This is a genomic window from Kosakonia sp. (assembly GCF_032052965.1).
GTDB lineage: Bacteria > Pseudomonadota > Gammaproteobacteria > Enterobacterales > Enterobacteriaceae > Kosakonia.
In genome coordinates this window covers 52,426-110,096 of the sequence record NZ_DAMBVN010000007.1, presented here as the reverse complement: position 1 = coordinate 110,096, position 57,671 = coordinate 52,426, and the positions used below count along the sequence as shown (strand labels likewise).

Genomic DNA, 57,671 nt, shown 5'->3' with positions numbered 1-57,671 from the left:
CAAACACAGCGTCATGACGCGATTATTGAACTGGTTAAACAACAGGGATATGTCAGTACCGAAGAGCTGGTCGAACAATTTTCCGTAAGCCCGCAGACTATTCGCCGCGATCTGAACGATCTGGCGGATCAGAATAAAATTCTGCGCCATCATGGCGGCGCGGCGTTGCCGTCCAGTTCTGTGAACACCTCGTGGCACGATCGCAAATCCACCCAGACGGCGGAAAAAGAGCGTATCGCCCGTAAAGTCGCCGAGCAGATCCCCAACGGCGCGACGCTGTTTATTGACATTGGCACCACGCCTGAAGCCGTGGCGCACGCGCTGCTCGATCACAGCGATTTACGCGTGGTAACCAATAACCTCAACGTCGCCAATACGTTAATGAAGAAAGATGACTTCCGCGTGATCCTCGCTGGCGGGGAATTACGCAGCCGCGACGGCGGCATTGTTGGCGAAGCTACCCTTGATTTTATTTCCCAGTTCCGTCTCGACTTCGGCATTCTGGGCATCAGCGGTATTGATGCAGACGGTTCATTGCTTGAGTTTGATTACCATGAAGTGCGCACCAAGCGTGCGATTATCGAAAATTCACGCCATGTCATGCTGGTGGTGGATCACTCGAAATTTGGCCGCAATGCGATGGTCAATATGGGCAGTATCAGCATGGTAGATGCGGTTTATACCGATACCATGCCGCCGTCAGGCGTGATGCAGGTGATCACCAGCAGTAATATCCAGCTTGAGCTTTGTTAAGCGCGAACGTGTCTGACGGCACCCGCCGTCAGACACCATAACCCATAATTTTCAACAACTGCTGGGCGTGCTGAACCGCATCCTGACGGTGAGCGACGCCGAGTTTCTGGTAGAGATTTCGAATGTGCGTCTTGATGGTGGTGGCGGCTACTGCCAGTTCGCCAGCGATCTGCTCATTGCTATAACCAGAGTAGATAAGCCCTAATACTTGCCACTCACGCTGCGTGAGCGGGCTGGTGCGGATCAGTTCCGGCACTTCAGGGTGGGTCAGCAGTCGTTCAACAAATGTTTCATCAAAGTGGGCAAATTTATGCCGGTGGTGCTGGTTAATATCCCGCAGGATACGCTGAGCGCGGTGCTGATCCAGTTCCGGCAGCGTATTAAGCTGAATTAACTGGCGCAACTGCTGCGCCATCGCTTCCCCTTCGATCACAAAATGGCTGATAAACCCGGTACGGTTGGCGAGCTGTAATGCTTCCAGCAGTACGCGCTGGGCGTCATTTTTGCGCCCGGCCTGCCAGTAAAGTTGATTCAGTAGCAGCAGGTTACGGTTAATGTCGCTCATTAGCCGCAGGCTGCGGGCGTTCTCATTCAACTCTTCCAGCACCATTTCCGCCGGTTCGAAGTCCCCCAGCAGGATCTGCGCCCGGGCGATGTTGCGCCACTGGCTTTGCAAAAAATGGTTATTGGCGAAAGCCGGTTTTGGCGTCTGGCGCAGCCACTGCGCGGCGGCTTTCTTATCGCCGGTCATTTGCCAGTAGATAACCCGTACTTTGTCAGCGTTAGATACCCAATCGCTGTGGTACTGGCCATTGCCGAGCAGGTTTTCCAGCCGGTGAAGGTGGCTGCGTGCATTGTCCAGATCCCCGCGTGCCAGCGAGTTTTGCACCACCAGCGCCAGGCATTGCAACTGCTGCTGCGGCTGTAGTGCGCTGAGCACTTCCAGCCCCTGACGCGCGGCGGCTTCGGATTCATCCAGCCGCGCCCAGGCCCACAACAGTTGGGCGCGAATACGTAACAGGAACTCGTGCATTGGCAACTGTTCCAGATGCTGTTCGCGGATCAGGATAAAACCTTTCTCCTGCATCTCCCAGGCCGCCTGCAAGAAGCCCTGCGCAAAAAGGATTTCGCTCTGCTGGATCAGACTCCACAACGCGTAATGCCAGACATCGTGGCGGCGGGCCATCTGTTCGGTCTGTTGCATGACCGACAACGAGCTGGTCAGCTCGCCCTTACAGTGCAGTACTTCGCCATGCACGGAGGTGGCAACGATGCGGCTGTAGTAATTCGCCAGCGGCAACTCTCCCAGGGCGACCATCGCCAGCCGCTCCGCTTCTGCCGGGTCGCCATCATTAATGGCCACCTGGGCGCGCAGCGCATTGAAATCACCATGCAGAGAGGAATCCATCTGCGTGGTCATCTCTTGTTCCGCGCGGGCCAGCAGCGTGTTGACTTCACCGTAGCGATGCTGGCTTTGCATGAGCCAGGCCTGCAACAGGACTAGCCGGGGATTTTCCAGCAGGCTTTCCCACGGTAGCGCTTTTAACGACTCTTCGAGCAAGCTCAGCTCACTGTGGTTAAACAGCCCCCACGCATGATGCAGCAGAATATCGCGCAGCATGACGCCATCACCTGCGGCCAGCGCATGGTGAATGGCTTCACTCGGGAACCCCTGCGCCATCCAGCTTTCCGCCGCTGCCCGGTGAATATCCGGCAGTTCTGTTGCCAGTTCCCACTGACAGCGCTGACGCAGGAAGTTGCCGAACAGCGGATGGTAGCTAAACCATTCGCCGGAGTCGTCCATCCGCTGCAAGAACAACCCCTGACGCTCGATCTCTTCGAGCCGCATTTGCCCGTTTTCTTCACCGGTGACGCGCACAATCAACGCGTCATTCATTGAACGCAGCAGTGCGCTTTTGAGCAGGAAGTGACGGGTGCTGACATCAACGTTGTCCAGCACTTCATCGACCAGATAGTCGGAAAGGTGAGTGGCGTTGATGCCGGATAAACGGCGCGCCGACTGGTGCGGGGCGCTGTGATTTTGCCGGGCAGAGAGCGCGATGAGTTGCAGTGCCGTTGCCCAACCTGCCACGTCATCACACAGCCGACCGCTTTCAGCCGCCTCAATGGGCGAGGCCAGCCGGCAGTCGAAGAACTGTTTGGCTTCCTGGTGATTAAACGCCAGTTGCTGGCTGCCAATTTCCAGTAATTGCTCGCGCACCCGCAGGTTGGCAATGCCCAATTGTGGCAAGTTGCGCGACAGGACAATCAGCGTCAGATTTTCCGGCTGATGGCGCAGGAAAAAACGCATAGCGTCGTGGATAACCGGGTTGGTTATAAGGTGATAATCATCGATCACCAGGTAGAGCGGGCGCTGCCATTCCGTCAGTTCAACAAAAAGCTGCGAGAAGAGTGACGCCAGGCTGGCGTACTGGCGTTTTTGCGCCATTGCCTCGCTGCGCAGGCAATGGCCGCCCGTTGCCTGTTGAATGGCGGCGATAAAGTAACTGGCAAAGCGTTCCTGCTGGTTATCTCCTTCATCCAGGGAGTACCAGCCAATGTCGTTTTTACCTGCCGCCCACTGGGAAATAAGCGTTGTTTTTCCGTAACCCGCGGGGCTCGTGATCAGCGCCAGCCGATAATTGTTGGCGCCGGAAAGTTTCGCCAGCAAACGTTCACGCACCACCGTGTGGTCGAGACGAACCGGGCGACTTAATTTTGACGGAATCAACATAGTTATCACTTCACTGTGAGGCAAACAGGGGAATTGATTTTTTTTGCGCTTCGTAATTAATACTAATAAGGTCGGTCAGATGTGCATTTATTGCAAGTTATGTCCAAATCTGACGATTGTGAATTTGCACTATGTCACATTTCTTTTTCAATAATGTCTAAATTAAGCACAATATTGGCAACGAGAGGCTTACTCAGGTCTGGCGGGGTACGAGGGCTTACAGAATAAAGAGTTTTATTGCCCATAGGGCCCTGGTAAAAGTATTCATTAAACTCTGTTTTATCGCCATAAATAGCGAAGTAGGTGAAATCTTAAGCTACCGGCCCTATTATCCGCCGCTTGTTTGCCATCAGACATAATTATTTATTACTGAAACGACATTTCATTTTGTTTCTTTCCTTGCCCGGGTTAGAACATCGCCTTCCGCATGTTTTGTCCGTGTTTTGTTTGAGAAATGTGCAAAAAAGACGCTACCTTTAAGTGGCGGCGATCACAGTTTTCGCTCATCCCCGCAACTCCTCCTGGCATAATCCCCGGCGGGAGGAGGAACTCATACCCTGAGCCAGGCACACTAGCGCTAACGTCGATCTATTTCATTACAGGACCCGGATTTTTTATGTCAAAGCCAACGTTTGATAAAGCGCAATTTGAAGCGGCCCTCACGCGCCAGTGGCAGCGTACGGGGGTTGCATCTGCAACGGAAATGACACCTCATCAGTGGTGGCAGGCGGTCAGCGGTGCGCTGGCGGAACTGCTCGCCGCGCAACCCGCGCCGAAAGCGGCGAAAGCACAGCGTCATGTTAACTACATTTCAATGGAGTTTCTGATTGGTCGCCTTACCGGGAACAACCTGCTGAACTTAGGCTGGTACCAGGATGTGGCCGAGGTCCTGAACGCGCATAAAATCAATCTGACTGACCTGCTGGAAGAAGAGATCGATCCGGCGTTGGGCAACGGTGGGCTGGGGCGTCTTGCGGCCTGTTTCCTTGATTCGATGGCCACCGTTGGCCAGTCAGCGACAGGTTACGGGCTGAATTATCAGTACGGTTTATTCCGTCAGTCTTTCGTTGACGGGCAACAACACGAGGCCCCGGATGACTGGCATCGTCGGCATTATCCATGGTTTACCCATAACGAACAGCTGGACGTGCAGGTGGGTATTGGCGGGAAGGTTACTAAAGAGGGGCAGTGGCAACCGGCGTTTACGTTAATTGGCGAAGCCTGGGATCTGCCTGTCATTGGCTATCGCAACAGCGTAACGCAGCCGCTGCGCTTGTGGCAGGCAACACATGCGCACCCGTTTAACTTGACTAAATTTAACGCTGGGGACTTCCTGCGCGCTGAGCAAACGGGCATTGATGCAGAAAAGTTGACCAAAGTGCTCTACCCCAACGACAACCACCAGGCAGGCAAGAAACTGCGTCTGATGCAGCAATATTTCCAGTGTGCTTGTTCGGTTGCCGACATCCTTCGCCGTCATCACCTGGCCGGGCGTAAAGTGGCGCAGTTGCCGGACTTTGAAGTTATCCAGTTGAATGATACCCACCCGACCATTGCAATCCCTGAGCTGTTACGCGTTCTGCTTGATGAACATCAACTGAGTTGGGACGATGCATGGGCGATCACCAGCCGCACGTTTGCTTACACCAACCATACGTTGATGCCGGAAGCACTGGAGTGCTGGGATGAAACGCTGGTGAAAGCGCTGTTGCCACGCCATATGCAAATCATTAAGCAGATCAACGATAAGTTTAAAGTGCTGGTAGAGAAGACCTGGCCGGGAAACAAAGAGGTGTGGGCGAAGCTGGCCGTGGTGCATCACAAACAGGTACGCATGGCGAACCTCTGCGTCGTTGGCGGTTTTGCCGTAAATGGGGTTGCGGCGCTGCATTCGGACCTGGTAGTTAAAGACCTCTTTCCGGAATACAACCAGCTCTGGCCGGGCAAATTCCATAATGTGACGAACGGCATTACGCCACGTCGTTGGATCAAACAGTGCAACCCTCTGCTGGCGACCCTGCTGGATAAGACGCTGAAAAAAGAGTGGGCCAACGATCTTGACCAACTGATTAACCTGGAAAAATATGCCGATGATGCGGCATTCCGTCAGCAATATCGTGACATTAAACAGCAGAACAAAGTTCGCCTTGCGGCCTTTGTTAAAGCCCGCACCGGTATCATCATCAACCCGCAGGCGCTGTTCGATGTGCAGATCAAACGGCTGCACGAATACAAGCGTCAGCATCTTGGTCTGCTGCATATCATTGCGCTGTATAAAGAGATCCGTGAAAACCCGCAAGCTGACCGCGTACCGCGCGTGTTCTTATTCGGCGCGAAAGCCGCACCAGGATACTACCTGGCGAAGAACATCATTTATGCCATTAACAAAGTGGCAGACGTTATCAATAACGATGCGCAAGTTGGCGACAAGTTGAAAGTGGTGTTCCTGCCGGATTACTGCGTGTCGGCAGCAGAGAAGCTGATCCCGGCGGCGGACGTGTCTGAGCAGATCTCTACCGCAGGTAAAGAGGCCTCGGGTACCGGCAACATGAAACTGGCGCTGAACGGTGCGTTAACCGTCGGCACGCTGGATGGTGCAAACGTCGAAATTGCCGCTCAGGTGGGCGACGAGAATATCTTTATCTTCGGCAATACGGTTGAGCAGGTGAAGGCACTGAAAGCCAAAGGCTATGACCCGCTGAAATGGCGTAAAAAAGACAAACTGCTTGATGCTGTCCTGAAAGAGCTGGAAAGCGGCAAATACAGCGATGGCGACAAGCATGCTTTCGATCAAATGCTACACAGTTTGGGTAAGCAGGGCGGTGATCCGTACCTGGTGCTGGCGGATTTTGCCGCCTATGTTGAAGCACAAAAACGTGTAGATGTGCTGTATCGCGACCAGGAGGCCTGGACCAGGGCGGCGATTCTGAATACTGCTCGTTGCGGTATGTTCAGCTCTGATCGATCCATTCGCGATTATCAAACCCGGATCTGGCAGGCCAAACGTTAAGGGAGCCCGATGGAGAAAATACGTCTGGAGCAAGCCGCGCTGGCGGCGGGGATCAGCCCTGACTATATCAATGCTCATGGCAAACCGCAGTCCATTACCGTCAGTACGAAGCAGCGGCTGCTGGCGGCGATGCACCCTGCGACGGCGGTAGAGGCCGCGCCTGTTCCGCCAGTGCGGGTCTTTATCCGCGGTAAAAAGAAGACATTACCGGTGAGCGGCAAAGGTGAGTTTGCCTGGCATCTCACTCTGGAAAACGGGAAACAGTACCAGGGCAAGGCGCATGGCGGTGAGGATCTGGCGCTGCCAACCGGTCTGCCGTTGGGCTATCACACATTGACGCTGGAGCAGAAAACGCAGCGCTGGCAGTGCGGGGTAATCATTGCTCCGGCGCGGTGTTATGAACCTCCTGCGCTGCTGGAGGGGAAAAAACTGTGGGGAGCCTGCGTTCAGCTTTATACCCTGCGGTCAGAAGATAACTGGGGCATTGGTGACTTTGGCGATCTGAAAAAGATGCTCGGCGAAGTCGCCAGCCGTGGTGGGGCGTTTATAGGTCTTAATCCGATCCATGCGCTTTACCCGGCGAATCCGGAGAGCGCCAGTCCTTACAGCCCCTCTTCCCGCCGCTGGCTGAATATTATCTACATTGACGTCAATGCACTGGCGGATTTCCGCGAAAGTGAAGAGGCGCAGGCCTGGTGGGCAATGCCCACCACCCAGCAATCCCTGCGTGCCGCCCGGGATGCGGAGTGGGTAGATTACGCCACCGTAACCGCGTTGAAACTGGCGGCATTGCGCCTGGCATGGAAACGCTTTCGTGAACGCGCTGACGACGATGAGCAGGCAATGGCGTTCCGAACCTTTGTGCAACAGGAAGGTGAAAGCCTCTACTGGCAGGCCGCGTTTGACGCGCTGCATGCGCAGCAGGTGCAGGAAGATGCGTTGCGCTGGGGCTGGCCGGTCTGGCCGGAGGGCTTTCAGTCTACTTGCAGTCCGCAGGTTAGCGCTTTTTGTCAGCAGCACGCTGATGAAGTCAATTTTTATCTCTGGCTGCAGTGGCTGGCCTACACGCAGTTTGCTGAGTGTTGGGCGGTCTGCCAGCACCATGCGATGCCGATTGGCCTTTACCGCGACCTGGCGGTGGGTGTGGCAGAAGGCGGGGCGGAAACCTGGTGTGACCGTGAGCTCTATTGCCTGAAGGCCTCTGTGGGCGCGCCGCCGGACATTCTCGGGCCGCTGGGGCAAAACTGGGGATTGCCGCCCATGGATCCGCATGTGATGCGCGCCCGCGCTTACGCGCCCTTTATCGATCTGCTGCGCGCCAATATGAAGAACTGCGGCGCGTTGCGCATTGATCACGTGATGTCGATGCTGCGCTTATGGTGGATCCCCTACGGTGAAACGGCGGATCACGGGGCGTATGTGCAGTACCCGGTGGACGATCTGCTGGCCATTCTGGCGCTGGAAAGTCAGCGTCATCAATGCATGGTGATTGGCGAGGATCTGGGCACGGTGCCGGTAGAGATTGTCGGCAAGCTGCGCAGTAGCGGTGTCTACTCCTATAAAGTGTTGTACTTCGAAAACGATGCGCAAAACATGTTCCGGGCGCCGCAGACATATCCGTTGCAGTCGATGGCGGTTGCCACCACGCATGATTTGCCCACGCTGCGCGGATACTGGGAGAGCGGTGATTTAACCCTCGGTAAAACGCTCGGACTGTACCCGGATGAAGTGATATTGCGTGGCTTGTATCAGGATCGCGAGCGGGCAAAGCAGGGGTTACTGGAGGCGTTGCACCGCTCGGGTTGTTTGCCGAAACGCGCAGGGCGCACTGCGGCGCGTATGCCGATGACAGCGGTACTGAATCGCGGTATGCAGCGTTATATCGCCGACAGCAACAGTGCGCTGCTGGGGTTACAGCCGGAAGACTGGCTCGATATGCCCGGGCCGGTCAACGTTCCGGGTACCAGTTACCAGTATAAAAACTGGCGGCGTAAGCTGGCGGTGTCGCTGGAGAAAATGTTCGCCGATGAGAAGGTAAACAGGTTGATTAAAGACCTGGATCGTCGGCGTAAAGCGGCGGCGAAACGTTAATAAAAATGCCCGGTAAAACCGGGCATTTTTTCACGCCAAATGGGGCGCTTTCCGGCCATCAGGCATTAAACCACCATACCCAGCAGCAAACAGCCAATCAGACCGCAGACAGAGATGATGGTTTCCAGCGCTGACCATGAGCGCATGGTTTCGCCGATAGTCAGATTGAAGTATTCCTTGAACAGCCAGAATCCCGGATCGTTCACATGTGAGAAGATGACACTGCCTGAGCCAACCGCAATCACCATCAGTTCCGGGCTGACGCCAGTGGTGGCAATCAGCGGCGCGGCGATGCCGCCTGCGGTAATTGCTGCAACGGTCGCTGAACCCAAGGCAATACGCAGTACTGCCGCAATAGACCAGGCCATAAACAGCGGTGACAGATTGGTTTCGTGCATCATTGAAGCGATGTATTTATCTACGCCGCTATCAACCAGAACCTGTTTGAACGCGCCGCCGCCGCCGATGATCAGCAGCATCATGGCGATGATTTTGATCGAACTGGTCAGTGTTTCGTTAATGTCGTCCATGGAACGACCACGGTTCAGGCCAAAGGTGAAGACAGCAATCAGTACCGCAATCATGGTTGCCATTACCGGGTCGCCAAAAAACTCAGCGTACGGCAGGATCGCGTGACCTTTTGGTAGGATCATCTCTGCCACGGCGCGCAGCGCCATCAGAATTACCGGTACCAGAGAGGTCCAGACGCTCACGCCAAACCCCGGCATCTCTTCTTCGCTAAAGGTTTTGGAGTTGTACAAGCCTTCCGGGATCGGCTTATCAATGCTTTTCAGGAACCGCGCATAAACCGGGCCTGCAAGGATCACCGTCGGGATGCCAAGCAACGTACCGTAAAGCAGGGTTTTACCCATATCAGCATGGAAGATGGTGGCGATAGCGGTCGGGCCAGGGTGCGGCGGCAGAAAACCGTGCGTCACGGAGAGCGCGGCAGCCATGGGAACGCCAATATAAAGCAGCGGAATGCGGGCAGACGCGGCAATGGTGAACACCAACGGCAGCAGCAGCACGAAGCCCACTTCATAAAACAGGGCGAAACCGACGGTAAAACCGGTTAACACCACTGCCCACTGAATATGCTGGCGACCAAATTTTTCGATAAGTGTCGTGGCGATGCGCTGTGCGCCGCCGCAGTCGGCCAGCATTTTACCGAGCATAGCGCCAAAGCCCATGATCAAGGCCAGGCTGCCCAGTGTGCCACCGACACCGGCTTTAATGGATTTGATAACGGCATCCAGCGGCATGCCCTGCATCATCCCGACGGCGAGTGCCACCAGGATCAGAGCGATAAATCCGTTGAGTTTAAAGCGGATCATTAACAGGAGTAGTAGGGCTACACCGATAGCGACAATGACTAATGGCATGATTTACCTGGCCTTTAATTTGTTATGGGTAACGTCATTTTTCTCTGGCAGCTTGCCAACGCTCCTGTTACGGAAGCGGCGTGCTGCGGCACCGTTACGGCTTACATCCATCTTTAAAAATTGTAGCTGGATGTTTTTATCTTGTCGGTACTGCGTTGAATGATACGGGTAACATCCAGGGAAAGAGAATCACCTGCGGGGTCTAAATGTGAGAACTGAGATATCCGTCATACTAATGCGCGGTAATGAGCCGTTAACAAAGGGGATAAATATCGCCAGGGATACGGGTAACAAGGGGAAGGTAACAGGGAAAGATGGCGGTAAATCGGGTACATACCCGGGCGACAAAGCGCCGCCGGGCATGCAGTCGTACGCATAAATCTTAGTAGTAGGAGTGCTCGCCGCGCTGGTGCTCGGTCAGATCGCGCACGCCTTTGAGTTCCGGGAACTCGGTCAGCAGCTGCTTCTCAATCCCTTCTTTCAGCGTCACGTCGACCATGGAGCAACCGTTACAGCCGCCGCCAAACTGCAGGATGGCGTAGCCTTCATCGGTGATCTCCATCAGCGATACGCGGCCGCCGTGGCCGGCCAGTTGCGGGTTGATTTGCGACTGCAGCAAATATTCCACGCGTTCCATCAGCGGGGCATCGTCGGAGACTTTGCGCATTTTGGCGTTCGGCGCTTTCAGCGTTAACTGGGAGCCCAACTGATCGGTAACAAAATCGATTTCCGCATCTTCCAGATACGGCGCGCTCAGCTCGTCGACATAAGCAACCAGCTGTTCAAATTCCAGTGCGGTATCGGTCGCTTCAACCGCATCCGGCGGGCAATAGGAAACACCACACTCGGCATTTGGTGTGCCTGGGTTGATCACAAATACGCGGATTTGCGTCCCTTCTTCCTGATTTGCCAGTAGTTTTACAAAATGCGCCTGGGCTGCATCGGAAATACGGATCATAGCAATGGCCTAATAGTTGACTATTTTACTTGGTTATAATACGCCCATCATCGAGGGTCTACAAGGTTCGACACAGGCACCATACCTGAACAGTCGCTGCGCCGCTGCGTAAAAGCAGACGGCTGATTTCTGCAACAGTACTGCCGGTCGTGACGACATCATCCACCACGGCGATATGGAGTCCGGCGACGGGCAATTCAAGTCGAAAGGCGTTTTTCAGGTTCTGTTTGCGCAACCGGGCGCTGAGGTGATGTTGCACTGGCGTGGCCCGCCGACGGCTCAGGGTAGCGGGGTCATAGCGGCTTTGCAGCCAGCGCGACAGCGCCCGGCACAGCAGATCGCTTTGGTTAAAGCCTCTGCGCCATTGACGCCGGGCGTGCAGCGGTACGCTGATGATCAGATCGGGTTTACCCGCTCCACGGCTACGTAGAGCTAACAACAGCAGACGGGCAAGCGCGTGCGCGGCCTCCGGGCGTGGCAGAAATTTAAACTGTTGCAGTAAGGTACTGAGCGGCGGTGTGTAATGGCTGACGGCAATCAACTGCCGCCATGGCGGGGGTTTTTGAAGACAACGCCCGCATTCCACCTCTGCGTGCGCGGCAGGTAAACCGCACAAAGGGCAAACTTTTCCGGCGGGTCGCATCGCCCGACTGCATAATGAGCAAATGCCCCAATGACTGCATGCGAGCGGCATTCGGCATAGCCAGCATAAGCCTGGCGCTGTTAGCATGTTGCACCTCCCTGTGTAAAAGAAGAGAACAATAACGGATGAATGACATCTGGTGGCAAACCAAAGGCGAAGGAGATTGTGATCTTGTGCTGCTGCACGGATGGGGACTGAATGCGCAGGTGTGGGATTGCATTATCCCGCAACTGAGTTCGCATTTTACCGTGCACCTGGTGGATCTACCGGGGTATGGCAGAAGCGGCGGATTCGCTGCGCTTTCGCTGCGTCAGATGGCAGACATTGTGTTATCCCAGGCGCCGGAAAAGGCAATTTGGCTGGGCTGGAGTTTGGGTGGGCTGGTGGCAAGCGAGCTGGCGTTACTCGTACCGGAGCGCATGCATGCGTTGGTCACCGTGGCGTCATCGCCATGCTTTAGCGCACGGGATGGATGGGCTGGGATCAAACCAGAGGTACTGGCAGGGTTTCAGCATCAACTTAGTGAAGATTTCCAGCGCACTGTGGAGCGTTTTCTGGCCTTGCAAACCCTGGGCACGGAAACGGCAAAACAAGACGCCCGCGCGCTGAAGAACACAGTATTGTCCCTGGATATGCCTTCGGCAGAAGTCCTGAACGGCGGGCTGGAAATTCTGAAAACGGCAGATTTGCGCACCGCGTTATCAGCGCTTGAGATACCCTTTTTACGCTTGTATGGCCGCCTTGATGGGCTGGTGCCGCGTAAAATCGTACCGCTATTAGATGAGATGTGGCCGCGCAGCAAGTCGATTCTGTTTCCGAAAGCAGCGCATGCCCCGTTCATTTCGCATCCCGCAGAGTTTTGCGACGCGCTGGTGGCACTGAAAGCCAGGCTGTAAAGAGGTGTGGGAACGGGCCTGAGCAGCGGCATGCGCAGGCCGGATACATGTTCCGTTCGTTAACGCAGCGCCCACCACTCGCGAGTGCAGGCGCTTTTCCCTTCCGGGCACTGTTTACAACTCCCGCTCAGGCAGCCGTCAGCCTCTTCCTGGATGCGTACGGCTTTACCCATTGCCTCCATGCGCCCGAGCATGGCATCGATCAACGCACGCGGTGTATGTAGCGTGGCGCTGAGCTGGCTGGCTTCCATCCGCCCCTGCAACGCCAGCATATCTCGCACTTCAAGCAACGAGGCCATTCTCAGGCTCCTTAGTGGCAATCGCCAGTCGGGCTGTCGCAGCAGGTGGCGACCGTTTTACGCGTCGCCAGCAGATTGACGTCTACCCGGCTTCTGGCGCGACGCAGGGTACCTATCACCACAACGTTAAACAGGATCACTGCCAGAATACAGGTCAGGCTGTAAACCGGGTGCTGGTTAAAGGTTGCTACCTGGTAAAACAGGGTTGAGAGCGAGTAAGCGATGTTCAGCCCCCACAACACCGAGAAGCCCATCCAGCCACGGCTGGATTCTCGAGCGATAGCGCCCATCGCGGTGATGCAGGGCACGTAAAGCAATACAAAAATCAGGTAGCTGTAAGCGGCTGCGGCGCTGCCAAATTTCTCACTCATCACGCCCATAGTGCCGGTTTCCATTTCGCCGTCGCCTTTGCTGGCTTCTATCGGGTTCGCCAGCACGCTCAGACTGAAGGTGTCATTCAGGCTTTTCCAGGTATCTGCCAGGGCTGCAGACAGCTCATCCGTCAGGCTGAACTCCGCCGGGTTAAACGCCTGTTGCTGAATATTCTCTGCGGTATAAAGGGTATTCAGCGTGCCGACCACCACTTCTTTCGCCATTGCGCCGGTGACCAGCCCCACAGTCGCCTGCCAGTGGTCGCCATGCACGCCGATAGGTTCCAGCAGCGGGGTGAAGACGCGGCTAACCGACGCAAGCGCAGAGTCATCAATTTTGTCGACGGTGCGCCCGTCCAGCGAGAAGCTATTCATTGCGCTGAGGAAAATGCTGACAATGATGATCACTTTACCGGCGCGGATCACAAAGCCCTTCAGACGCTGCCAGGTTTGCAACAGCAGGCTTTTCAGATGCGGCACATGGTAAACCGGCAGTTCCATGACAAAGGGCGAGGCTTCACCACGCAGTAAGGTATATTTCAGCATCAATCCGGTAAGGATCGCCATCACGATGCCCAGCACATAAAGAGAGAAGACGGTGACTGCACCTTGCTGGCCAAAGAAGGCGGCGGCAAAAACCGCGAAAATCGCCAGACGTGCCCCACAGGACATAAATGGCGCCATCATCATGGTGATCAGCCGTTCACGCGGCGCATCCAGGGTGCGCGAACCCATAATCGACGGTACGTTGCAGCCGAAACCGACAATCAGTGGAACAAAGGATTTCCCCGGCAGGCCGAGCGATTGCATCAGGCGGTCCATCACAAAGGCGGCACGCGCCATGTAACCCGAGTCTTCAAGGAAAGACATAAACAGGTACATCATGCCCAGTTGCGGCACCAGCGGCAGCACAGTGTTGACACCGCCGCCCAGGCCTTGCGCCAGGAACACGGTTAGCCACGCCGGGAAGTGCAGCGTATAACCAAGCCACTGAATACCGTGAATGAAAATCGCCACAGAGCCCGCATCAAAAATCGGTGCGAATGCGCCGCCGATGTTAATGGCGAACAGAAACATCAGGTACATCACAAACAAGAAGATCGGCAGACCCAGGTAGCGGTTGAGGATCACCCGGTCAACGGCTGCGGTGAAACGGCTTGGCTCTGCGGTCAGGGTGTTACTGACGCTGTCGCAAATGGCGGCAATAGATTGATAGCGTGCATCGGCAATATGCAGTGCCGGATCGTCCATCTCCGTCTGTAAGCGCGATTGCGCCATTTCCAGTTGTTGCGTGTTGATACCGGAATTAGCACGGCTGTAGATATCGCCTTCCAACATCTGCAGGCCCATCCAGCGGCGCTGCTGCCATGGCATTTCAGACGGCATCATCTGCGCCAACGCGTCGGCTTCGCGAGCGAGCGGTTGCGCGTAGTGCACCAGTTCAACGTCGTCATTGGCCTGGTGACGGTCGATCGCCAGTTTTAACGCGCCAATACCGCGACCGCGCGTTGAAACCAGCGGCACCACCGGGCAGCCCAGTCGGGCAGAAAGGGCGGCGACATCAATCCGCACCTGCTGTTTCTCGGCAATATCGAGCATGTTCAGGGCAATAATGCATGGAATACCCAACTCCAGCAGTTGCAGTGTCAGGTAGAGGTTACGTTCGAGGTTGGATGCGTCAACCACATTGATTAACAGGTCGGCATCGCCGTTCAAAATGTAGTGACAGGCGATTTGCTCATCCAGCGAGGTTTGCGCAGAAATCGTTGTCAGAGAGTAAGTGCCTGGCAGGTCAACCAGCGTGACCTGATTATCGGTGGTGGTGAACCCACCTTCTTTGCGTTCCACGGTCACGCCAGCCCAGTTCCCCACACGCTGACGCGCACCGGTTAACTGATTGAATAACGTTGTTTTGCCTGAATTAGGATTACCAATTAAGCCAATGGTTATTTTTTTCATTTTACTTAACTCTCTGTAACGACCAAACGCTTAACGTGAAACGGCTTCCAGTTCGAGGAAGGCGAGATCTTTTTTTCTTAACACCAAATTAACGCGTCGGGTTTCGATATGAATGGGATCGCCCAACGGCGCCACGCGCACCACATTAAATGAGGAGCCGGGTAACATACCTAATGAAAGCAGTTTCTGACGCCAGGCAGGGCTAATATCTTGAGAGAAACCGGTAATTTTCCACGCGCTGTCAGGAGAGAATTGCATAGAACCTACTTATATACGCTGTTAGCCAATATTCATGCTGTGCGCTGTGAGCACAGGCTTAACCGGTGAAGGTGTGGGGGAAGAATCATCTTGCACAATGATAATGAGAATAGTTTTTATCATCAATCATAAAAACAGGCACAACGGGGGAGATAAATATTAATTCGACTCAGTTTTGACGTAGCTCAATATTTTGTTGGGCTGCACTTTGCGCTCTGTTTAATAAAAGAAATGCAAAATTTTATTGCTGCATTTTATTTCAGCCTTAAGGCTTTATTAAGCATGCAGGGTATAAGAAAGAATAAATAATCAGCAAGAAACTCTGGGGTATGAACTTATTATCGATAATTTGGTGAGTTTTTTTGAATATTAATTGGCAGGTAAAATAACAAGTTAGTAATTTTCGGGCTAAAGATCTTCTTAGTGAAATTGTATGTTTTCGAATGTATTGATGAAAAAAACAGCCCTCCTCAGACGCGAGAAGGGCTATGTTAGAGGTTAACGTTTCTTACCCATTGCCGCTGCCAGCGCATCCATCATGGCACTGTTGCCAGCAGGTTGCGCATCGCGGCTGCGCGGGGTTTTCACCGGGCGCGCGTTGTTGCGGTTTCCGGCATCGCGGTTGCCGCTGTTGCTGTTACTACCACGGCGGTTATTGCTGTCGCCTGGCTGTTCATCCAGTCGCATGGTCAGAGCAATACGCTTACGTTGCAGATCCACTTCGAGTACTTTCACTTTCACGATATCGCCGGCTTTTACCACCGTATGGGGATCTTCAACGAATTTGTCCGCCAGTGAGGAGATATGGACCAGCCCGTCCTGATGCACGCCGATGTCAACGAACGCGCCAAAGTTAGTCACGTTGGTCACTGCGCCTTCCAGCACCATACCCGGCAGCAGATCGTTCATCGTCTCAATGCCTTCCGCAAAGGTTGCGGTTTTGAATTCCGGACGTGGATCGCGACCCGGTTTCTCCAGCTCTTTGATAATGTCGGTTACTGTCGGCACTCCGAAACGTTCATCAGTAAAATCAGACGCTTTCAGTTTGCGCAGTTCGTTGCTGTTTCCCATCAAATCACGCAGAGATTGCGCCGTAGCCGCCAGAATGCGTTCCACCACGGGGTAGGTTTCCGGGTGTACCGTCGAGGCGTCCAGCGGGTTATCGCCGTGGTTAATACGCAGAAAGCCCGCGCACTGTTCAAAGGCCTTCGGGCCGAGGCGGCTGACTTTCAGTAACTGCTGACGGTTCTGGAACTGACCATTTTCATCGCGCCAGGTCACGATATTCTGCGCCATCATGCGGGTTAATCCCGCTACGCGCGTCAGTAACGGAACCGAGGCGGTATTCAGGTCAACACCGACGGCGTTCACACAATCTTCGACGACGGCATCCAGCTTACGCGCCAGCTGTGTCTGGCTGACGTCGTGCTGATACTGACCCACACCAATAGATTTCGGATCGATTTTTACCAGCTCTGCCAGCGGATCCTGCAAACGACGAGCGATAGACACCGCGCCACGCAGGGAGACATCCAGATCCGGGAACTCCAGCGCCGCCAGTTCAGACGCGGAATAGACCGAGGCGCCGGCTTCGCTGACTATCACTTTCTGTGCCGTGACTTTCGGGAACTGTTTTTGCACATCCAGATAGAAACGCTCCGTCTCACGGGAGGCGGTACCGTTGCCAATTGCCACCAGTTCAACGTTGTATTTTTCGCACAGCGCAGCGACCGCAACAGCAGCTTTTGCCGCCTGCCCGGTATGGGGGTAGATGGTGTCCGTTGCGACCAGTTTGCCGGTACCATCAACCACCGCGACTTTCACGCCGGTGCGCAGACCCGGATCCAGCCCCATGGTCGCGCGCAGCCCGGCAGGCGCAGCCATCAGCAAGTCGTGCAGGTTACGGGCAAAGACATTGATCGCTTCGTCTTCCGCACGCTCACGCACCGTGCCCATCAACTCCGTTTCCAGGTGCATTAATATTTTGATGCGCCACGTCCAGCTTACTACGCCTTTGCGCCAGCTATCGGCCGGTGCATTATTCAGGCGCAGACCCAGATGATCGATAATGATCTGCTCGCAATGGCTCTCTTTCGGCGGTTCGTCGAATTGCGGGTCGGCATTCAGCGACAGCTGTAGCACCCCTTCGTTACGCCCACGGAACATGGCCAGCGCGCGGTGGGAGGGGGTGGTTGAAATCGGTTCGTGATGATCGAAGTAATCGCGGAACTTCGCCCCTTCTTCTTCTTTGCCACTGATGACGGTGGCCACCAGATGTGCGTTTTTCCACAAATAGTCACGCACTTTCGCCAGCAGTGCGGCATCTTCGGCAAAGCGTTCCATCAGGATGTAGCGCGCGCCATCAAGGGCAGCTTTGCTGTCTGCCACGCCTTTATCGGCATCGACAAAGGTTGCGGCTAAGGTATCCGGATCCTGTGAAGGATCGGTCCACAGTGAGTCAGCCAGCGGCTCCAGCCCGGCTTCAATCGCTATCTGCCCACGGGTGCGGCGTTTTGGCTTATAAGGCAGATAGAGATCTTCGAGTTCAGTTTTGCTCAGCGTACCGTTAATGGCTTTCGCCAGTTCATCGCTGAGTTTTCCCTGCTCGCCAATAGACTTGAGGATGGCCTGACGGCGTTCTTCCAGTTCACGCAGGTAGACAAGACGGGTTTCGAGCTGACGCAGTTGCGTGTCATCCAGACCGCCGGTGACCTCTTTACGATAGCGCGCGATAAACGGCACTGTGTTCCCTTCATCAAGCAGGCGAACGGCGGATTCCACCTGTTCAGCCCGGGCCTGAAGTTCACCCGCAATAATGCGGCAGAGCGAATCATTCATCATTTTTTTAATCATCTTCTGCTTAAAAACAGCGTGTAGTTATACGGACTGACGTTGCAAATTGCCAGCCGTGATGGGGACTTCCGGACGCTTCCGGGCGGCTACTTAACGTATTCAATGTGGTTGACATACCAGGTGGCTTCACCGCCCGGTGTTTGCACCACGGCGACATCGCCCTCTTCTTTTTTCAGCAGGGCGCGGGCCATCGGAGAGTCAATGGAGATATAATCTTTGCGGCCAAAAATTTCGTCGTAGCCGACAATACGAAAGCGCAGGGTATCCCCGTCGTCGTTTTCGATTTCCACCCATGCGCCGAAAAAGACTTTGCCTTCCTGCTGCGGTGAGTAATCCACGATTTTCAGATTCTCGAGGCATTTGGTCAGATAGCGCACCCGGCGATCAATTTCACGCAGACGTTTTTTATTGTACTGGTAGTCTGCATTTTCGCTGCGATCGCCAAGGCTGGCGGCCCAGGTCACTTTTTTGGTGACCTCCGGGCGCTCCTGGCGCCAAAGAAAATCGAGTTCCTGCTTCAGTTTGTCGTAGCCTTCACGGGTGATCAGGGGCGTTTTCATGCAATAGCCTTTTCATTTCCTTTTGCACACTTTACAAATAGCTGTGTCTAACGTGCAGATTAATCATGCTTTCTGTGATGAAATGTGCATATAACTTGCTGTTAAATATGCTTTGTAACAATTTCGACTAGAATGTATACCAGATTTCGCTGGTCGTTAACGCGCACTTTTTTAGAATACGGATGCATAATTGTCGGAACCTTTGGGAGTATAAACAATGCAAGAGAATTATAAGATTCTGGTAGTGGATGACGACATGCGCCTGCGCGCATTGCTTGAGCGTTACCTTACCGAGCAGGGCTTCCAGGTTCGTAGCGTGGCAAACGCTGAACAAATGGATCGTTTGTTAACCCGTGAATCTTTCCATCTGATGGTGCTGGACCTGATGTTGCCCGGCGAGGATGGCCTCTCTATCTGCCGCCGTCTGCGCAGCCAGAGTAACCCAATGCCGATCATTATGGTGACGGCGAAAGGGGAAGAGGTGGACCGTATTGTTGGCCTGGAAATCGGTGCTGATGACTACATTCCCAAACCGTTCAACCCGCGTGAATTGCTGGCGCGTATTCGTGCGGTACTGCGTCGTCAGGCGAATGAGCTGCCTGGTGCGCCGTCACAGGAAGAAGCGGTCATTGCGTTTGGTAAGTTTAAACTGAACCTCGGCACGCGCGAGATGTTCCGTGAAGATGAACCGATGCCGTTGACCAGCGGTGAGTTTGCGGTGCTGAAGGCACTGGTCAGCCACCCGCGTGAACCCTTATCCCGCGATAAGCTGATGAACCTGGCGCGTGGCCGTGAATATTCGGCAATGGAACGTTCTATTGACGTGCAAATCTCCCGCCTGCGCCGCATGGTGGAGGAAGATCCCGCACACCCTCGCTATATTCAGACCGTATGGGGTTTGGGCTACGTCTTTGTGCCGGACGGCTCTAAAGCATGAAGCGAGTGCGCTTCTCACCGCGCAGTTCATTTGCCCGCACGTTGTTGCTCATCGTCACCTTGCTGTTCGTCAGCCTGGTGACGACCTACCTGGTGGTGCTGAACTTCGCCATTCTGCCCAGCCTCCAGCAGTTTAATAAGGTTCTCGCTTACGAAGTCCGTATGTTGATGACCGATAAACTGCAACTGGAGGATGGTACGCAGCTGGTCGTGCCGCCAGCGTTTCGTCGTGAAATTTATCGCGAACTCGGTATTTCCCTTTATTCCAACGAGGCGGCAGAAGATGCCGGCCTCCGTTGGGCGCAGCATTATGAATTCCTGAGCCAGCAAATGGCGCAGCAGCTCGGCGGCCCGACAGAGGTGCGCGTCGAGGTGAACAAAAGCTCCCCGGTGGTGTGGTTGAAAACCTGGCTGTCGCCCAATATTTGGGTGCGCGTGCCGCTGACCGAAATCCATCAGGGCGATTTCTCTCCGCTTTTCCGCTACACGCTGGCGATTATGCTGATGGCGATTGGTGGCGCCTGGTTATTTATCCGTATCCAGAACCGACCCCTTGTTGACCTGGAGCATGCTGCTTTGAAGGTCGGGAAAGGGCAAATTCCGGCCCCGCTGCGGGAGTATGGCGCATCCGAAGTGCGCTCGGTGACCCGCGCCTTTAACCAGATGGCGGCTGGGGTGAAGCAGCTGGCAGACGATCGCACGTTATTAATGGCCGGGGTCAGCCATGATTTGCGTACGCCGCTGACGCGTATTCGTCTGGCGACGGAAATGATGGCCGAGGAAGATGGTTATCTTGCGGAGTCTATTAACAAAGATATCGAAGAGTGCAACGCCATTATCGAGCAATTCATCGATTATCTGCGTACCGGGCAGGAGATGCCGATGGAGATGGCGGAGCTGAATGCGGTACTTGGCGAGGTGGTAGCGGCAGAAAGCGGCTACGAGCGAGAAATCGACACTGCGCTGAACGACAGTGAAATCTTCGTGCGTATGCACCCGCTCTCCATTAAACGCGCTGTTGCGAATATGGTGGTGAATGCCGCGCGCTATGGAAACGGTTGGATCAAAGTCAGCAGCGGCACCGAGCTGAATCGCGCGTGGTTCCAGGTGGAAGATGACGGTCCGGGGATCAAGCCGGAGCAGCGTAAGCATCTGTTCCAGCCCTTTGTTCGCGGCGACAGCGCCCGCAGTACCAGCGGCACCGGTCTTGGGCTGGCGATTGTTCAGCGTATTGTGGATAACCATAACGGTCTGCTCGAACTGGGCACCAGCGAGCGAGGCGGATTATGCATTCGCGCCTGGTTGCCTGTTCCCATCGGCCGACTGAATGGTCAAGCGAAAGACGCGTAAAAAACCCGCCATGTGGCGGGTTTTGTTTCTCTTGCGTAGCCGAATTACAGTTTTGGCCCGGCGCTGACCAGCGCGGCACCAGCTGCGGTATCGGTGTACTTCTCAAAGTTCTCAATGAACAGCTTCGCCAGTTGGGTGGCTTTTTCCTGCCATTGTTCCGGGGATGCATAGGTACTGCGGGGATCGAGAATGTGGGTATCGACGCCGGGCAGTGTGGTTGGGATAGCCAGGTTGAACATCGGCAGTGTGAAGGTTTCTGCATCATCCAGCGAACCATTGAGGATCGCGTCAATAATTGCCCGCGTGTCTTTGATCGAAATGCGTTTGCCTGTCCCGTTCCAGCCGGTATTCACCAGGTAGGCCTGCGCACCTGATGCCTGCATCCGTTTCACCAGAACTTCTGCATACTGCGTGGGGTGCAGCGATAAAAACGCTGCACCAAAGCAGGCGGAGAACGTGGGGGTGGGTTCGGTGACGCCGCGCTCGGTGCCTGCCAGTTTTGCTGTAAAGCCAGAAAGGAAATGGTACTGCGTCTGGCTGGCGGTCAGGCGGGACACTGGCGGCAGCACGCCGAAGGCATCGGCGGTGAGGAAAATGACCTTAGTGGCATGACCCGCTTTCGACACCGGTTTAACGATGTTCTGAATATGGTAAATCGGGTATGACACACGCGTATTTTCCGTTTTCGAGGCGTCATCGTAGTCGATGCTGCCATCGGCGCGGACGCTGACGTTTTCCAGCAGCGCATCGCGGCGGATGGCGTGGAAGATATCCGGTTCGGCCTCTTCAGAGAGACGAATCGTTTTGGCGTAGCAACCGCCTTCAAAGTTGAAGACGCCATCGTCATCCCAACCGTGTTCATCATCGCCAATAAGGCGACGTTTCGGATCGGTAGAGAGGGTGGTTTTACCGGTACCGGAAAGACCAAAAAATACCGCCACATCACCCTGCTCGCCAACGTTAGCAGAGCAGTGCATTGACGCGATCCCCTGTAACGGCAGCAGGTAGTTCATGATCGAGAACATCCCTTTTTTCATCTCGCCACCGTACCAGGTTCCGCCGATCAGCTGAATGCGTTCGGTAAGGTTAAAGGCAATGAAGTTCTCGGAGTTAAGGCCCTGCTCTTTCCACTGAGGGTTAGTGCACTTCGCGCCGTTCATCACGATAAAGTCCGGTTCAAAGCTTGCCAGCTCTTCATCGGTTGGGCGAATAAACATGTTTTTGACAAAGTGCGCCTGCCAGGCCACTTCGGTAATAAAACGCACTGCGAGGCGCGTGTCCGGGTTCGCACCGCAAAACGCATCAATAATAAACAGACGTTTTCCGGAGAGTTGCTGCGTAACCAGGCCTTTTAAATTTTGCCAGACTTCCGGCGAGAGCGGCTTGTTGTCGTTCTTGCCTTTGCCCTTGTCAGACCACCACACGGTGTCGCGGGTGGTGTCGTCACGTACAATGTATTTATCCTTCGGTGAACGGCCGGTAAAAATACCGGTGTCCACAGCGACAGCTCCCGAATTCGTCAACACGCCACGCTCGTATCCTTCCAGGTCAGGACGTAGTTCCTCCTTAAACAATGTATCGTAGTCGGGATTGTAGACAACATCCTGTACGTCGTTGATACCATAAGCCTTGAGATCTTGCGGGGTTAAGCTCTTAACGCGCATTTCACTACTCCTTAGCCAAGATGTACTGCCTGAAATTGTAGGGGTATTCTTCATTTGTTAACCGGGACGACGCTCATAGATTTACGTATCTCAACAATTGCCAGTCGACGAAAAAAGCTGTGATACATGGCACATAAGGGAACGGATTATGGCAAATTCAAGCATAATGATCGGGAAAATGTTCCTGAAATGCCATAAAGCAACATTTTTAACGGTCAGAGTGTGACTGTAATCGCTTTCATGAAAGGAAATTACGTAACACTTTCAGGCGGGATTTTAACGGAAACGTGACAAATTATGCAAAAGCGCCGCCCTGGAAGGCGGCGCAAATTCGCATTAATGTACCTGGGGATCGGCAGGAGAGGCGTTATTGCGGATTTCAGCAATATCCATTGCATTAAAGATGTAGTGATTTCCGCAGTAGTCGCAGTGCATATCGATCTCGCCCTCTTCAGCGATGATGCTATCCACTTCTTCGTCTGGCAGCGTTTTGAGCGCGCCTGCGCAACGTTCGCGAGAGCAGGTGCACTTGAACTCAACCGCTTGCGGATCGTACAGCGTCACTTCTTCTTCATGGTACAAACGCCACAGCACATCTTCCGCATTCAGCGTGAAGAGTTCGTCGGCTTTGACGGTTTCGGTCAGGACCGCCAGGTGTTCAAAATCTTCGGCCTGGGTTTCCTGTGCAGGCAGCACCTGTAGCAGCATCCCGCCGGCGGCAGGCTGGCCGTCAACATCGCCAGTACGGATGAACAGGCGCGTCGGCAACTGTTCTGAACGCAGGAAATAATCTTCCAGGCAGGCGGCCAGCGTGTCGCCTTCCAGGCCAACCACACCCTGATAACGTTCGCCTTCTTCCGGGGTAATAGTGATCACCAGGTAGCCGTTGCCGAGCAATGTTTTCAGATCGGCATTTTCCGGTACATCGCCCTGTACGCGAGCAACGCCGCGCATTTGCTGGCGGTTGTTACCATTGATCACAGCCAGGCTCATGGGGCCATCACCCTGCAGCTGCACGGTAATATCACCCGCGAACTTCAACGTAGCGGTTAGCAGACTGGTGGCGACCAACAGCTCACCGAGAATGGTTTTCACCGGCAATGGGTAATTGTGGTTTTCCAGCACCTGTTTCCAGGTTTCGGATACGGTCACCAGCTCGCCGCGTACGGCATAGTTCTCGAACAGATAGCGGTGTAATTGGTCTTGATGGGCCATAATTGTCTCTCTTGCGGGTGAGCGTTACTCGCTGTCACCGTATTTAAATTTCATCAGATCGCGGCGTTCTTTCTTATCCGGGCGACGATCAGGGTGGGGCATGGTCAGCGCATTCAGTTTGCGGGCAAGCGTCATCTTCTCGCGCTTCTCAATGCTTTCTGCCGTCTCTTCATAAAGCGTAACGGCTTCATTAGCCGGACGGCGCTGCTCTGTAATGCCCTTGATGACGACAGTGCGTTCATCATTTCCCTGACGTAACGTTAACGTGGCATTCAGCTCGACGATTTTACTCGGCTTGCTGCGCTGCCCGTTGTAATGCACTTTGCCGCCCTCGATCATCTCGCGGGCAATGGCGCGGGTTTTATAAAAACGCGCCGCCCACAGCCATTTATCCAGTCGGACATCTTGCGCAGGCTGCTGTTTCATTAAGCCTCCTTGAGAAGCGAAGGGATCAAGTGGCGATAATCACTCGTTCCTGGATGACGCAGATAACTTTTTTGGGCAAGCCCGGAGTCCGGGTTGGTCACGCCAAGGCAATAACGAATACCGAATTTCGCGGCTGCATCCAGAATGGGCTCGCTGTCATCAATGAACAACGTTCTCTCGGGATTTAACCCCGTTTCCTGCACGACAGCATGCCACAAACGCTGATCCTCTTTCGGATAACCAAATGTGTGGGTGGAAAGCAATAAATCAAGGTGCGACGCCAGACCGGTATGTTCAAGCTTGACCGCTAAATTATGCGGGTGCGCATTGGTCAACAGAATGCGGCGCTTACCGCTTTTTTGCAGCGCATCTAAAAAGGGCACGGTATCGTCGCGCAGTACCGCGCCTGGCCCTTGTTGCGTGGTCATGGCGCAAATATCAAGACCGAGGCGTTCGCTCCAGTAATCCAGACAATACCAGTTTAGCGTATGCTGCACGGCGTGATATTCCTGGCGGAGTGCCTTGTTCGCTTCCTCCGGTGTTAAGCCAAGCTTTGCACCGTAAGTTTCCGGCACCAGTTTTTGCCAGAAAAAGTTATCGAAAGCGAGATCGAGCAGCGTGCCATCCATGTCCAGCAATACGGTATCAACGTTTTGCCATGCGATATCAATATGCATAGGGGAAACTCCAGCCAGAGGGGAACCTGCGCGACAGGTTAACACAGCTCACGCAGGGGATCGTTATCAGCTGAGGCTTTCCTGGGTGGGGAGAAGTCGCGGATTCAGACAGCTTTCATAATACTGCTGAATTTCTTCCAGCCGCGTGCGGTTGCGCTGGTAACGACGCAAAGCAAGCACGCCGTTATAAAGGGTGCTGATAACCATCGCCAGCAGCAGGACCGTGGTGCCGGCATAACGCCACAAGCCGGTCGCATCAGGCATGCGGTGCAGACTGATATGTCTGGTGCCATTCGCGTCGGTAACGATATTGGTAATGATCCCTTCGGCACTGAACGGTGTTTGCATGAGCATTTGCGCCAGCCGCTGGAACTCTGTCCATTGCTCCTGGGCGGGGTAATCATAGAGCGCAATGGGTGGCCACGGCTGATCGACCAGCTCGCTACCTTCTTCGCTGATAATTAAAAAACCGCCAGGAGCCGGGCTGTTTAGAGCCTGCGCCGCGCGTGTCGTCTCGCGCATGATAAACGGCGCGGTTGAGGTGGTGACCAGATTATCCAGCGACTCAGCGCTTACCGGACGCAACAAAACGTTAACGCCGGTCAGTTTCCCATCACTCGCGCGCTTTGTCAGTGTATCCCAGTCTTTGCTGTTGCCCAGGTTGACCAGCGCATTTTTCAGTCGCAGGCATTCATCGGCAGCGGAACACAACTCCTGGGTTTTCAGGACGATATCGGCGAAATCATCCAGCAACACCATGCCGGATTTCTGAATAGCGGAGCGCAATACCGGACTCACGCGGGAGTCATCTTCAGCGGTGGGATGCAACTGACGGCTGACAGCCTGCACAAGCGCAGTGGCTTTGGTCACCGTATCTGATTCAGGTAACGGCAACGGCGGGGCATTGTTCCAGATGATTTGCGAACAATCGAACGGTGTAAATGGCGATGTCTGGCGCGACGCCCAGTTGCTCTGCGTGTGAATGCTGCACATACCGGTACCGCTCAGGCGCAGCGTGTCGCCAACGCGCAACCCGGCAGCTTCCAGTTGATTAACGCTACTGGCTTCGATGGTTTGTGCGCCTTTGATCCACGAGACAGTGAATTTGATCGGCATATCCAGCGGCACCCAAATTAGCAGCATAGCCAGCACGACCAGCGAACCCGTGGAAATGACAGCGCTGCGCACCCAGTGCTGTAGCGGGAAGTTCTTAACTTCATCATGCAGGGATAAAAAGCGCCCCTGGCGAACGACATGGCGATCGAGATAAATATCGATATCGGTTTGCTGCCCCAGATCCTGCGTGACGAAGGGCTGCCAGTGACGGGGATAAATCAGGTCGATAATGCCAAGCGAGATATTATTCATCTGCTCCTGATTATTTTCACCGAACAGCCCCCAGCGCTTTGGCGTGCCGCGCAGGCAGTGGATTTCACGCAATGTGTTTTTGGCTGGGGGCGCGTAAAGCCCCCACAAGCCTGCGGCCAGCAGCATAACGGCACCGCCTGCCAGCCACGGTACGAAAACTTCTGGCGTCACCAGGCAGAAAAAGAACAACAAGAATGCGGTCGACACCAGCAGCGCTTCACGCATACCGTCCGGCCGGCTTAAGGTATGCTCCTCCGGCGTTTCGCGGCGAATATTCAGCAGTTCAATTTGCTCGGTTTCTTCACCGCGGATGGCCGAATGGGTCGACGAAACACGTTCCAGATCGCCGCTACGCTCTTCATACATATATTCGCCGAGGGTGTGGCCATTCAATGAAATCACCAGCGGCAGGGAATCGGTACGGATCAGCTCAACGTTGTTTTCGTCCGTAATGTACTGCTCCCAGAAAGGCGGCAGATGAACTTCCACGGAGTCGAGATAATAGCGCCACTTATTGGGCGCGTCGGTGGTTATGCCATAGCGCGTGATCGCGTGCGTCACAACCAGCACGGTACCGCTGTGGGCATTTAAAGTGATCGCAACCGGGGCCGTGGTGGCGCCGGTAGGGCCGGGGATATGTTGGGTACGGGAAAGCGACTCGAGATAATTTTCAACGGCTTCGCGCTCTTCTGGCAAGAGTTTACGGGTCGTCGCGCCCGCGAAAGCCTGAAGATAAGGCAGTCGATAGCGACGTTGCGACCTGAACCTGAAAATCCATCCACCGAGGAATGCGCAGGCCAGCATAGCAGCGAAAACAATCAAAATGGTGCTCATGCTTTCCCCATCTTACTTTTTCTAACAGGTGTAGTCAGTTGCACCCTTCCCGTAATAACGTGTGTGGCTGGCCGTTGCAAGCGGAAATTAACTTGAATAATTTTAAGCGCATACCATCGCGTGTAAGGATAGCAAAACCACCCTAACGGGAATATCAGCAAATTCTTAGTTTTATTTCAACCTATTGACTTTTTGGTTTATTTGGGGATTTGATTTCTGATAAGTTGCAAGAATGTAAATAAGCGGCGAATGACATTGCCCAACGGGGACTAGTGTCGCACAATAACGCAAGTTTCTCTGCAAAGACCGATAATAATGAGCAAATCATTGCAAAAACCCACCATTCTTAACGTCGAGACAGTCGCCACTTCACGACTTTTTAACGTAGAAAGCGTGGATCTGGAATTTAGCAACGGTGTGCGCCGTGTTTACGAACGCATGCGGCCTTCCACGCGCGAAGCCGTGATGATAGTGCCGATTGTCGACGACCACCTGATTCTGATCCGCGAATATGCGGTGGGAACCGAATCCTACGAGCTGGGATTTCCCAAAGGGCTTATCGATCCGGGTGAGAGTATATACGAAGCGGCGAACCGTGAACTAAAAGAAGAAGTGGGTTTTGGTGCAAAAGAGCTTACTTTTCTGAAAAAACTCACGATGGCGCCCTCTTATTTCTCCAGCAAGATGAACATCATTCTTGCCGAGGATCTCTATCCTGAGTCACTACCGGGCGATGAGCCTGAACCGTTGCCGCAGGTTCGTTGGCCACTGAAGCATTTAATGGATTTACTCGAAGATCCGGATTTCACTGAAGCGCGCAACGTGAGCGCACTGTTTTTAATTCGCGAATGGTTGCAAGCGCAGGGCCGACTCTGACGGCACTCACCAAAAAAAATAAAAAGGGCGCCGGAGCGCCCTTTTTATTGTCTGTTTTCAATTCCCTTTGGGGAGGGGGTTGATGATCAGAACAGTTCGTGAGTCTCACCGTTATCAATAATCGTCGTACCCACTTCATGTACGGCCTGCTGGGTAGGCTGCGTACCTTCAATGAAGTACTCCTGACGACTGCTGCCCCCGCTAGCCAGTTGGCCGGTGCTGCGGTCGATATTCACGGTTACCACGCCCGGTGGTGGCGTTAACGGCTCTTCCGGTACACCCTCCAGCGCGGCTTTCATGTAGGCATCCCATGCTGGTTGCGCGCTTTTCGCGCCGCCTTCATAACCCGAAATTTGATCTTTGATGGCCCCGGAAGCGGTCGTTCGTCCCAAATCGCGACGGTGATCGTCAAAACCGATCCACACCGAGGTGACCACGCCCGGCCCATAACCGGAGAACCAGGCATCTTTCGAGCTGTTGGTGGTCCCGGTTTTACCGCCGATATCATTACGCTTGAGGTCGCGGCCTGCACGCCAGCCTGTGCCCTGCCAGCCGGGTTCGCCAAAGACGTTACTGTTCAGCGCGCTCTTGATTAAGAATGACAGCGGAGTGCTGATAACGTGCGGCGCGTACTCTTCGCCGCCGCTTCTCTGCACCAGCGCCTGATTCGCCTGCTCCAGTTGCGGCATTGGCACGGAGGCATTCTGCTGCTCCTGCGACATGGCCACATTCTCCATATCTTTGTTTTCCAGCACGTTCGATTTCGGCGTTTCACCGTAAATCACCGGAATATCACACTCTGCGCACGCCACTTTCGGGCGCGCTTCAAACAGGACGTTGCCCTGATCGTTTTCGATTTTGGTGATGTAATACGGATCAATCAGGAAGCCGCCATTAGCCATCACTGAATATCCCCTTGCTACCTGCATCGGCGTGAATGACGCAGAGCCGAGTGCCAGAGATTCAGTATGGACAATGTTTTGCGCCGGGAAGCCGAAACGTTGCAGATACTCTGCGGCGTAATCGACACCCATGGCGCGCATAGCACGAACCATAACCACGTTCTTCGACTGCCCCAGCCCCTGGCGCAGGCGGATAGGACCGGCATACTCATCCGGCGAGTTTTTGGGTCGCCAGTCTGAGCCTGCGCCTGCGTCCCAACGTGAAATGGGCACATCGTTCAGAATGCTCGCCAGCGTCAGGCCTTTATCCATCGCAGCAGTATAGAGGAACGGCTTGATGTTCGAGCCAACCTGGCGCAATGCCTGAGTGGCACGGTTAAATTTGCTCTGGTTAAAGTCAAAGCCACCCACCAACGCCAGCACGGCACCGTTACGTGGGTTGAGGGAAACCAGCGCGGAGTTAACATCGGGGATCTGACCCAGCCACCACGCATCGTTCACCTTACGTACCCAGATTTGCTGCCCGGCCTGCACCACATCGGTTACTTTACGCGGCGTTGCACCTTGCTGCGTATCGGAACGGTAAGGGCGCGCCCAGCGCATGCCTTCCATACGAAGCGAGACCGAGGTGCCATCTGCCATCATCGCGGTCGCTTCTTGCGGATTCGCGCTGGTGATCACCGCCGGAGCAAGGGGGCCGTAGCTCGGTAGCGTCTTCAGAGAATCGATGATCTTTTTGCTGTCCCATGCGGCTTCACCCACTTTCCACAGCACATTGGATGGACCGCGATAGCCGTGACGCATATCGTAATCCATCACGTTATTGCGCACCGCTTCCTGCGCTGACTGCTGCACTTTACGGGTAATGGTGGTGTAAACGCGGTAGCCGTCTTCATAGGCTTTATCGCCATACTTTGCCACCATATCCTGGCGCACCATCTCAGAGAGATACGGCGCAGAAAAGGCGATTTCTGGCGCATGGTAGTTAGCATCAATGGCTTCACTACGAGCCTGGTCATACTGTTGCTGCGAGATATAGCCTTCGCTCTGCATACGTGCCAGCACAACATTACGGCGCGCTGTTGCACGGTCGAGCGAGTAGAGCGGGTTAAAGGTCGACGGTGCTTTGGGCAGGCCGGCAATAACCGCCATTTCGCTCAACGTCAGCTGATCGACCGACTTGCCGAAGTAGACTTGCGCAGCGGCGCCGACGCCATAAGCACGATACCCGAGATAGATCTTGTTGAGATAAAGCTCAAGAATTTCATCTTTATTGAGTAACTGCTCAATACGGACTGCCAGGAACACCTCTTTAATCTTACGCATCAGCGTGCGTTCCGGGCTTAAGAAGAAGTTACGCGCCAACTGTTGCGTGATGGTGCTCGCCCCTTGTGAAGCATGGCCGGAAAACAGCGCCACGCTGGCGGCGCGGAAAATTCCCACCGGATCGACACCGTGATGCTCGTAAAAACGGCTGTCTTCAGTAGCAATAAACGCTTTCACCATTTCTGGCGGAATCTGATTGAGAGAGAGCGGAATGCGGCGCTTTTCGCCGTACTGCGCGATCAATTCGCCATCAGCACTGTAGACCTGCATCGGGATCTGTAACCGCACGTCCTTGAGCGTAGCGACGTCAGGCAACTGCGGTTCAATATATTTGTACAGCCCGTATATCGAGCCTGCTCCCAGCAGAATGCAACAAACTGCAAGGATGAATAAATACTTTACGAACTTCACTGGAGATTTCCCATTTAGTGGCATTTGGGCAGTTTATAAACAACCGCGCGGTAGTATAAAGGCAAGCCTGATGCATTGATATAGCGTCATCCAGAGAGACGATAAGGAGATCGTAATTTATGACAATTCATTCATGGCAAATTGGGCTTCATATTCAAGAAGATGACATCTTTATTGTTGCCATCGCCGCAGGCCGGCGCGGCCCGGCGTTACGCCGCTGGTGGCATTTTCCTCTGGCCGCCGGTGCGATAGTGCAGGGGCGGATTAAAGCCCCTGACCTTCTACTAAATGTTCTGCGTCCCTGGCGGCAAACACTTCCTCAGCGCCACTGTGTACGTCTGGCATTCCCTACCGGTCAAACGCTGCAAAGAAAGTTGCTACGACCGAATTTCTCCCTGCGCGAACAGGAACTTTCCGGTTGGGTGTCGCATGCGATGGCGCGTGAACTGGAGATGGCGGAAAGCGATCTCTGTTTCGATTTTATCGAAGATGAGACGGCCAGCGCCTATGGGGTGACGGCAGCGCAAACCAGAGATGTGGCAACCCTGTTAGGCATTGCAGAGGCGCTGTCGCTGCACATTTCATTTATTACGCCGGATGCCAGTGCACTGCAAACACTGCTCCCCTGGTTGGTTTCACCCACTCGCTGTCTCGCCTGGCGGGACGAGCGGCAATGGCTATGGGCGATGAAAGAGGGCTGGGGGCGGCGCGTGCGTGAAGAGGCCGATACGGCTGCACACCTGGCGCACTTGCTGGGTCTGGCTGCGGGAGAGCTTATTGAATGTGGTGATGAGCAAGGCTGTTTTGATTGCTGGACGGCAATCCCGCGACGCCAGCCACCCTTACCTGAAGCCGGGGGACGTTATGCCGTAGCCCTCGGTCTGGCGCTCGCCGGGAGGCGCTGATGTCGCAAATGGTCAATTTCTTACCCTGGCGGCAGCGGAGGCGGCAGCGCAGGGTGCGAGGTTGGGCAGCTCTGTTCACTGCGACGGCGCTGTTACTCTTCGTCGTGGGTGCTGGCTGGCGCAGCACCCTGAGCGTTGATCTTCAGGCGCTCACGTTATGGCAGCAATCGGATCACGCTTTACTGGCTGCACTGGTGGCCGCAGAGCAGCCTTTACAGGCTAAATGGCAGCGCTGGCAGGCAGCGCAAGCCCGTTTGCAACGCCAGCAGCAGACTCGGGCATGGCGGCCGATACTCACTGCCCTGGCGGAGAACCTGCCGCAACAGGCCTGGCTCACGCAGCTCCGCTGGCAGCAGAATACGCTGGAACTGATAGGGCTGACGAGTGCAGTGGCCGCACTGAGCGAACTCGAACATGCCTTACAGCAAGTGCAGGGCTTTCAGTTGCTGCCTGCCGGAGCCACGATGCGTGACGCGCAAGGGCGATGGCAGTTTCATTATCAACTGAATAAGGAGCCGCAGCATGCGCCTTAATGCAGATCGCTGGCTGGCTTTATCGCCATTCAGGCAAGTGCTGTGCTGGTTGCTAAGTGTCCTTTTGGGGGGATTACTGCTGTGGTGGTTAATCCTCTTGCCATTGAAAAATGGCCAGGCACAGCGGCTTAGTCAGCAGGCAACGCAGCAGAACCTGTTACGTGAGCAATGGCGCAAACTGCGCGCCATCAGCCCACCAGCGCACAAAGAATCTGACGCCGCATTACGGGTCTTCACCCCGCTGGATTTCCAGGGCGCAGGGCGGCAACTGACCCGCTGGCAACCCACGCAAAACGGGGGTGAGATGATGCTGGAAACGGAATGGCACGCGGTGGCTGGCACATTTCCGCTGATTGCTGAACGTAACATGCTGATTTCGGCCTTCTCACTGCTTGCCGATGAACGTGGCTTACATTTTACGCTGCGGCTGGAGCACGATAATGAGGGTTAAACGTCTGCTATGGGCAAGCAGTTTCTGCCTGCTGCTGACCGGAATGCGCGACCCTTTTCAACCGCCGCCGGATACATGCCAGATAGCAGAGCTTAGTCGCTGGCATTTTCACGGCATGGTGGAGAGCGCCCAACGGGTTGGCATCTTACGTGATACCGCCGGCGGCTGGCATCGCGTCGTTATTGGCGAAACGCTGCCAGTGGGGTGGCGGATTATCGCTATCGATCAACATGAAATGCAGATTGCCACGGGCGAAGGGTGCCACCCGCCGCAGTGGCGATGGAAACGAGAAGGAACGCAAAATGTGGAAAAGGATACTACTCCTCGCGTGTTGTAGTGCGCCGTTAGCGAGTGCCGGGGAAGCCAGTCTTGTCACGCTGACGGTGGATGGCGCACCTGTCGCGCAGGTCTTACAGGCGCTGGCTTCGCTGGAAAAACAGAACCTGGTGATCCCGGCGGAAGTGGCAGGCTCACTGTCGCTGAGCCTGGTGGATGTGCCCTGGAAACAGGCGCTGCAAACGGTGGCGACCAGCGCCGGACTGACTCTGAGCCAGCAAGGCAATATCTGGCTGGTGCATACGTCCAGCTGGCGACAGCAGCAACAGGCGGAACAAGAGGCCGCGGTGGCAAAACGCAAACAGAATGCCCCGGTTCTTACTCGCGCGATGGTGCTGCGTTATGCCGATGCGGGTGAACTGGCGAAGGCCGGAGAGAAGCTGCTCAGCCCGCAAGGCTCAATGACAGCGGATGAGCGCCTTAACCGCTTACTGGTTCGTGATAATAAAGAAGGGCTGGCGGCGATAGAAAAGTGGGTAGCGCAGATGGATTTACCCATTGAACAAGTAGAACTGGCGGCGCATATCGTCACGATCAACGAAAAAAGCCTGCGTGAGCTGGGGGTTAAATGGGGACTGGCGCAATCTGATGTGGCATCGCGCGGGCAACTTAGCGTGCTGTCGGCACAAATGCCAGCCGCCGCGGCGAGTACCCGCATCGGCTTTAATATTGGCAGCATCAATGCGCGTCTGCTGGAGCTTGAACTCTCCGCACTGGAACAAAAGCAGCAGTTGGAGATCATTGCCAGCCCCCGTTTACTGGCATCACACCGCCAACCAGCCAGTATCAAACAAGGCAGTGAGATCCCGTATCAGGTTTCCAGCGGGGAAAACGGCGTAACCACGGTGGAATTTAAGGAAGCGGTGCTGGGCATGGAGGTCACACCCGTCGTGCTTCCTGACAAACGAGTGCGTTTGAAGTTACGAATTAGCCAGAATATGCCGGGCCAGGTTTTACAGCAGGCCGGCGGGGAGACACTCGCGATTGATAAACAGGAAATCGAGACACAAGTCGAAGTTAAAAGCGGCGACACGCTGGCATTGGGTGGCATCTTCTCGCAAAAAAGGAGCAACAGCGGCGATCGCGTGCCAGGCTTTGGTGCACTTCCTGGCGTCGGGCGATTGTTTCGCCACGATACGAAAGATAATGAACGGCGCGAGCTGGTGGTGTTTATCACCCCGAGACTGGCATCGGTACATTAATCCCGCCGTAACACCTCTTTTTCTACGGAACTTGGTTCAGGTGTTTGACGTGAGAGATGATTTAGCTTACAAGGAGTACCGATTTGAGCGTCAGTAGTCTCCGTCGAGCCTGAATGGCTATCCGCGTCCGACTGGTAATTTAATGTGTTGCCAAACAAGCCGGAGTACTGAGATAATTTTCGATCTGACTCTCGCACTATCGCATATGAGGTTTCAGTTCATGTCCTGCTACGCTGGGTGTCTGCGAAGCGGGTTTATCATCAACGAATAGTCTTAGTAGTACCGAAAAAATGGCAGAGAAACGCAATATCTTTCTGGTTGGGCCTATGGGTGCCGGCAAAAGCACTATTGGGCGTCAGTTAGCTCAACAACTCAATATGGAATTTTACGATTCTGATCAAGAGATTGAGAAACGAACCGGAGCTGATGTGGGCTGGGTCTTCGATGTTGAAGGTGAAGAAGGTTTCCGCGATCGCGAAGAAAAAATCATCAACGAGCTGACGGAAAAACAGGGCATCGTACTGGCCACCGGCGGCGGTTCTGTAAAATCTCGCGAAACCCGTAATCGTCTCTCCGCCCGTGGAGTAGTGGTTTATCTGGAAACCACTATCGAAAAACAATTGGCTCGCACTCAACGTGACAAAAAACGCCCGCTTCTGCAAGTGGACGCGCCGCCGCGCGAGGTGTTGGAAGCACTGGCGAATGAACGTAATCCGCTGTACGAAGAGATTGCGGACGTCACCATTCGTACCGACGACCAGAGCGCTAAAGTGGTCGCAAACCAGATTATTCATATGCTGGAAAGCAACTAATTCTGGCTTAATTACAGGCCTGCGGGTTTAAGCAACTAAGGTGGATGTCGCGTCATGGAGAGGATTACCGTCACTCTCGGGGAACGTAGTTACCCCATCACCATCGCGGCTGGTTTGTTCAACGATCCAGCTTCTTTCGCGCCACTGAAGACTGGGGATCAGGTTATGCTGGTCACCAACGAGACTTTGGCTCCACTCTATCTGGATAAAGTCCGCCGGGTACTGGAGCAGTCAGGTGTGAACGTTGACAGTGTTATTCTGCCGGATGGTGAGCAGTATAAAAGTCTGGCAGTCATGGACACGGTATTCACTGCCTTGTTGCAAAAACCTCATGGGCGCGACACAACGCTAGTCGCGCTTGGCGGCGGTGTGATCGGTGATTTAACCGGTTTCGCGGCAGCCAGCTACCAGCGCGGCGTGCGCTTTATTCAAGTGCCGACCACGCTCCTTTCTCAGGTTGATTCCTCCGTTGGCGGTAAAACGGCGGTAAACCACCCTCTTGGCAAAAACATGATCGGCGCGTTCTACCAGCCTGCATCCGTGGTGGTCGATCTTGATTGTCTGGAAACCCTGCCTGCCCGCGAGTTGTCATCGGGTCTTGCTGAAGTGATCAAATACGGCATTATTCTTGACGGCGAGTTCTTTACCTGGCTTGAGCAGAATATGGATGCGCTACTGCGTCTTGATGGCCCGGCAATGGCGTACTGTATCCGCCGCTGCTGTGAGCTAAAAGCCGACGTTGTCGCTGCCGATGAGCGTGAAACGGGCTTACGTGCTTTACTCAATCTTGGACATACCTTCGGCCACGCCATTGAAGCGGAAATGGGCTACGGTAACTGGCTGCATGGCGAAGCTGTTGCGGCTGGCATGGTGATGGCGGCGCGTGCGTCTGAACGCCTTGGTCAGTTCAGTAAAGCCGAAACGCAGCGGATTATTGCGTTGCTTGAACGGGCGGGCTTGCCGGTGCAGGGGCCGCGCGAAATGTCTGCACAGGCCTATTTACCGCATATGATGCGCGATAAAAAAGTGCTGGCGGGGGAGATGCGTTTAGTGCTTCCGTTGGCGATAGGGAAGAGTGAAGTGCGCGGCGGAGTGTCGCACGATGTAGTACTCGGCGCTATTGCTGATTGCCAGCAAGCGTAACTATTAGAAAGGTCTGGTCACGATAGAAAGTGACGTTTAATTTCGGGCGCTGTGCAGGTGGTGGCATACGCCTTTGAGTGGGGTGTTAAATGGATGAATTCAAACCAGAAGACGAGCTGAAACCCGATCCCAGCGATCGTCGTACTGGTCGTTCTCGTCAATCTTCCGAGCGTGTCGACGAACCGCAAATCAACTTCGATGAGGTTGATGTAGACGCCGACGATCGCCGTCCATCGCGTACCCGCCGGGCACGCGATGAGCGCGAAGAAGAACGTTATGAAGAGGATGAAGACGCTCTGGACGAGGAGCGTGAGGAACGTCGTCCGCGTAAGCGTAAAAAAGCCGCAGTTGCGAAGCCTGCGTCCCGCCAGTACATGATGATGGGTATTGGTATTGTGGTGCTGTTGCTGCTGATTGTCGGCATCGGTTCTGCGCTGAAATCTCCCGCGCCTTCCACGGCCAACGAACAACAAGCGCCGACAGAGAAAAATATTGATCTGTCGGGCAATAACGGCAATGCGGGCGCGACCAGCACCGCAGCCGATCAGGCGAATGGCGCTCAGCCAGCGCCGGGTAACACAGCGGAGCAACAGACTGCGGGCAATGCACAGCAGGATGTTTCTCTGCCACCGATTTCCTCAACCCCTTCTCAGGGGCAGGCACCTGTCGCACCGGAAGGTCAGCAGCGAGTCGAGGTTCAGGGCGACCTGAATAATGCGCTGTCACAGCCGCAAAATCAGACTCAGCTTGACAGTGCGGTCACGTCTACGCTGCCTACGGAACCGGCAACCGTCGCGCCAGTGCGTAACGGTAATGGTGCCGTTGCGCGTCAGCAGGCTGCGCCAGCAGAAGCTCATACCGCCACTTCGCGTCCTGAGCGTAAGCAAATGGTTATTGAACCGAAACCGGTAACGAAAGCACTGGTGGCAAAAGCGGAGTCGAAACCTGTTGCTCAGCCGCCGAAGCACACCGAGACCGCCACTGCGCCGGTCAAAGCACCCGCGGCGACGCCAGTGCAGCCTAAAGCAACCGCAACCACGACTGCGCCAGCGGTTACCGCTCCTGCGGCCACAGCCACGCCTGCTGCGAGCGGTGCCACATCAACCGGTAACGTAGGCGCACTGAAATCAGCACCAGGTAGTCATTACACATTGCAGCTCAGTAGCTCGTCGAATTACAGCAACCTGAACGCGTGGGCGAAGAAAGAAAGTCTGAAAAACTACGTTGTTTATCAGACCACCCGTAACGGTCAGCCGTGGTATGTGCTGGTGAGCGGCGTGTATGCGTCAAAAGATGATGCTAAACGTGCTGTTGCAGCCTTGCCAGCCGATGTGCAGGCTAAAAACCCATGGGCGAAGCCGCTGCATCAGGTTCAGGCCGATCTTAAGTAATGTCTAAAGCGCAGGATGCTGTCGGAGCTTTCTCCACAGCCGGAGAGAGTGTAAGCAACCAGTCAGCATGAAAAAGAATCGCGCTTTTTTAAAATGGGCAGGGGGGAAGTACCCCCTGCTCGACGATATCGAAAAGCACCTGCCGCAGGGGGAATGCCTTATCGAGCCGTTCGTCGGCGCGGGTTCGGTGTTCCTTAATACGTCGTATTCACGCTATATCCTTGCGGATATCAACAGTGACCTGATTAGTCTCTATAACATTGTTAAAGACCGTGCTGATGAGTATGTGCATCATGCGCGCGATCTGTTTACGCCTGAGACTAACCAATCCGTTATTTATTACCAATTTCGCGATGAATTTAACGCGTGCCAGGAGCCGTTCCGGCGGGCGCTGTTGTTTTTGTATCTCAACCGTCATGGCTATAATGGCCTGTGTCGCTATAACCTGCGCGGCGAGTTTAATGTGCCGTTCGGTCGTTATAAAAAACCCTATTTTCCGGAAGCCGAGTTGTATCACTTCGCGGAAAAAGCGCAGAATGCCTTTTTTTACTGCGAGTCTTACGCCGACAGCATGGCGCGTGCGGACGAGAATTCCGTCGTTTACTGCGATCCTCCTTACGCGCCGCTTTCCGCGACCGCGAACTTTACGGCGTATCACACAAACAGTTTTAATCTGGAGCAGCAGGCACATCTGGCCGCGATTGCTGAAAACCTGGTGCTGAACCAAATCCCGGTGTTGATTTCAAACCACGATACGGCGTTAACGCGCGAGTGGTATCGTCAGGCCAAATTGCATGTGGTGAAAGTGCGGCGCAGCATCAGTAGTAATGGCGGCACACGTAGAAAGGTGGATGAATTGCTGGCGCTTTACCGCCCGGCAACCCGGTAACCTGCTTTCACCGCGCCGCCAGCCTGCTGACTTATCATTTTTCAAGGAGATGCGGATGAAACAGTATTTGATTGCCCCTTCGATCCTGTCGGCTGACTTTGCTCGTCTGGGTGAAGACACGGCTAAAGCGCTTGCTGCCGGTGCCGATGTCGTGCATTTCGACGTGATGGATAACCATTACGTGCCGAACCTGACCATCGGACCGATGGTGCTGAAAGCGCTGCGAAACTACGGCATAACCGCCCCTATCGATGTGCATCTGATGGTGAAACCGGTTGACCGCCTGGTGCCGGACTTCGCCGCGGCGGGTGCCAGCATCATTACTTTTCATCCTGAAGCGTCTGAACACGTCGACCGTACTCTGCAACTGATCAAAGAGAATGGCTGTAAAGCGGGGCTGGTGTTTAACCCGGCTACGCCGCTGAGCTACCTCGACTATGTGATGGATAAGCTGGATGTGATCCTGCTGATGTCGGTGAACCCTGGCTTCGGCGGCCAGTCTTTTATTCCCCATACGCTGGACAAGCTGCGCGAAGTTCGTCGTCGCATTGACGCGTCTGGTTTCGATATTCGCCTGGAAGTCGACGGTGGGGTGAAGGTAAACAATATCGGCGAAATCGCTGCCGCTGGCGCAGATATGTTCGTTGCGGGATCGGCGATTTTCGACCAGCCGGATTACAAAAAAGTGATTGATGAAATGCGTCTTGAACTGGCGAAGGTAAGTCATGGATAAAATGCAGTTAGTTCGCGGCGTTGCTTTTGATCTTGATGGCACGCTGGTGGACAGCGCGCCAGGTCTTACGGCGGCGGTCGATAGCGCACTGTATGCGCTGGAGTTGCCGCAGGCTGGCGAAGCGCGCGTAGTGACGTGGATTGGTAACGGTGCCGATGTGCTGATGGAGCGCGCCCTAAATTGGTCACGTCAGGAGCGTGCGATCCAGCGTGCTGCGCAGGGCAAGCCCGACGTTGATCAAAGCGATATTCCGCAAGAAGAGCAGGTGCGCATGCTGCGTAAGTTGTTCAATCGTTACTACGAAGAAACCGTGGAAGAGGGTAGCTTTCTGTTCCCTGATGTCGCTGAAACGTTGTCAGCGCTGCATGCCAAAGGCCTGCCGCTGGCGCTGGTAACCAATAAACCCACACCGTTTGTTGCCCCGTTGCTGGAAGCGTTGGGCATTGCGCAGTACTTTACTTTCGTGGTGGGTGGTGATGATGTGGTGAACAAAAAGCCGCATCCGGAACCGTTGCTTCTGGTGTGCAAAAAGCTCAATATTCAACCTCATGAGTTACTCTTCGTCGGGGATTCACGTAACGATATCCAGGCTGCGAAGGCCGCGGGGAGTGTCTCGGTTGGACTGACGTACGGTTACAACTATGGCGAAGCCATTGCTCTCAGTGAGCCCGACTACGTATATGAACATTTTAAAGCGTTACTGCCCGCGCTCGGGCTCCCGCACAGTGAAAATCAGGAAATAAAAAATGACTAAGCCCATCGTCTTTAGTGGCGCACAGCCCTCAGGTGAATTAACCATTGGCAACTATATGGGTGCGCTGCGTCAGTGGGTGAACATGCAGGATGACTATCACTGTATCTACTGCATCGTTGACCAGCATGCCATCACCGTTCGTCAGGATCCGCAGGCGCTGCGTAAAGCGACGCTGGATACGCTGGCGTTGTATCTGGCCTGCGGCATCGATCCGCAAAAGAGCACCATTTTTGTTCAGTCTCACGTGCCTGAGCACGCGCAGCTAGGCTGGGCGCTGAACTGCTACACCTATTTCGGCGAACTGAGCCGTATGACTCAGTTCAAAGATAAATCTGCACGCTATGCAGAAAACATTAACGCCGGTCTGTTTGACTACCCGGTGCTGATGGCCGCCGACATCCTGCTTTATCAGACCAACCAGGTGCCAGTAGGCGAAGATCAGAAACAACATCTGGAGCTGAGCCGTGATATCGCGCAGCGTTTTAACGCGATTTATGGCGAGATCTTCAAGGTACCAGAGCCGTTCATTCCGAAATCTGGCGCGCGCGTCATGTCGCTGCTGGAGCCGACCAAAAAGATGTCCAAGTCGGACGATAACCGCAACAACGTTATTGGCCTGCTCGAAGATCCGAAAGCGGTAGTGAAGAAAATCAAACGCGCGGTGACCGACTCCGATGAGCCGCCAGTTGTCCGTTACGACATTGCCACCAAAGCAGGCGTTTCTAACCTGTTGGATATTCTGTCTGCAGTAACAGGAAAGAACATCGCAGAACTGGAGCAGCACTTCGAAGGCAAAATGTACGGTCATCTGAAAGGTGAAGTCGCGGAAGCGGTGTCAGGCATGCTGTCCGAACTGCAAGAGCGCTATCACCGTTATCGTAACGATGAAGCCTTCCTGCAGCAGGTGATGAAAGAAGGGGCGGCGAAAGCCAGCGCCCGCGCTTCTGAAACGCTGAGCAAAGTCTACGAAGCGATTGGCTTTGTGGCCAAACCGTAATTAGGGGCGCAATAAAAAAGGGCAGGTTCAACCTGCCCTTTTTTCTGTCTTTAAAACCACTTCAGTTTATCGCGCAGTGCAACCACACGGCCCACGATAATCAATGCCGGGCTTTCTACCTGCTGTGCCAGGTCACCAAGCTGCGACAATGTCCCGCTGACTACGCGTTGTTGCACCGACGTACCGTTCTCGACCAGGGCCACGGGCATATCGGCCTGCATGCCGTGAGCAATCAACTGGGTCTGAATGGCTGAGGCCTGATTCAGGCCCATATAAAACACCAGGGTCTGTTTTTCTGCCGCCAGGTTTGCCCAGTCCAGTTCGCCGCCGGTTTTCAGGTGCCCGGTGACCAGCCTGACGCTTTGCGCATAGTCGCGGTGCGTCAGCGGAATGCCGGAATAGGCTGAACACCCAGAGGCTGCGGTAATTCCGGGCACCACAGAGAAAGGCACGCCCGCATGGCACAACGTTTCCAGCTCTTCGCCACCGCGCCCGAAAATAAACGGATCGCCACCTTTCAGGCGCACAACGCGTTTACCACTTTGCGCCTCGCGCAGCAGGATCTGGTTGATCTCCTCCTGCGGTACGCAGTGATAGCCGGCGCGCTTGCCCACAAATACGCGATCGGCGTCGCGGCGCACCAGATTCATAATGTCATCGGAAACCAGCCGGTCGTAAACCACCACATCTGCCTGCTGGATTTGCTGCAGCCCTTTTAATGTCAGTAGCCCGGCATCGCCCGGCCCGGCACCCACCAGTACCACTTCACCACGGTTATCCAGCGGTTCGGCCAGCAACTGCTCAGTGATGTGTTCGACGGCAGGCTGGTCCTGATTCGCCAGCGACTGCGCCAGCCGGTCGTTCACGAACAATTTTTCCCAGAAGCGACGGCGTTCGCTCATGGTGGAAAAGTGCTTCTTCACCCTGCCGCGCAACTGACCGGCAAACCGCGCGACATGGCCAAGGTGTTGCGGGAGCAGCGACTCGAGTTTTTCGCGCAGTAACCGTGCCAGTACAGGAGAGGTTCCACCTGAAGAGACCGCCACCATCAGCGGCGAACGGTCAATAATGGAAGGCATGATAAAACTGGCCTGGGTTGGCGCATCGACCACGTTACAAAATATACGGCGAGCTTCTGCCGCATCGCTGACGCGCTGATTGACCGTGTCATTATCGGTAGCGGCAATCGCCAGCCAGCATGTATCCAGTAATGATTCGTTAAATTCGCCTTCCACCAGCGTCAGCATGCCTTCTTCTGCCCAGACGGAGAATTGCGGCACAAAAGTGAGGGCATTGACGGTAAGTCGTGCACCCGCGTCCATTAACAGTCGGGCTTTACGTTCTGCGACATCTCCACCGCCCACCAACAGGCAGTTACGATCGCGCAACTGGCAAAATATTGGCAAATGATCCACGACATTACCTCAGTATTTTAGTTATTCGCTGCTGCCTGGTTTTTCACGGCGTTGACTGCGTCAGGACGCTCTGATTTCGGGGTAGCATACCAGTAACCCAAACCCATAAATACGGCACCAGATAAAGTATTGCCCAGCGTTACCCACAGCAGGTTATGACCAATACCACTTAAGGTATAGGTGTCGCTATGATGACCAAACCAGGAAAGGGCGAAGAGGGTCATATTAGCAATAGAGTGCTCGTAACCGGACGCAATGAAAGCCAGCAGACACCACCAGATTGCGAGAAATTTTGCGGCGCCTTCGGTACGGATCGCCATCCAGATTGCCAGGCAAACCAGCCAGTTACACAGCGCGCCTTTAAAGAATAAAACGCTGGCCGGGGCGCTGGTTTTTGCCAGCGCAACAGTATGCACAAGGCTGTTATCCACGGGTAACAGGCTACCGCCGCCCCAGTAATAGAGCAGGGCGACGAACACGGAGCCGAGCAGGTTGCCAAGCCAGGTTTGCGGCAGGATCGTCCACATTTGACCGTGGCTGATGGTCCCCGCTTTAACGCCTAACGTCAGAAACATCGTATGCCCGGTAAATAACTCCGAACCCGCAATAATCACCAGCGTTAAAGCGATACCAAATGTCGCCCCCATCACCAGTGGACGCACGGCGGGATCGAGCAGGTTACCCAGCGTGAAAATCAAAATAATACCCAGTCCCACATAAGCCCCTGCCATTGCGGAACTGACCCAAAAACCCAAAGGATTTTGCGAGGAGAGCCGGGCAATACGCGCAGCATTCGCCGCGCACTTATTAATCGTGTCGGTAAACATGATGTTGATTATCCAAAGTTAAGAGGAAAAGTTTAAAAATCAAAAAGAAAGGCGGGAACATTGCGCCCCCGCCGGGGTATTACGCTTTAATCTGCACCACGCCGTCTTTTACTCGCGCGTCGAAATGCGCTACGGAACGGCTTTCATCTTCCATACACAGCCCGTCACGCAGGCGGAAGCGCTGTTTTTTTAGCGGGCTGGCGACCCATAACTCACCCTGGTGCTCGGCGATAATCCCGCGTGACAACACGCTGGCCTGGAAGAACGGGTCGATATTGCTGATGGCATACACCTGGTCATCATGACGAGGGCGGAAAATGGCCACTTGCTGGTCGTTCAACAGCGCGCAAACGCCGGTTGCGGGCAGAATGTCGTCGATTTTGCAGATAGTGTTCCACTGGCTCATGCGTTTTCCTCCACCATGGTTACCGGGATGCGCTCATACGGGGTTGCCGGGCGATGCTGCGCACGTTCTGGCACAACCTGCACGTTCGGGTCGCGACGATCGCTGTTGATAAAATGTTTGAAGCGGGTCTGCGCAGCAGGGGTATTTACGGTTTCTGTCCATTCGCAAATCACCGCTTCGCGCAGGCGGGTCATCTCTTCTTCCAACTGTGCGTCGAAGCCCAGTTTATCGTCGATGATCACGCTCTTCAGGTAGTCGATACCGCCTTCCATGGCATCCAGCCAGGATGCAGTACGGGTCAGTTTGTCGGCAGTACGGATATAGAACATCATAAAGCGGTCGAGATAATGCAACAGCGTTTCGCGATCGAGATCCGCCGCCAGCAGATCCGCATGACGCGGTTTCATCCCGCCGTTACCGCAGACATACAGGTTCCAGCCTTTTTCGGTAGCGATAATGCCCACGTCTTTCCCCTGAGCTTCCGCACATTCGCGGGTACAGCCAGAAACACCGAACTTCATTTTGTGCGGTGTACGGATGCCTTTGTAGCGGTTTTCCAGTTCAACGCCGAAACCAACGCTATCGCCTACGCCGTAACGGCACCAGGTTGAGCCAACACAGGTTTTCGCCATACGCAGCGCTTTCGCGTAAGCGTGGCCGGTTTCAAAGCCTGCCTCGATCAACTGACGCCAGATTTCCGGCAGGTCATCTTTCTGTGCGCCAAACAGGCCAATGCGTTGGGAACCGGTAATTTTGGTGTAGAGATTAAATTCACGGGCGATACGGCCTACTTCCATCAGACCTTCCGGGGTGATTTCACCCCCTGCGGAACGTGGGATCACAGAGTAGGTGCCGTCTTTCTGGATGTTGGCGAGGAAGTTATCGTTAGTGTCCTGCAACGGCGTGTTCTGCGGTTTCAGGATGTATTCGTTCCAGCATGACGCCAGCAGCGAACCGACGGTCGGTTTACAGACTTCGCAGCCATAGCCTTTGCCGTATTTCGCCAGCAATTCATCAAACGTTTTGATGCCTTCCACGCGGATCAGGTGGTACAGCTCCTGTCGGGAATAGGCAAAGTGCTCACACAGGTTATTGGTGATTTCGATGCCCTGTTTTGCCAGTTCGGCGTTCAGCACTTGAGTGACCAGAGGAATGCAGCCGCCGCAGCCGGTACCGGCTTTGGTTTCTGCTTTCAGCGCCGCAACGGTATGGCAGCCTTTATTGATTGCGGCAATCAGGTCCCCTTTGGTCACGTCAAAACAGGAGCAAATTTGCGCGCTGTCGGGCAGCTTATCGACGCCGATAGAGGGTTTACCGCCAGCGGCATGGGCCGGCAGGATCAGCGCATCCGGGTTTTCCGGCAATTCAATCGCGTTCAACACCAGTTGCAGCAGGTTGCCGAAATCGCTGGTATCGCCCACCAGTACTGCGCCCAGTAGAGTTTTATTGTCCGGGCTGACAATCAGGCGTTTGTAGACTTCTTTGCTTTCGTCGAGGTAAACATAGCTGCGTGCGCCAGGGGTGCGACCGTGAGCATCGCCGATACCGCCCACATCAACGCCCAGCAGTTTCAGTTTGGCGCTGAGATCCGCGCCTTCAAACGCATTCCGGGTGCCCAGGATATGGTCAACAGCAACTTGCGCCATTTTATAACCAGGCGCCACCAGACCGTACACGCGGTTGTTCCAGCTCGCACATTCACCAATGGCGTAAATATCCGGATCGGAAGTCTGGCAGTTATCGTTAATCACGATACCGCCGCGCTGACCCACGGTCAGTCCGCACTGGGTGGCGAGTTTATCACGTGGGCGGATACCGGTAGAGAAGACGATAAAGTCTACTTCCAGCGCGCTACCGTCCGCAAAACGCATGGTTTTACGCGCTTCGGTACCTTCCTGGACGATCTCTTTGGTGTTTTTGCTGGTGTGGACGCGTACGCCCATACTTTCGATTTTGCGTTTGAGCTGCTCGCCGCCCATTTGGTCGAGTTGCTCTGCCATCAGCATTGGCGCGAATTCAATAACGTGGGTTTCAACACCTAAGTTTTTCAGCGCCCCTGCGGCTTCCAAACCGAGCAGGCCACCACCGACAACTGCACCGCGGCGGCTACGACGGGCGCAGGATTCAATGGCGTTCAAATCTTCAATGGTGCGATAAACAAAACAGTCCTGGGTTTCAGACCCTTTGATCGGCGGGATCCACGGGTAGGAACCGGTCGCCATGATCAGTTTGTCATACCAGACGGTGCGCCCGGCGCTGGAGTGGATCACTTTTTCCTGACGGTTAATAGTGATCGCACGTTCGCCAACCAGCACTTTGACGCCATGTTTCTCGTAAAAACCTTCGCGGACCAGTGACAGCTCTTCGGCTGTATGATGAGAGAAGTAAGAAGAAAGATGCACGCGGTCGTAGGCTTTACGCGGCTCTTCACAAAAAACGGTGATATCGAATTCGGAGGCGTCGGCTTTATCGAGGAGGTCCTCAATGAAGCGGTGACCGACCATGCCGTTACCGATGATAGCGAGTTTGACTTTGCTCATTTTTGCCTCGATTTCTTTTCTATTACTGCCTACCTTAACGATTCAGCCTCGGGGCTTATTGATGTGCATCAAATACACCTTCACATACCACTTAATGAGTAGATGACTGATTTTTATTGGTTTTTCTAAGTTGTAGAAATAACAGGCTTTTCTGGATTGCAGAATTTGTGTACAAAAAGAGAGGGTTTTTTGCCTCGGTGTCTGATCCGAAATTTCAGACGAAAACGGAAGGAGTAGCGCTATGTCTTCAGCACCGATTTGGTTCGTCCAGAACGTGCATTTACCGGATCGCGAAGGGTTGTGGCAAATCGCAATTGAGAACGGGCGCTTTGGCGACATCACGCCCATGGAATCGACACACACCGACAGTCACGAGGTGCTGAATGCGCGTGGGGGGCTGGCATTACCGCCATTTATTGAGCCACATATTCATCTCGACACCACGCAAACTGCAGGCGAGCCGAACTGGAACCAGTCGGGAACCTTATTTGAAGGCATTGAACGCTGGGCTGAGCGCAAGGCGCTGCTCACGCATGAAGATGTGAAAGCCCGCGCCTGGCAAACATTGAAGTGGCAAATGGCCAACGGCGTACAGTATGTACGCACACACGTTGATGTTTCTGATCCGTCGTTAACGGCCCTGAAAGCGATGATTGAAGTGAAAGCTGAAGTGGCGCCGTGGATAGATGTGCAAATCGTTGCGTTTCCCCAGGAAGGGATCCTCTCTTATCCGAATGGGGCCGCATTGCTGGAAGAGGCGTTGCGTCTGGGGGCCGATGTGGTCGGTGCGATCCCACACTTTGAATTTACGCGTGAATATGGCGTTGAATCGCTGCATATCGCCTTTGGCCTGGCGCAAAAATATGGGCGTCCACTGGATATCCATTGTGATGAAATCGACGATGAGCAGTCGCGCTTTGTGGAAACGGTTGCCGCACTGGCGTTAAAAATGGGCATGGGTTCACAGGTTACTGCCAGCCATACCACCGCCATGCACTCCTATAACGGCGCGTATACGTCACGCCTGTTCCGCTTGTTAAAGCTCTCTGGCATTAACTTTGTGGCGAACCCGCTGGTCAATATCCATCTGCAAGGCCGTTTTGATGATTACCCGAAACGCCGGGGGATCACACGGGTGAAAGAGTTACTGGCCGCAGGTATTAATGTTTGTTTTGGCCATGATGATGTGTTTGACCCCTGGTATCCGCTGGGCACTGGCAACATGTTGCAGGTGCTGCATATGGGGTTACATGTTTGTCAGTTAATGGGGTATCAGCAAATTGAGCATGGGTTGCATTTAATCACTCATAACAGCGCCAGAACCTTTGGCCTGACGGATTATGGGATTGCTTCCGGCAACCCGGCGAATATGATCATTTTGCCTGTTGAGAGTGGCTTTGATGCCGTGCGTTGCCAGGCGCCGGTACGCTGGTCGATTCGTCAGGGGCGGATCATTGCAACAACGCAGCCTGCGCAGTCCTGGATCCAGACCGATAGCGGTGGAGAAACGGTTATTTTCAGCCGCCATAACGCACAATCTTGACGGCGTGCCAGGCCGCGCATCCTTGGCGGGAACCGGCCTGGCGTTACATATGTTTCCAAATACGTAAAATTAAGTAAAAGGCTGGCCTGCTGGCTGACTGCTCTTTAGAATCAAGCCACTCGCTTTCTTTACTGCTTCGTTAAGGAAACCTAATGGTTAAATCGACTCTGGCGGCTGTTGCGGCTGTTTTTGCCCTTTCTGGTCTCTCCTCTGCTGCATTTGCGGCTAAAGGCGACCCTCACGTTCTGCTCACCACCTCTGCGGGTAATATCGAACTGGAGCTGAACAACCAGAAAGCCCCTGTGTCGGTGAAAAACTTCCTGGATTATGTGAATAACGGTTTCTACAACAACACCACGTTCCACCGCGTGATACCGGGCTTTATGATCCAGGGTGGCGGTTTTAACGAGCAGATGCAGCAAAAGCAGCCGAATCCGCCCATTAAAAACGAAGCCGACAACGGCCTGCGTAATACGCGCGGCACCATCTCTATGGCGCGTACCGCTGATAAAGACAGCGCGACCAGCCAGTTCTTTATTAACGTTGCGGATAACGCCTTCCTCGATCATGGACAGCGTGATTTTGGCTATGCGGTATTCGGTAAAGTTGTGAAAGGCATGGATGTGGCCGACAAAATTTCTCAGGTGCAGACACATGATGTCGGCCCGTACCAGAATGTCCCGTCAAAACCGGTAGTTATCCTCTCTGCCAAAGTATTACCGTAAGTCTCCTCAACACGGGCTACCCGGCCCGTGTTTCAGTTCCCTCCCTGCGTAACGCAAAATTGCTGCTTATACTTGTGGCAAACAGGGGGCGCCATGACGAAAAAACTCACCGACAAGCAAAAATCCCGTCTCTGGGAACAGCAACGCAATATCAATTTCCAGGCCAGCAGGCGGCTGGAAGGCGTGGATTCGGAATTGATCACACTGACTGCTGAAGAGGCCAGCGCGCGGCTTGAAGAGCTCAGGAGGCACTATGAGTGAAAAATTTGGCGACGGGCGCGACCCTTATCTCTACCCCGGACTGGATGTAATGCGCAATTTGTTGAGCATCCGCCAGACGCAACGACTGGAGCAGGCGGCGTATCAACTGACGGCGTTGCGCGCAGCGACGCTGGAACTGGGCCCCCTGGCGCGTGGTCTGCCACATCTTTGTGCGATCCATCATCATCTTTATCAGGATGTGTTCGACTGGGCCGGGCGTTTTCGGGAAGTGGATATCTACCAGGGCGACACGCGTTTCTGCCATTTCGAATATATCGAAAAAGAGGGCAACGCGTTGATGCAGCAACTGGAAGATGAAGAGTGGCTGTGCGGCCTGGAGAAAACCGAATTTGTGGCGCGACTGGCGCACTACTACTGTGAAATTAACGTGCTGCACCCATTCCGTCTTGGGAACGGCATTGCCCAGCGGATTTTCTTCGAACAACTGGCGCTGCATGCGGGGTTTTCCCTCGACTGGCGGGGGATCAAACCTGAGCGCTGGAGTGCAGCTAACCAGAGCGGAGCGATGGGCGATTTAGAGCCTCTGTACGCGATCTTCAGCAAAGTGGTAAGCGAAGCCAGCGAAAGCGGGTAAACTAGCGCGGTTTGCTATCCCAGAGGCCGCCATGATCCTGCTTATCGACAATTACGACTCTTTTACCTGGAACCTGTATCAATATTTTTGTGAACTGGGTGCGCATGTAGAAGTAAAACGTAATGATGACATAGAGCTGGCGGATGTCGCCCGCCTTGCACCAGCCAAAATTGTTATCTCCCCCGGCCCTTGTACGCCTGATGAATCCGGGGTTTCGCTAGAAGTGATTCGTCACTACAGCGGCACATTACCGATCCTTGGTGTCTGCCTTGGCCACCAGGCCATTGCGCAAGTTTTTGGCGCAACCATTGTGCGCGCCGCGAAAGTAATGCATGGCAAGACCTCACCGGTAACCCACCATGGCACCGGTGTGTTTGCCGGGCTTAATAATCCCTTAACCGTTACGCGTTATCACTCATTAGTGATCGATCCGCCAACCTTGCCCGATGAATTCGAGGTAACGGCCTGGAGCGAAAGCGGTGAAATTATGGGGATCCGTCATCGGTATTGGGATCTGGAAGGCGTGCAGTTTCACCCGGAGAGCATCCTTAGCGAGCAGGGCCATCAGTTACTGAAAAACTTCCTCTTACGCTGATTTCTGGTTGCCATGCAGTGATTTTTTATGCATATTTCGTGATTATATTTTCACAATCATTGCAACACTAAACTGGATGGGCAAGCCATGGCAACTCAGCAAGACGCGGTAACACGTGCAAACTTCGATGACGATATTCTGCCAATTTACGCACCGGCCGAGTTTATCCCGGTCAAGGGAAAAGGCAGCCGCGTGTGGGATCAGCAGGGTAAAGAGTACGTTGATTTTGCAGCGGGAATTGCGGTGACGGCTCTGGGACATTGCCATCCGGCGCTGGTCGAGACGCTAAAAACTCAGGGTGAAACACTGTGGCACACCAGTAACGTCTTTACCAACGAGCCTGCGCTGCGCCTGGCGCGCAAGTTGATTAATGCCACCTTTGCCGAGCGCGTGGTGTTTATGAACTCCGGAACGGAAGCTAACGAGACAGCATTCAAGCTGGCGCGTTTTTATGCATCGACGCGCCACAGTCCTTATAAGACCAAAATCATTGCTTTCCATAATGCTTTCCACGGGCGATCACTGTTTACCGTAAGCGTCGGCGGCCAGCCGAAGTATTCCGATGGTTTTGGCCCGAAACCGGCAGATATCATCCACGTCCCGTTTAACGATCTGCACGCGGTAAAAGCGGTGATGGACGACCACACCTGCGCGGTGGTGGTGGAGCCAATCCAGGGCGAAGGCGGCGTGACAGCGGCAACGCCGGAATTCCTCCAGGGCCTGCGCGATCTGTGCGATCAGCACAATGCGCTGCTGGTCTTTGATGAAGTGCAGTGCGGCATGGGGCGTAGTGGCGAACTGTTTGCTTATATGCACTATGGTGTGACGCCGGACATTCTCACCAGCGCAAAAGCACTGGGTGGTGGTTTCCCGATCAGCGCTATGCTCACCACGCATGAGATTGCCAGTGTTTTCCATGCCGGTTCACACGGTTCTACGTATGGCGGAAACCCGCTGGCGTGCGCCGTTGCCGGCACCGCATTCGACATTATCAATACGCTGGAAGTGCTGAATGGCGTGAATGACAAGCGGCAGCTGTTCGTTCAGCAGTTACAGCACATTGATGAAAAATTCGACCTGTTCAGCGACATTCGCGGCATGGGGTTACTGATTGGCGCGGAACTGAAACCTCAGTACAAAGGTCGCGCGCGTGACTTCCTGTATGCCGCTGCCGGGGCGGGTGTGATGGTACTGAATGCCGGGCCGGATGTAATGCGTTTTGCGCCGTCGCTGATTATCGATGCGCAGGATATTGAAGAAGGGCTAAATCGCTTCGCGGTAGCGGTAGATAAAGTGATCAACGGTTAAGGCGTCTCTTCAGCCAGATACCATGATGTGGGCGCTGACGCCATGCCACCGACGAAATAGTGTGCATGGTGTTCAGATGCCCCACTATACGTTGCAGGTGCTGTTCCAGCGTGCTCATTGGCCCGTGGGTCAGCGTCTCCGGCGACTCCAGAATATTTGCATCTCCCGACTCGCCAGGCCCATCGTATTCCAGCCGCTGCTGACAGCGTTGCAGCGCAATTTCACATGACTGCAGGTTGCGCTGCGCCAGATCCGGGGTAAGCATGGTGTGCTCGCGTGCAAGCGTCGTCATGGCGTTGATATGTTCAACAATAAACTGGCTGTGCGTCACCCACAGCTTCATATCTTCCAGGTAACGGGTGTTGAAGCCCGGCTCCTGCATAGCCTGATTCAACGAGTTGAATAGCGCATTATGCGCCTGGTTAACGCGCATTCTCTGCCATGCCAACGGTGTTGGCTGCGGATTGTCGCTGAGGATCAGGCGGAGGGCCTCCTGATAAGTTTCCAGCGCATCATGGGCGTTTTGCCGCAGCAGGCCGCTTTGCCACTGTGGCCACAACCAGACCATGCCACCAAAGGCAATCAGGCAACCTATCACGGTGTCGATAAATCTGGCGACGATAAACTCCTCGCCATTCAGCGTCAGCAACTGCAGGGTGTACACCGCAGTTATGGTAAAACCGACCATCGCCCAGCCGTAATTCTTGCGGATAATGAGATAACTGATCAGCGTGATCAGCAGCATCGCCGCCAGCGTATATCCCTGTGGTACGTGGAAATGCAGTGTGATACCCGCAATCACCAGACCTGCAAGCGTGCCTGCAGCACGGTGCACAATGCGAACCCGTGTTGCGCCGTAGCCATTTTGCGTAACAAACATCACGGTCATCATGATCCAATATGGCTTGGGTAAATGCAGGGCGCTGCCCATCAGGCTGGCAACACTGAGCATGACGCTAATGCGTGCGGCATTGCGAAGTGCGGAAGACTTCAGTGAAAGATAACTTTTTAACGCCGGGATCAGAGGCAGGCGGCGCTGCGTTTCAGCCATTAAATCCCGGCTGTACAGAGGGCGTTGGGTGCGTAAAACGCGGGCGATACGGCTAAAGTGCCAGGCGCAAAAATGCCCGACCGGGTTATCCGGATGCTGGCGGGCGATTTTCTCCAGCGCACCAACCTGCTTATCCATCGTGAAACGCGTAGGGTATCGGTGATAGAGAATATCATCGGCCAGCACACGCAGGCGTGCAGCAACGGTTTGCGCATTCCAGCGTATCACCTGCTCGGCATGGCTTTGCTCCACCAACTTTTGCACTTCTTCTGGCTGGTGCAAACTGACAGAGATGTGCTCTTGTAGGTCCAGCGCGACCTGGAACACGCGCAACATACGCTTGTAATCATTGTGCTGGTTCGCGGCCAGCATATGCAGTTGCTGATAACACTGACTTATCATATCCACGACTTTTTGCTGGCGGGCCAGCAGCGGTGGCAGGGCGGTTTCTGGATCTTTGTGCTGCGTCAGCAGGCTGTATTTGGCTTCGCAGTAGTCCGCCAGTTCACGGTAAAGCAGGCTTATCGTTTCATGCAGCGGTTGTTCCCGCCACATCCAGAACCAGAACCAGTTAAACAGCCCGTACCACAAGGTACCAAGCGCATAAATCAGTAACGGTTGCCATATTGGCATACTGCCGGCAAGGCTCAGGGTAAAGATGGCAGCAATCAGCGAGGCCGGGAGTAACCGCCCATGCAGTGCACTGATTTCGGCGGTCACGCCAAGTAATAATGTCATGCCGGTGAGGATCAGCGGCAGGGGCAGGTTCTCTGCAAGCAGCAGTTGTACCGCGAGGCTGCATCCTGCAAACAGCGAGCCGCCAATAATCAGGCGTTTAAAGAAACGTTTATGGGGGGTATCAAGACCTGCAATGTTGCAGCAGGCGGGCACGAGGGAGAACAGCAAACCTTGTTGCAAATGACCGACGATTAAGCCGATGGCCACAGGCAAACATAACACCAGCGTTTGCCGCAGTGCGTAGTTGATTTCGGGGTGATAAATCAGCCTGCGCCACATGAGAAAACAAAAACGGCGCACCGGATAAGCGGCGCGCCGTTTTGTCGATTAACGGGTTCCGTAAACCACGATAGTTTTACCGTGTGCGGAAATGAGATTTTGATCTTCCAGCATTTTCAAAATACGGCCCACTGTTTCGCGCGAGCAACCGACGATCTGACCAATTTCCTGACGGGTAATTTTAATTTGCATACCGTCCGGGTGAGTCATTGCGTCTGGCTGTTTCGCCAGGTTCAACAGCGTTTGGGCAATGCGACCTGTCACGTCAAGGAACGCGAGATTGCCGACTTTCTCTGAAGTGACCTGCAGGCGACGCGCCATTTGCGAGGAAAGGCGCATCAGAATGTCCGGGTTTACCTGGATTAACTGACGGAATTTTTTATAGGAAATTTCGGCCACTTCACATGCGGTCTTAGCGCGTACCCACGCACTGCGCTCCTGACCTTCTTCGAACAGGCCCAGTTCACCGATAAAATCTCCCTGATTCAGGTAAGAGAGGATCATCTCTTTACCTTCTTCATCCTTGATCAGCACTGCCACTGAGCCTTTAACGATGTAATACAACGTTTCCGCTTTTTCACCCTGGTGAATCAGCGTGCTCTTCGACGGGTACTTATGAATGTGGCAATGAGACAAGAACCATTCGAGAGTCGGGTCTGTTTGCGGTTTGCCAAGCACCATGCGCGATTATCCTCTGTTATAAGCTGTCACCAGACACAGGATGTGCACCCTGCCCCTGGGGTTGCAATCTATACACGTTATCGTTCGACTTTGTGTATTCGCTTCCAAATCCTCGGAAGTGGACCGTCAGCGTCATCTGCGGTCTCTAAAGTGTGATGTCAGGCGTGTCTGCGTGACATCCATTTTTTCTGTAGCATCCAGATTGTTTTAGCATAGCTTTAACCGCCTGTCTCCTGGTGTCTCGCTTCAGCATGACGCAGGTCGCCTTCCGTTGCGACTTTTCTTATGTACGCGTAATCTGTAAAGAAAATTGCCACTTCGGAGTAAAGAAAAATGCAGGCACGTGTGAAATGGGTTGAAGGGTTAACCTTCCTCGGTGAGTCCGCCTCGGGCCACCAAATCCTGATGGATGGCAACTCAGGCGATAAAGCACCAAGCCCGATGGAAATGGTGCTGATGGCCGCAGGCGGGTGCAGCGCCATTGATGTGGTGTCTATCCTGCAGAAAGGGCGCCATGACGTTACCGACTGCGAAGTGAAGCTGACCTCAGAGCGTCGCGAAGAAGCCCCGCGTCTGTTCACCCATATCAATCTGCACTTTATCGTCACCGGCAAAGCGCTGAAAGATGCTGCGGTTTCCCGTGCGGTGGATCTCTCTGCGGAGAAGTACTGCTCCGTGGCGTTGATGCTGGAAAAGGCGGTGAACATCACCCATTCCTACGAAGTCATAGAAGCCTGATGTGCTCAGCCCGGTAGCGTGGCGTTACCGGGTTCCCCTAACGCTATTTTATCTTTTTCCCTTCCATCAACCGTTGCACCAGCGGCGTCATGATTAGCTCCATCGCCAGCCCCATTTTTCCGCCAGGCACCACCAGCGTGTCCATATGGGAAATAAACGAGCCTTGCAGCATCGCCAGAAGCCATGGGTAATCAATCCCTTCCAGATTACGAAAGTGGATCACCACAAAACTTTCATCCAGCGAAGGAATGCCTTTCGCGGCAAAAGGGTTCGAGGTATCCACGGTTGGTACACGTTGAAAGTTGATATGCGTGCGCGAGAACTGCGGGGTAATAAAGTTAATGTAATCTTCCATGGAGCGTACCACGGAATCCATTACCGCTTCGCGCGAGTGGCCGCGTTCGCTGGTGTCGCGCACCAGTTTCTGGATCCACTCCAGATTAACAATTGGCACTACGCCGACCAGCAAATCAACATAACGTGATACGTCATGCTGTGGGGTGACCACGCCACCGTGCAGTCCTTCGTAAAAAAGTACATCTGTGGGTTCAGGCAATGGCTGCCAGGGGGTAAACGTACCCGGTACCTGGTTCCAGGGCACGGCTTCATCGTAGGTATGGAGATACTTCCGCGCCTGACCTTTGCCGGTCTGGCCATATTCGCTGAAGGTCTGTTCGAGCAGGCCAAAATCGTTAGCTTCCGGCCCGAAGTAACTGATATGCCGCCCAAGATCGCGCGCTTTGCGGATCGCCATATCCATTTCCGGGCGGGTATAGCGATGAAAACTGTCGCCTTCAACTTCCGCCGCCTGCATACCCAGTTGCGCGAAGATCTTACGAAAAGCGAGGCTGGTGGTGGTCGTTCCCGCACCGCTGGAGCCGGTGACGGCAATGACCGGGTGTTTGGCAGACATAATAACTCCCTGAATTAATGATTATTTTCAGTATAGTCAGCCGCCATGCACCCCGTTAATCGTGGAATTGCCCGCGCGGCATAATATTGACTGTCTCGTGCAGTTCAGACCACACCAGCACTGCTTCGCCGCGTTGCAATTGCCGTTTAACATCGGCGACCTTTTGTTCAAGCGAGCGTTCATGTTCACCATAATCGGTGCCTTCGCGCAAGACAAAGCTCTCAATCAGGTTATCCAGCGTTGCGGTTTCGATCTCTTGCCATGGAATAATCATTTCGCCTCCAGCCAGGGAGAGAGCCAGTCCGGAATACGTGTCTCAAGCCACATTTCCGGGCGACGCAGTGTGCCGCCGACAAAACCCACGTGGCCGCCATGCTCCGTTAACTGATACTCAATATTTGCCGGCAAATGTCCGGCATCCGGGATCACATTATGATCCATAAAAGGATCGTCTTTGGCGTGAATAATCAAGGTCGGTTTACGGATGTCCGGCAGTACCGGCATGGCGCTGCAGCGTCGGTAATAATCCAGTGCGTCGGCGAAGCCGTGGATCTTCGCGGTGATCAGGTCGTCAAACTCACGGATGCGGCGTACTTTGCGCAACGCCGACAACGTTAACGGGAGCGAGCCGGGGTAAGCGCGTAATTTTCGCGCTGCGTTGGCTTTCAGCAGATTGAGTAAATAGCGCTGATAAACGCGTGAGAAACCCTTATCCATATGATAACTGCACGCTTCCAGCACCAGTGGCGCAGAGACAATGACCGCTGCATCGACGGGCAAATCATCCTCTGCTTTTGCCAGCAGGCAGCCAAGCATATTACCGCCGAGCGAGTACCCAACGGCTGCCGTTGGCGCGGCACCCAGTTCCTGACGCAGCCATTGCAAAAACCAGGTGCCGTCTTCGGTCTCACCAGAGTGGTAAATGCGATTCAGGCGATTAGGAATACCGCTGCAACCGCGAAAATGCATGACGACCCCCAGCCAGCCGCGCGCCTTCGCCGCATGAACCAGACCGTGCGCGTAAGGGCTATGCAGGCTGCCTTCAAGGCCGTGAAATACCACCAGGCGCGGTTTATGCCGCGCCTGGTACGGTTCTTCACTCCAGGCGAGATCGACAAAATCGCCATCCGGCAGCTCAAGACGCTGCCACCACGGTTCAAACTGCAGGCGACGACGTAAAAGGCGTGGCAGCATCGTTTGTAGATGCGGATTGCGCGCACCCGGCATCGGATGAAAATTGTGCGCTTCTCCCTGATCTTGAAGGAAATTTGCCGGTGTAATATCTGCCATCATAATAAAAAATTTAAGTTAATAGACGGTTATTATACTTGCTAACAATTAGGCTGTTTAATACTTTGCTGCTGTTGTAACGTATTACCCCTTACAGACAGCTTCATAAAGACACAAGAAAACCAGCGATTACATTACATTACATTACCGCTGTCTGCCATTTACCCATTGAGGACGTATTGGATGACGGAACATACCTCGCTTGACCTCGCCGCGCCGCAGCAATCAAACCCGTCGATGAATGACCTGCCTGGCAGTGAACATTTAACCCCGGCGGAGCACGCGCAAATCCAGAATATTGTTGAAGAGATCAATATTAACGACCCGGCGTTTTCGTTGGGTTTTGGCGCAAAAACCATGAACAGCATCTCGCAGTTCTCCGACTCCCTGATGCAAGAAGTGCGGGCAAAAGATGCGGGCATTATCGGTACGCAACTGACCGAACTGCTGCAAAAAATCAAAGGGGTGGACATCAGCGCCTTTGAACAAAAACCGGGCTTTCTCGCCTCACTGCCACTGCTGGGATCGCTGTTTAACCGCATTGAGCGCACGCTGCTGGAATACCAGACCCTGTCTGAGCAGGTAGAAACTATCACCGCAAAGCTGAATGACGCGATGGTTGATCTGCTGCGCAATATTTCCGTGCTCGAGACCCTCTTTGAGCGTAACCGCGAGGTTTTTCAGCAAATTACGCTGCACATTATTGCCGGTAAGCAAAAGCTGGAGCAGATAAAACAGAATGAACTGCCCGCGTTGCAGGTGCAAGCGGCATCGGACCCGATGAACGCGCAGCGCGTGCGCGATCTGCTGGAAGGCATTCAGCGCTTTGAGCGTCGCCTGCATGATTTGATGGTATCGCGAACGATTG

At 54.3% G+C, this 57,671-nt stretch carries 51 protein-coding genes (2 of these 51 only partly in view); 27 read left to right on the top strand and 24 right to left on the bottom strand.

From position 1 onward, the window contains the following. Nucleotides 1-753, top strand: the 3' portion of a protein-coding gene (locus tag RTX30_RS11095; protein ID WP_312689708.1) for a DeoR/GlpR family transcriptional regulator. Its footprint begins 6 nt before the window's first position; the window shows 753 of its 759 coding nt (coding positions 7-759); its start codon lies off the left edge, out of view; its stop codon occupies nucleotides 751-753. 28 nt (nucleotides 754-781) lie between these two features. Here the strand turns inward: RTX30_RS11095 and malT are convergent, their stop codons facing one another. Further along, complete coding sequence (gene malT, locus RTX30_RS11090; RefSeq protein WP_312689706.1) at nucleotides 782-3,487, bottom strand: HTH-type transcriptional regulator MalT; 2,706 nt, start codon at nucleotides 3,485-3,487, stop codon at nucleotides 782-784. Nucleotides 3,488-4,103: 616 nt separating this feature from the next. Here malT and malP point away from each other — a divergent pair. After that, the gene (gene malP, locus RTX30_RS11085; RefSeq protein ID WP_312689705.1) at nucleotides 4,104-6,497 is read left to right on the top strand and encodes a maltodextrin phosphorylase; all 2,394 of its coding nucleotides are present in this window, start codon (nucleotides 4,104-4,106) and stop codon (nucleotides 6,495-6,497) included. Nucleotides 6,498-6,506: 9 nt separating this feature from the next. Beyond that, nucleotides 6,507-8,588: a 4-alpha-glucanotransferase gene (gene malQ / locus RTX30_RS11080; RefSeq protein ID WP_312689704.1), complete on the top strand. Its 2,082-nt coding sequence runs from the start codon at nucleotides 6,507-6,509 to the stop codon at nucleotides 8,586-8,588. Nucleotides 8,589-8,653: 65 nt separating this feature from the next. Here the strand turns inward: malQ and gntT are convergent, their stop codons facing one another. The 3 genes from gntT to gntX all read right to left on the bottom strand — a co-directional run bounded on the left by gntT (nucleotide 8,654) and on the right by gntX (nucleotide 11,658). After that, complete coding sequence (gntT, locus tag RTX30_RS11075; protein ID WP_312689702.1) at nucleotides 8,654-9,970, bottom strand: gluconate transporter; 1,317 nt, start codon at nucleotides 9,968-9,970, stop codon at nucleotides 8,654-8,656. 382 nt (nucleotides 9,971-10,352) lie between these two features. Then, a complete protein-coding gene (gene nfuA, locus RTX30_RS11070; RefSeq protein WP_312689700.1) occupies nucleotides 10,353-10,928 on the bottom strand; it encodes a Fe-S biogenesis protein NfuA in 576 nt (191 codons plus the stop codon). A gap of 58 nt (nucleotides 10,929-10,986) precedes the next feature. Next, nucleotides 10,987-11,658, bottom strand: a complete 672-nt coding sequence (gene gntX / locus RTX30_RS11065) for a DNA utilization protein GntX (protein WP_312689698.1) — start codon at nucleotides 11,656-11,658, stop codon at nucleotides 10,987-10,989. 38 nt (nucleotides 11,659-11,696) lie between these two features. On the opposite strand from gntX, the gene bioH reads away from it, so the two are divergent. Next, nucleotides 11,697-12,467, top strand: a complete 771-nt coding sequence (gene bioH / locus RTX30_RS11060) for a pimeloyl-ACP methyl ester esterase BioH (protein WP_312689696.1) — start codon at nucleotides 11,697-11,699, stop codon at nucleotides 12,465-12,467. A gap of 59 nt (nucleotides 12,468-12,526) precedes the next feature. Here bioH and feoC read toward each other — a convergent pair whose 3' ends face one another. From feoC to greB, 5 genes are all read right to left on the bottom strand, one after another. Then, complete coding sequence (gene feoC, locus RTX30_RS11055) at nucleotides 12,527-12,766, bottom strand: [Fe-S]-dependent transcriptional repressor FeoC (RefSeq protein WP_312689694.1); 240 nt, start codon at nucleotides 12,764-12,766, stop codon at nucleotides 12,527-12,529. 11 nt (nucleotides 12,767-12,777) lie between these two features. Then, on the bottom strand, nucleotides 12,778-15,096 hold the full coding sequence (gene feoB / locus RTX30_RS11050; protein WP_312689692.1) for a Fe(2+) transporter permease subunit FeoB: 2,319 nt from the start codon (nucleotides 15,094-15,096) through the stop codon (nucleotides 12,778-12,780). A 30-nt stretch (nucleotides 15,097-15,126) separates the two neighbouring features. Continuing rightward, nucleotides 15,127-15,354 (bottom strand): ferrous iron transporter A, encoded by a 228-nt coding sequence (feoA, locus tag RTX30_RS11045; protein ID WP_312689690.1) that lies wholly within the window; start codon nucleotides 15,352-15,354, stop codon nucleotides 15,127-15,129. 498 nt (nucleotides 15,355-15,852) lie between these two features. Next, entirely contained in the window at nucleotides 15,853-18,195 is a 2,343-nt protein-coding gene (locus RTX30_RS11040) for a Tex family protein (protein ID WP_312689688.1), read from the bottom strand. Between the two features lie 98 nt (nucleotides 18,196-18,293). Then, nucleotides 18,294-18,767 (bottom strand): transcription elongation factor GreB, encoded by a 474-nt coding sequence (gene greB / locus RTX30_RS11035; RefSeq protein ID WP_312689687.1) that lies wholly within the window; start codon nucleotides 18,765-18,767, stop codon nucleotides 18,294-18,296. Nucleotides 18,768-18,984: 217 nt separating this feature from the next. Here greB and ompR point away from each other — a divergent pair, with 217 nt between their 5' ends. Together ompR and envZ are read left to right on the top strand one after the other, a co-directional pair. Then, nucleotides 18,985-19,704 carry a two-component system response regulator OmpR gene (gene ompR / locus RTX30_RS11030; RefSeq protein ID WP_001157751.1) on the top strand — a complete coding sequence of 240 codons (720 nt, stop codon included), beginning with the start codon at nucleotides 18,985-18,987 and terminating at the stop codon, nucleotides 19,702-19,704. Next, nucleotides 19,701-21,053 (top strand): two-component system sensor histidine kinase EnvZ, encoded by a 1,353-nt coding sequence (gene envZ, locus RTX30_RS11025; protein ID WP_312689685.1) that lies wholly within the window; start codon nucleotides 19,701-19,703, stop codon nucleotides 21,051-21,053. Before ompR ends, envZ begins: the two co-directional genes overlap by 4 nt. 44 nt (nucleotides 21,054-21,097) lie before the next feature. Here envZ and pckA read toward each other — a convergent pair whose 3' ends face one another. The 5 genes from pckA to RTX30_RS11000 form a co-directional block, all read right to left on the bottom strand. Beyond that, nucleotides 21,098-22,717, bottom strand: coding sequence for a phosphoenolpyruvate carboxykinase (ATP) (pckA, locus tag RTX30_RS11020; protein ID WP_312689683.1), 1,620 nt, complete (start codon nucleotides 22,715-22,717; stop codon nucleotides 21,098-21,100). 336 nt (nucleotides 22,718-23,053) lie between these two features. Beyond that, on the bottom strand, nucleotides 23,054-23,932 hold the full coding sequence (hslO, locus tag RTX30_RS11015) for an Hsp33 family molecular chaperone HslO (RefSeq protein WP_312689681.1): 879 nt from the start codon (nucleotides 23,930-23,932) through the stop codon (nucleotides 23,054-23,056). A 24-nt stretch (nucleotides 23,933-23,956) separates the two neighbouring features. Continuing rightward, on the bottom strand, nucleotides 23,957-24,358 hold the full coding sequence (gene hslR, locus RTX30_RS11010) for a ribosome-associated heat shock protein Hsp15 (RefSeq protein WP_312689679.1): 402 nt from the start codon (nucleotides 24,356-24,358) through the stop codon (nucleotides 23,957-23,959). Next, nucleotides 24,358-25,035: a GMP/IMP nucleotidase gene (yrfG, locus tag RTX30_RS11005; protein ID WP_312689678.1), complete on the bottom strand. Its 678-nt coding sequence runs from the start codon at nucleotides 25,033-25,035 to the stop codon at nucleotides 24,358-24,360. The genes hslR and yrfG overlap by 1 nt, the downstream gene beginning before the upstream one ends. Before the next feature lie 66 nt (nucleotides 25,036-25,101). After that, nucleotides 25,102-27,237 (bottom strand): intracellular growth attenuator family protein, encoded by a 2,136-nt coding sequence (locus tag RTX30_RS11000; protein ID WP_312689676.1) that lies wholly within the window; start codon nucleotides 27,235-27,237, stop codon nucleotides 25,102-25,104. A 315-nt stretch (nucleotides 27,238-27,552) separates the two neighbouring features. Between RTX30_RS11000 and nudE the strand changes: the two genes are divergently transcribed. After that, entirely contained in the window at nucleotides 27,553-28,113 is a 561-nt protein-coding gene (gene nudE, locus RTX30_RS10995) for an ADP compounds hydrolase NudE (protein WP_312689673.1), read from the top strand. 86 nt (nucleotides 28,114-28,199) lie between these two features. Here the strand turns inward: nudE and mrcA are convergent, their stop codons facing one another. Next, entirely contained in the window at nucleotides 28,200-30,752 is a 2,553-nt protein-coding gene (gene mrcA, locus RTX30_RS10990; protein WP_312689671.1) for a peptidoglycan glycosyltransferase/peptidoglycan DD-transpeptidase MrcA, read from the bottom strand. 119 nt (nucleotides 30,753-30,871) lie between these two features. Here mrcA and RTX30_RS10985 point away from each other — a divergent pair, with 119 nt between their 5' ends. The 12 genes from RTX30_RS10985 to trpS all read left to right on the top strand — a co-directional run bounded on the left by RTX30_RS10985 (nucleotide 30,872) and on the right by trpS (nucleotide 40,898). Further along, nucleotides 30,872-31,657 (top strand): DNA utilization protein HofM, encoded by a 786-nt coding sequence (locus RTX30_RS10985; RefSeq protein ID WP_312689669.1) that lies wholly within the window; start codon nucleotides 30,872-30,874, stop codon nucleotides 31,655-31,657. Beyond that, nucleotides 31,657-32,190 (top strand): PilN domain-containing protein, encoded by a 534-nt coding sequence (locus RTX30_RS10980; protein ID WP_312689667.1) that lies wholly within the window; start codon nucleotides 31,657-31,659, stop codon nucleotides 32,188-32,190. Before RTX30_RS10985 ends, RTX30_RS10980 begins: the two co-directional genes overlap by 1 nt. Next, complete coding sequence (locus RTX30_RS10975; protein ID WP_312689665.1) at nucleotides 32,180-32,641, top strand: hypothetical protein; 462 nt, start codon at nucleotides 32,180-32,182, stop codon at nucleotides 32,639-32,641. The genes RTX30_RS10980 and RTX30_RS10975 overlap by 11 nt, the downstream gene beginning before the upstream one ends. Continuing rightward, on the top strand, nucleotides 32,631-32,978 hold the full coding sequence (locus RTX30_RS10970; protein ID WP_312689663.1) for a HofP DNA utilization family protein: 348 nt from the start codon (nucleotides 32,631-32,633) through the stop codon (nucleotides 32,976-32,978). Before RTX30_RS10975 ends, RTX30_RS10970 begins: the two co-directional genes overlap by 11 nt. Then, nucleotides 32,944-34,179: a DNA uptake porin HofQ gene (hofQ, locus tag RTX30_RS10965; RefSeq protein ID WP_312689661.1), complete on the top strand. Its 1,236-nt coding sequence runs from the start codon at nucleotides 32,944-32,946 to the stop codon at nucleotides 34,177-34,179. Before RTX30_RS10970 ends, hofQ begins: the two co-directional genes overlap by 35 nt. Before the next feature lie 290 nt (nucleotides 34,180-34,469). Further along, nucleotides 34,470-34,991: a shikimate kinase AroK gene (gene aroK / locus RTX30_RS10960; protein WP_312689659.1), complete on the top strand. Its 522-nt coding sequence runs from the start codon at nucleotides 34,470-34,472 to the stop codon at nucleotides 34,989-34,991. A gap of 54 nt (nucleotides 34,992-35,045) precedes the next feature. Beyond that, a complete protein-coding gene (gene aroB, locus RTX30_RS10955; protein WP_312689657.1) occupies nucleotides 35,046-36,134 on the top strand; it encodes a 3-dehydroquinate synthase in 1,089 nt (362 codons plus the stop codon). A gap of 89 nt (nucleotides 36,135-36,223) precedes the next feature. Continuing rightward, on the top strand, nucleotides 36,224-37,525 hold the full coding sequence (gene damX / locus RTX30_RS10950; RefSeq protein ID WP_312689655.1) for a cell division protein DamX: 1,302 nt from the start codon (nucleotides 36,224-36,226) through the stop codon (nucleotides 37,523-37,525). A gap of 67 nt (nucleotides 37,526-37,592) precedes the next feature. Next, a complete protein-coding gene (dam, locus tag RTX30_RS10945; protein ID WP_312689653.1) occupies nucleotides 37,593-38,414 on the top strand; it encodes an adenine-specific DNA-methyltransferase in 822 nt (273 codons plus the stop codon). 55 nt (nucleotides 38,415-38,469) lie between these two features. Next, nucleotides 38,470-39,147, top strand: a complete 678-nt coding sequence (rpe, locus tag RTX30_RS10940; protein ID WP_312689651.1) for a ribulose-phosphate 3-epimerase — start codon at nucleotides 38,470-38,472, stop codon at nucleotides 39,145-39,147. Continuing rightward, nucleotides 39,140-39,901 carry a phosphoglycolate phosphatase gene (gene gph / locus RTX30_RS10935; RefSeq protein WP_312689650.1) on the top strand — a complete coding sequence of 254 codons (762 nt, stop codon included), beginning with the start codon at nucleotides 39,140-39,142 and terminating at the stop codon, nucleotides 39,899-39,901. Before rpe ends, gph begins: the two co-directional genes overlap by 8 nt. After that, nucleotides 39,894-40,898, top strand: coding sequence for a tryptophan--tRNA ligase (trpS, locus tag RTX30_RS10930; protein ID WP_312689648.1), 1,005 nt, complete (start codon nucleotides 39,894-39,896; stop codon nucleotides 40,896-40,898). The genes gph and trpS overlap by 8 nt, the downstream gene beginning before the upstream one ends. Before the next feature lie 50 nt (nucleotides 40,899-40,948). Here trpS and cysG read toward each other — a convergent pair whose 3' ends face one another. From cysG to nirB, 4 genes are all read right to left on the bottom strand, one after another. Next, nucleotides 40,949-42,313 carry a siroheme synthase CysG gene (cysG, locus tag RTX30_RS10925; protein ID WP_312689647.1) on the bottom strand — a complete coding sequence of 455 codons (1,365 nt, stop codon included), beginning with the start codon at nucleotides 42,311-42,313 and terminating at the stop codon, nucleotides 40,949-40,951. A 17-nt stretch (nucleotides 42,314-42,330) separates the two neighbouring features. Beyond that, complete coding sequence (gene nirC, locus RTX30_RS10920; RefSeq protein ID WP_312689645.1) at nucleotides 42,331-43,140, bottom strand: nitrite transporter NirC; 810 nt, start codon at nucleotides 43,138-43,140, stop codon at nucleotides 42,331-42,333. 79 nt (nucleotides 43,141-43,219) lie between these two features. Further along, nucleotides 43,220-43,546: a nitrite reductase small subunit NirD gene (gene nirD / locus RTX30_RS10915; RefSeq protein ID WP_312689643.1), complete on the bottom strand. Its 327-nt coding sequence runs from the start codon at nucleotides 43,544-43,546 to the stop codon at nucleotides 43,220-43,222. After that, nucleotides 43,543-46,086, bottom strand: a complete 2,544-nt coding sequence (nirB, locus tag RTX30_RS10910) for a nitrite reductase large subunit NirB (protein WP_312689640.1) — start codon at nucleotides 46,084-46,086, stop codon at nucleotides 43,543-43,545. The genes nirD and nirB overlap by 4 nt, the downstream gene beginning before the upstream one ends. 241 nt (nucleotides 46,087-46,327) lie before the next feature. Here nirB and RTX30_RS10905 point away from each other — a divergent pair, with 241 nt between their 5' ends. The 6 genes from RTX30_RS10905 to RTX30_RS10880 all read left to right on the top strand — a co-directional run bounded on the left by RTX30_RS10905 (nucleotide 46,328) and on the right by RTX30_RS10880 (nucleotide 51,113). Beyond that, nucleotides 46,328-47,629 carry a cytosine deaminase gene (locus RTX30_RS10905; protein WP_312689638.1) on the top strand — a complete coding sequence of 434 codons (1,302 nt, stop codon included), beginning with the start codon at nucleotides 46,328-46,330 and terminating at the stop codon, nucleotides 47,627-47,629. 152 nt (nucleotides 47,630-47,781) lie between these two features. Continuing rightward, nucleotides 47,782-48,354 (top strand): peptidylprolyl isomerase A, encoded by a 573-nt coding sequence (ppiA, locus tag RTX30_RS10900; protein ID WP_312689636.1) that lies wholly within the window; start codon nucleotides 47,782-47,784, stop codon nucleotides 48,352-48,354. A 93-nt stretch (nucleotides 48,355-48,447) separates the two neighbouring features. Beyond that, nucleotides 48,448-48,615 carry a YhfG family protein gene (locus RTX30_RS10895; protein WP_312689635.1) on the top strand — a complete coding sequence of 56 codons (168 nt, stop codon included), beginning with the start codon at nucleotides 48,448-48,450 and terminating at the stop codon, nucleotides 48,613-48,615. After that, a complete protein-coding gene (locus tag RTX30_RS10890) occupies nucleotides 48,608-49,210 on the top strand; it encodes a putative adenosine monophosphate-protein transferase Fic (protein ID WP_312689634.1) in 603 nt (200 codons plus the stop codon). Before RTX30_RS10895 ends, RTX30_RS10890 begins: the two co-directional genes overlap by 8 nt. A 31-nt stretch (nucleotides 49,211-49,241) precedes the next feature. Next, the gene (gene pabA, locus RTX30_RS10885; protein ID WP_312689633.1) at nucleotides 49,242-49,805 is read left to right on the top strand and encodes an aminodeoxychorismate synthase component 2; all 564 of its coding nucleotides are present in this window, start codon (nucleotides 49,242-49,244) and stop codon (nucleotides 49,803-49,805) included. Nucleotides 49,806-49,892: 87 nt separating this feature from the next. After that, complete coding sequence (locus RTX30_RS10880) at nucleotides 49,893-51,113, top strand: aspartate aminotransferase family protein (protein ID WP_312689632.1); 1,221 nt, start codon at nucleotides 49,893-49,895, stop codon at nucleotides 51,111-51,113. Here RTX30_RS10880 and RTX30_RS10875 read toward each other — a convergent pair. Both RTX30_RS10875 and crp read right to left on the bottom strand, forming a co-directional pair. Continuing rightward, a complete protein-coding gene (locus RTX30_RS10875; RefSeq protein ID WP_312689630.1) occupies nucleotides 51,103-53,181 on the bottom strand; it encodes a YccS/YhfK family putative transporter in 2,079 nt (692 codons plus the stop codon). The two genes, RTX30_RS10880 and RTX30_RS10875, sit on opposite strands and share 11 nt — an antisense overlap. Nucleotides 53,182-53,229: 48 nt before the next feature. Continuing rightward, nucleotides 53,230-53,862 carry a cAMP-activated global transcriptional regulator CRP gene (gene crp / locus RTX30_RS10870; protein ID WP_000242758.1) on the bottom strand — a complete coding sequence of 211 codons (633 nt, stop codon included), beginning with the start codon at nucleotides 53,860-53,862 and terminating at the stop codon, nucleotides 53,230-53,232. A 333-nt stretch (nucleotides 53,863-54,195) separates the two neighbouring features. Here crp and RTX30_RS10865 point away from each other — a divergent pair, with 333 nt between their 5' ends. Beyond that, entirely contained in the window at nucleotides 54,196-54,600 is a 405-nt protein-coding gene (locus RTX30_RS10865; RefSeq protein ID WP_086872663.1) for an OsmC family protein, read from the top strand. A 43-nt stretch (nucleotides 54,601-54,643) separates the two neighbouring features. Here the strand turns inward: RTX30_RS10865 and RTX30_RS10860 are convergent, their stop codons facing one another. Genes RTX30_RS10860 through RTX30_RS10850 form a run of 3 tightly spaced genes read right to left on the bottom strand, consistent with a single transcriptional unit; the run spans nucleotide 54,644 to nucleotide 56,803 of the window. Continuing rightward, on the bottom strand, nucleotides 54,644-55,513 hold the full coding sequence (locus RTX30_RS10860) for a phosphoribulokinase (protein WP_312689622.1): 870 nt from the start codon (nucleotides 55,511-55,513) through the stop codon (nucleotides 54,644-54,646). Nucleotides 55,514-55,568: 55 nt separating this feature from the next. Then, entirely contained in the window at nucleotides 55,569-55,787 is a 219-nt protein-coding gene (locus tag RTX30_RS10855) for a YheU family protein (protein ID WP_312689621.1), read from the bottom strand. Beyond that, nucleotides 55,784-56,803: a hydrolase gene (locus tag RTX30_RS10850; protein WP_312689923.1), complete on the bottom strand. Its 1,020-nt coding sequence runs from the start codon at nucleotides 56,801-56,803 to the stop codon at nucleotides 55,784-55,786. The genes RTX30_RS10855 and RTX30_RS10850 overlap by 4 nt, the downstream gene beginning before the upstream one ends. A 183-nt stretch (nucleotides 56,804-56,986) precedes the next feature. Here RTX30_RS10850 and RTX30_RS10845 point away from each other — a divergent pair, with 183 nt between their 5' ends. Beyond that, nucleotides 56,987-57,671, top strand: partial view of a toxic anion resistance protein gene (locus RTX30_RS10845; protein ID WP_312689620.1) — the 5' portion only. The gene runs 440 nt beyond the window's last position; 685 of the gene's 1,125 nt are visible here — the first part of the coding sequence; the start codon lies at nucleotides 56,987-56,989; its stop codon lies off the right edge, out of view.

Coding starts and splice junctions, on each gene's coding strand:
- RTX30_RS10865 (WP_086872663.1), top strand. CDS start 54,196: ATGCAGGCACGTGTGAAATGGGTTGAAGGGTTAACCTTCCTCGGTGAG.
- malP (WP_312689705.1), top strand. CDS start 4,104: ATGTCAAAGCCAACGTTTGATAAAGCGCAATTTGAAGCGGCCCTCACG.
- dam (WP_312689653.1), top strand. CDS start 37,593: ATGAAAAAGAATCGCGCTTTTTTAAAATGGGCAGGGGGGAAGTACCCC.
- RTX30_RS10985 (WP_312689669.1), top strand. CDS start 30,872: ATGACAATTCATTCATGGCAAATTGGGCTTCATATTCAAGAAGATGAC.
- nirC (WP_312689645.1), bottom strand. CDS start 43,140: ATGTTTACCGACACGATTAATAAGTGCGCGGCGAATGCTGCGCGTATT.
- feoA (WP_312689690.1), bottom strand. CDS start 15,354: ATGCAATTCTCTCCTGACAGCGCGTGGAAAATTACCGGTTTCTCTCAA.
- aroB (WP_312689657.1), top strand. CDS start 35,046: ATGGAGAGGATTACCGTCACTCTCGGGGAACGTAGTTACCCCATCACC.
- RTX30_RS11000 (WP_312689676.1), bottom strand. CDS start 27,237: ATGAGCACCATTTTGATTGTTTTCGCTGCTATGCTGGCCTGCGCATTC.
- nirB (WP_312689640.1), bottom strand. CDS start 46,086: ATGAGCAAAGTCAAACTCGCTATCATCGGTAACGGCATGGTCGGTCAC.
- malQ (WP_312689704.1), top strand. CDS start 6,507: ATGGAGAAAATACGTCTGGAGCAAGCCGCGCTGGCGGCGGGGATCAGC.
- RTX30_RS10895 (WP_312689635.1), top strand. CDS start 48,448: ATGACGAAAAAACTCACCGACAAGCAAAAATCCCGTCTCTGGGAACAG.
- rpe (WP_312689651.1), top strand. CDS start 38,470: ATGAAACAGTATTTGATTGCCCCTTCGATCCTGTCGGCTGACTTTGCT.
- bioH (WP_312689696.1), top strand. CDS start 11,697: ATGAATGACATCTGGTGGCAAACCAAAGGCGAAGGAGATTGTGATCTT.
- RTX30_RS10975 (WP_312689665.1), top strand. CDS start 32,180: ATGCGCCTTAATGCAGATCGCTGGCTGGCTTTATCGCCATTCAGGCAA.
- ppiA (WP_312689636.1), top strand. CDS start 47,782: ATGGTTAAATCGACTCTGGCGGCTGTTGCGGCTGTTTTTGCCCTTTCT.
- gph (WP_312689650.1), top strand. CDS start 39,140: ATGGATAAAATGCAGTTAGTTCGCGGCGTTGCTTTTGATCTTGATGGC.
- greB (WP_312689687.1), bottom strand. CDS start 18,767: ATGAAAACGCCCCTGATCACCCGTGAAGGCTACGACAAACTGAAGCAG.
- pabA (WP_312689633.1), top strand. CDS start 49,242: ATGATCCTGCTTATCGACAATTACGACTCTTTTACCTGGAACCTGTAT.
- envZ (WP_312689685.1), top strand. CDS start 19,701: ATGAAGCGAGTGCGCTTCTCACCGCGCAGTTCATTTGCCCGCACGTTG.
- nfuA (WP_312689700.1), bottom strand. CDS start 10,928: ATGATCCGTATTTCCGATGCAGCCCAGGCGCATTTTGTAAAACTACTG.
- feoB (WP_312689692.1), bottom strand. CDS start 15,096: ATGAAAAAAATAACCATTGGCTTAATTGGTAATCCTAATTCAGGCAAA.
- gntX (WP_312689698.1), bottom strand. CDS start 11,658: ATGCTAACAGCGCCAGGCTTATGCTGGCTATGCCGAATGCCGCTCGCA.
- feoC (WP_312689694.1), bottom strand. CDS start 12,766: ATGGCCTCGTTGCTTGAAGTGCGAGATATGCTGGCGTTGCAGGGGCGG.
- RTX30_RS10970 (WP_312689663.1), top strand. CDS start 32,631: ATGAGGGTTAAACGTCTGCTATGGGCAAGCAGTTTCTGCCTGCTGCTG.
- trpS (WP_312689648.1), top strand. CDS start 39,894: ATGACTAAGCCCATCGTCTTTAGTGGCGCACAGCCCTCAGGTGAATTA.
- RTX30_RS10875 (WP_312689630.1), bottom strand. CDS start 53,181: ATGTGGCGCAGGCTGATTTATCACCCCGAAATCAACTACGCACTGCGG.
- RTX30_RS10980 (WP_312689667.1), top strand. CDS start 31,657: ATGTCGCAAATGGTCAATTTCTTACCCTGGCGGCAGCGGAGGCGGCAG.
- gntT (WP_312689702.1), bottom strand. CDS start 9,970: ATGCCATTAGTCATTGTCGCTATCGGTGTAGCCCTACTACTCCTGTTA.
- RTX30_RS10890 (WP_312689634.1), top strand. CDS start 48,608: ATGAGTGAAAAATTTGGCGACGGGCGCGACCCTTATCTCTACCCCGGA.
- nirD (WP_312689643.1), bottom strand. CDS start 43,546: ATGAGCCAGTGGAACACTATCTGCAAAATCGACGACATTCTGCCCGCA.
- RTX30_RS10905 (WP_312689638.1), top strand. CDS start 46,328: ATGTCTTCAGCACCGATTTGGTTCGTCCAGAACGTGCATTTACCGGAT.
- hslO (WP_312689681.1), bottom strand. CDS start 23,932: ATGGCCCATCAAGACCAATTACACCGCTATCTGTTCGAGAACTATGCC.
- RTX30_RS10855 (WP_312689621.1), bottom strand. CDS start 55,787: ATGATTATTCCATGGCAAGAGATCGAAACCGCAACGCTGGATAACCTG.
- crp (WP_000242758.1), bottom strand. CDS start 53,862: ATGGTGCTTGGCAAACCGCAAACAGACCCGACTCTCGAATGGTTCTTG.
- nudE (WP_312689673.1), top strand. CDS start 27,553: ATGAGCAAATCATTGCAAAAACCCACCATTCTTAACGTCGAGACAGTC.
- damX (WP_312689655.1), top strand. CDS start 36,224: ATGGATGAATTCAAACCAGAAGACGAGCTGAAACCCGATCCCAGCGAT.
- malT (WP_312689706.1), bottom strand. CDS start 3,487: ATGTTGATTCCGTCAAAATTAAGTCGCCCGGTTCGTCTCGACCACACG.
- yrfG (WP_312689678.1), bottom strand. CDS start 25,035: ATGCATATTGATATCGCATGGCAAAACGTTGATACCGTATTGCTGGAC.
- RTX30_RS10880 (WP_312689632.1), top strand. CDS start 49,893: ATGGCAACTCAGCAAGACGCGGTAACACGTGCAAACTTCGATGACGAT.
- aroK (WP_312689659.1), top strand. CDS start 34,470: ATGGCAGAGAAACGCAATATCTTTCTGGTTGGGCCTATGGGTGCCGGC.
- RTX30_RS10860 (WP_312689622.1), bottom strand. CDS start 55,513: ATGTCTGCCAAACACCCGGTCATTGCCGTCACCGGCTCCAGCGGTGCG.
- RTX30_RS10850 (WP_312689923.1), bottom strand. CDS start 56,803: ATGGCAGATATTACACCGGCAAATTTCCTTCAAGATCAGGGAGAAGCG.
- hofQ (WP_312689661.1), top strand. CDS start 32,944: ATGTGGAAAAGGATACTACTCCTCGCGTGTTGTAGTGCGCCGTTAGCG.
- RTX30_RS11040 (WP_312689688.1), bottom strand. CDS start 18,195: ATGATGAATGATTCGCTCTGCCGCATTATTGCGGGTGAACTTCAGGCC.
- ompR (WP_001157751.1), top strand. CDS start 18,985: ATGCAAGAGAATTATAAGATTCTGGTAGTGGATGACGACATGCGCCTG.
- pckA (WP_312689683.1), bottom strand. CDS start 22,717: ATGCGCGTTAAGAGCTTAACCCCGCAAGATCTCAAGGCTTATGGTATC.
- hslR (WP_312689679.1), bottom strand. CDS start 24,358: ATGAAACAGCAGCCTGCGCAAGATGTCCGACTGGATAAATGGCTGTGG.